Source organism: Flavobacterium luteum, assembly GCF_008806775.1.
Lineage (GTDB): Bacteria > Bacteroidota > Bacteroidia > Flavobacteriales > Flavobacteriaceae > Flavobacterium > Flavobacterium luteum.
In genome coordinates this window covers 1-57,671 of sequence record NZ_WAEM01000011.1, presented here as the reverse complement: position 1 = coordinate 57,671, position 57,671 = coordinate 1, and the positions used below count along the sequence as shown (strand labels likewise).

The 57,671-nt window shown below is 36.3% G+C and carries 36 protein-coding genes (1 of these 36 running past the window's edge); 32 read left to right on the top strand and 4 right to left on the bottom strand.

Translation table 11 applies throughout. The features are described 5' to 3' along the window. Positions 1 to 237 carry the final stretch of a YDG domain-containing protein gene (locus F6464_RS13750; RefSeq protein WP_151108529.1) on the top strand. The gene continues 6,999 nt to the left of window position 1, outside the view, so 237 of the gene's 7,236 nt are visible here — the last part of the coding sequence; its start codon lies off the left edge, out of view; the stop codon is at positions 235 to 237. Positions 238 to 240: 3 nt separating this feature from the next. Here F6464_RS13750 and F6464_RS13745 read toward each other — a convergent pair whose 3' ends face one another. From F6464_RS13745 to F6464_RS13735, 3 genes are all read right to left on the bottom strand, one after another. Beyond that, complete coding sequence (locus F6464_RS13745; protein ID WP_151108528.1) at positions 241 to 462, bottom strand: hypothetical protein; 222 nt, start codon at positions 460 to 462, stop codon at positions 241 to 243. Positions 463 to 1,746: 1,284 nt separating this feature from the next. After that, on the bottom strand, positions 1,747 to 2,841 hold the full coding sequence (locus F6464_RS13740) for a formylglycine-generating enzyme family protein (RefSeq protein WP_151108527.1): 1,095 nt from the start codon (positions 2,839 to 2,841) through the stop codon (positions 1,747 to 1,749). Between the two features lie 139 nt (positions 2,842 to 2,980). Continuing rightward, the gene (locus tag F6464_RS13735; RefSeq protein ID WP_191963395.1) at positions 2,981 to 3,220 is read right to left on the bottom strand and encodes a hypothetical protein; all 240 of its coding nucleotides are present in this window, start codon (positions 3,218 to 3,220) and stop codon (positions 2,981 to 2,983) included. Between the two features lie 152 nt (positions 3,221 to 3,372). On the opposite strand from F6464_RS13735, the gene F6464_RS13730 reads away from it, so the two are divergent. From F6464_RS13730 to F6464_RS13620, 23 genes are all read left to right on the top strand, one after another. Further along, positions 3,373 to 4,758, top strand: a complete 1,386-nt coding sequence (locus F6464_RS13730) for a hypothetical protein (protein WP_151108526.1) — start codon at positions 3,373 to 3,375, stop codon at positions 4,756 to 4,758. 1 nt (position 4,759) lies between these two features. Next, on the top strand, positions 4,760 to 6,379 hold the full coding sequence (locus F6464_RS13725; RefSeq protein ID WP_151108525.1) for an arylsulfatase: 1,620 nt from the start codon (positions 4,760 to 4,762) through the stop codon (positions 6,377 to 6,379). 49 nt (positions 6,380 to 6,428) lie between these two features. Beyond that, a complete protein-coding gene (locus F6464_RS13720; RefSeq protein ID WP_225318096.1) occupies positions 6,429 to 8,684 on the top strand; it encodes a tetratricopeptide repeat protein in 2,256 nt (751 codons plus the stop codon). A 75-nt stretch (positions 8,685 to 8,759) separates the two neighbouring features. After that, on the top strand, positions 8,760 to 10,895 hold the full coding sequence (locus F6464_RS13715; protein ID WP_151108524.1) for an alpha-galactosidase: 2,136 nt from the start codon (positions 8,760 to 8,762) through the stop codon (positions 10,893 to 10,895). Between the two features lie 92 nt (positions 10,896 to 10,987). Next, complete coding sequence (locus F6464_RS13710) at positions 10,988 to 12,388, top strand: sulfatase-like hydrolase/transferase (protein WP_151108523.1); 1,401 nt, start codon at positions 10,988 to 10,990, stop codon at positions 12,386 to 12,388. 48 nt (positions 12,389 to 12,436) lie between these two features. Continuing rightward, on the top strand, positions 12,437 to 14,035 hold the full coding sequence (locus F6464_RS13705) for an arylsulfatase (RefSeq protein WP_225318095.1): 1,599 nt from the start codon (positions 12,437 to 12,439) through the stop codon (positions 14,033 to 14,035). 112 nt (positions 14,036 to 14,147) lie between these two features. After that, positions 14,148 to 16,091 carry a beta-galactosidase gene (locus F6464_RS14790; protein WP_151108522.1) on the top strand — a complete coding sequence of 648 codons (1,944 nt, stop codon included), beginning with the start codon at positions 14,148 to 14,150 and terminating at the stop codon, positions 16,089 to 16,091. Positions 16,092 to 16,196: 105 nt separating this feature from the next. Further along, positions 16,197 to 16,868, top strand: coding sequence for a GDSL-type esterase/lipase family protein (locus F6464_RS13695; RefSeq protein ID WP_151108521.1), 672 nt, complete (start codon positions 16,197 to 16,199; stop codon positions 16,866 to 16,868). Between the two features lie 352 nt (positions 16,869 to 17,220). After that, positions 17,221 to 17,478: a hypothetical protein gene (locus tag F6464_RS13690; protein ID WP_151108520.1), complete on the top strand. Its 258-nt coding sequence runs from the start codon at positions 17,221 to 17,223 to the stop codon at positions 17,476 to 17,478. 136 nt (positions 17,479 to 17,614) lie between these two features. Then, a complete protein-coding gene (locus tag F6464_RS13685) occupies positions 17,615 to 19,567 on the top strand; it encodes a hypothetical protein (RefSeq protein ID WP_151108519.1) in 1,953 nt (650 codons plus the stop codon). A gap of 36 nt (positions 19,568 to 19,603) precedes the next feature. After that, entirely contained in the window at positions 19,604 to 21,400 is a 1,797-nt protein-coding gene (locus F6464_RS13680) for a hypothetical protein (protein WP_151108518.1), read from the top strand. Between the two features lie 850 nt (positions 21,401 to 22,250). Next, positions 22,251 to 24,101, top strand: coding sequence for a glycoside hydrolase family 36 protein (locus tag F6464_RS13675; protein ID WP_151108517.1), 1,851 nt, complete (start codon positions 22,251 to 22,253; stop codon positions 24,099 to 24,101). Between the two features lie 534 nt (positions 24,102 to 24,635). Next, positions 24,636 to 25,301: a 3-keto-disaccharide hydrolase gene (locus F6464_RS13670; protein ID WP_151108516.1), complete on the top strand. Its 666-nt coding sequence runs from the start codon at positions 24,636 to 24,638 to the stop codon at positions 25,299 to 25,301. A gap of 498 nt (positions 25,302 to 25,799) precedes the next feature. Next, positions 25,800 to 26,660 carry an alpha/beta hydrolase gene (locus F6464_RS13665; RefSeq protein ID WP_151108515.1) on the top strand — a complete coding sequence of 287 codons (861 nt, stop codon included), beginning with the start codon at positions 25,800 to 25,802 and terminating at the stop codon, positions 26,658 to 26,660. Between the two features lie 6 nt (positions 26,661 to 26,666). After that, complete coding sequence (locus F6464_RS13660; protein WP_151108514.1) at positions 26,667 to 28,391, top strand: beta-galactosidase; 1,725 nt, start codon at positions 26,667 to 26,669, stop codon at positions 28,389 to 28,391. Between the two features lie 68 nt (positions 28,392 to 28,459). Continuing rightward, positions 28,460 to 30,301, top strand: coding sequence for a glycoside hydrolase family 36 protein (locus F6464_RS13655; RefSeq protein ID WP_151108513.1), 1,842 nt, complete (start codon positions 28,460 to 28,462; stop codon positions 30,299 to 30,301). A gap of 64 nt (positions 30,302 to 30,365) precedes the next feature. Beyond that, a complete protein-coding gene (locus F6464_RS13650) occupies positions 30,366 to 30,620 on the top strand; it encodes a hypothetical protein (protein ID WP_151108512.1) in 255 nt (84 codons plus the stop codon). Positions 30,621 to 31,142: 522 nt separating this feature from the next. Next, positions 31,143 to 33,251: a glycoside hydrolase family 127 protein gene (locus tag F6464_RS13645; protein ID WP_151108511.1), complete on the top strand. Its 2,109-nt coding sequence runs from the start codon at positions 31,143 to 31,145 to the stop codon at positions 33,249 to 33,251. A 21-nt stretch (positions 33,252 to 33,272) separates the two neighbouring features. After that, positions 33,273 to 34,949 (top strand): sulfatase, encoded by a 1,677-nt coding sequence (locus tag F6464_RS13640; RefSeq protein WP_151108510.1) that lies wholly within the window; start codon positions 33,273 to 33,275, stop codon positions 34,947 to 34,949. Positions 34,950 to 34,980: 31 nt separating this feature from the next. After that, complete coding sequence (locus tag F6464_RS13635; protein WP_151108509.1) at positions 34,981 to 36,822, top strand: alpha-galactosidase; 1,842 nt, start codon at positions 34,981 to 34,983, stop codon at positions 36,820 to 36,822. A 28-nt stretch (positions 36,823 to 36,850) separates the two neighbouring features. Continuing rightward, on the top strand, positions 36,851 to 37,591 hold the full coding sequence (locus tag F6464_RS13630; protein WP_151108508.1) for a hypothetical protein: 741 nt from the start codon (positions 36,851 to 36,853) through the stop codon (positions 37,589 to 37,591). Between the two features lie 101 nt (positions 37,592 to 37,692). Next, a complete protein-coding gene (locus tag F6464_RS13625) occupies positions 37,693 to 38,061 on the top strand; it encodes a hypothetical protein (protein WP_151108507.1) in 369 nt (122 codons plus the stop codon). Positions 38,062 to 38,148: 87 nt separating this feature from the next. Further along, complete coding sequence (locus F6464_RS13620) at positions 38,149 to 38,346, top strand: hypothetical protein (RefSeq protein ID WP_151108506.1); 198 nt, start codon at positions 38,149 to 38,151, stop codon at positions 38,344 to 38,346. Positions 38,347 to 38,378: 32 nt separating this feature from the next. On the opposite strand, the gene F6464_RS13615 is transcribed toward F6464_RS13620, so the two are convergent. Beyond that, positions 38,379 to 38,579 carry a hypothetical protein gene (locus F6464_RS13615; RefSeq protein WP_151108505.1) on the bottom strand — a complete coding sequence of 67 codons (201 nt, stop codon included), beginning with the start codon at positions 38,577 to 38,579 and terminating at the stop codon, positions 38,379 to 38,381. A 454-nt stretch (positions 38,580 to 39,033) separates the two neighbouring features. Between F6464_RS13615 and F6464_RS13610 the strand changes: the two genes are divergently transcribed. The 8 genes from F6464_RS13610 to F6464_RS13575 form a co-directional block, all read left to right on the top strand. Further along, a complete protein-coding gene (locus F6464_RS13610; RefSeq protein WP_151108504.1) occupies positions 39,034 to 39,378 on the top strand; it encodes a hypothetical protein in 345 nt (114 codons plus the stop codon). Positions 39,379 to 40,428: 1,050 nt separating this feature from the next. Beyond that, positions 40,429 to 41,589 carry a T9SS type A sorting domain-containing protein gene (locus tag F6464_RS13605; protein WP_151108503.1) on the top strand — a complete coding sequence of 387 codons (1,161 nt, stop codon included), beginning with the start codon at positions 40,429 to 40,431 and terminating at the stop codon, positions 41,587 to 41,589. Between the two features lie 537 nt (positions 41,590 to 42,126). Beyond that, on the top strand, positions 42,127 to 45,654 hold the full coding sequence (locus F6464_RS13600; RefSeq protein ID WP_151108502.1) for a glycoside hydrolase family protein: 3,528 nt from the start codon (positions 42,127 to 42,129) through the stop codon (positions 45,652 to 45,654). A 376-nt stretch (positions 45,655 to 46,030) separates the two neighbouring features. Then, entirely contained in the window at positions 46,031 to 47,194 is a 1,164-nt protein-coding gene (locus tag F6464_RS13595; protein ID WP_151108501.1) for a T9SS type A sorting domain-containing protein, read from the top strand. Between the two features lie 698 nt (positions 47,195 to 47,892). Continuing rightward, positions 47,893 to 50,967, top strand: a complete 3,075-nt coding sequence (locus F6464_RS13590) for a SusC/RagA family TonB-linked outer membrane protein (RefSeq protein WP_151108500.1) — start codon at positions 47,893 to 47,895, stop codon at positions 50,965 to 50,967. Positions 50,968 to 50,983: 16 nt separating this feature from the next. Continuing rightward, a complete protein-coding gene (locus tag F6464_RS13585; RefSeq protein WP_151108499.1) occupies positions 50,984 to 52,687 on the top strand; it encodes a RagB/SusD family nutrient uptake outer membrane protein in 1,704 nt (567 codons plus the stop codon). An 18-nt stretch (positions 52,688 to 52,705) separates the two neighbouring features. Continuing rightward, on the top strand, positions 52,706 to 53,437 hold the full coding sequence (locus F6464_RS13580; RefSeq protein WP_151108498.1) for a DUF5017 domain-containing protein: 732 nt from the start codon (positions 52,706 to 52,708) through the stop codon (positions 53,435 to 53,437). Between the two features lie 385 nt (positions 53,438 to 53,822). Then, the coding region (locus F6464_RS13575) for a beta strand repeat-containing protein (protein WP_151108497.1) at positions 53,823 to 57,671 on the top strand (3,849 nt) is incomplete at its 3' end.

Sequence of the window (57,671 nt, the reverse complement as noted above, 5' to 3'; positions counted from 1 at the left end):
GTAAAATCATTCCCAAATCCATTTGCATCACACTTTAATTTAGATATTGAGAGTTCAAGTGACGCTCAAGTAGAAATGAAAGTGTATGATATGATTGGACGTCAACTAGAAGTTCGCAAATCTTCAGTTTCAGAATTGAGTGTTCTAGAAATAGGAGGTAATTATCCATCAGGGGTATACAACTTAGTGGTATCTCAAGGAGATAAAGTAAAATCGATCCGAATGGTTAAAAGATAAGATCTAGTAACTTAAAAATTGAAACGTCTCATGAAAATTGAGGCGTTTTTTTTTGTTAAATATGTCTTGTCTTAAAATAGCGATTTCCCCAGTCCAATAAAGTACTGCAAAAAGAACATTTGAATAGTTTTGATTGGCACCATTTTCCCCAGAATTTGAAAGTTCTAGAGTTTTCGTTGAAGAATTAAGAGTAGCGGGGTCACCATCAATATCAATGAATTCCATTGTATTTCTTTGATTGTTGTTGGAGTAATTTGCAAGTTATAAATTAGTATTTCCAATTAATGTAAAGTCGCTTTTGATGTCATATATTTTTTGAGTTGGTGAGGCTGAGGAAGTTCTTTGAGAAAAGTTAACTTGCGGGGTTACCTGTGTTTGAGCTTTAACGTGAATAGTTACGAAAAAAAAATAGTATTGAAAATACTACATATATTATGTTGTTTTTAGTGGTTAAAAGACAGTTTTTTTTCAACTAGTAGGGTAGTTTTTTCCATAACGTTATCATTAATAATCGTTTTTTAATTAAGTTTTAGAAAAAATAAATTTGGGGCACAAACTCATTTCGTTTCACTTTTAAAATTATTTAATTATTTAAAAATAAACTGATTAAATACTTAAAAAATCGATTAAAGACATATAAATTTAATTTTTGTAAGCATATATATATATATACAAATAAAACGATTTAGTTTTAGTCAAAATAGTTTTTCGTGTTTTTGTATCGGGGTAATTCAGCACAGATTATAAAATTTGTTTGCAACTAAAAGAAGTCTCTATATTTCTGTAAAGGTTCTCTTAGCTTGAATTCTTCTTATAGATAGTTATTGACTCAAGAAATGGGCTCTATCTAACCCATTAGTGATGCACTGATATTGAGTTCAAGTATTTTTATAATAACGTGTTAATCATTTCTAGATACAAGATAAGGATCTGGTTAAAAATTTTGCTTTTCATTTTTTTGATATGCTTTTAGATTGATACAGCTTGAGATTTTGCTTGGCATTCGTTTATTAGAAAAGTGATCCAATCGTCTGCATTTAAATGAAAACCAAGTCATTAATTAAAATCTGAAGAAAAGACAATATAAAACCGACTTAGTTTAATAGAATGAATAATTTAGGCACAAGGCGTATTTTAGAAGTTTTTTGAAAACAAAAGGCCAGTCAAATGATAGCCTTTTTGCTTTTGCTCCCTCTGTTAGAGAAAGTTACAATTTTGACGCGATGATTGCCTAATCAAGCATCTTAAAATCAAGTAGATATATTTTAATTTAAAAATAATAAAGTTCAATACCCTCTTCAAATATAGTATTAGGCTACCCAACAATTCACAAAAACATAGTTTCTGCTTTTTGAAATAATTAAGGTTATTATTTTCTATTTTAAATTATGTGAAAGTTTTGTCTTGTTTTTGGGGAGCAATAAAGATCTATTTAAAGTTTCTTTTTTAGTATTATCATTATATTGATATTAGCTATTATTTTTTTATTAAAATTTTATTAAAAACTATTTATTTGCTTTGTACACATCTAAAACCCAAATGTTCCATAGATGAATCAGAAGAACTTTTCATTCTTGCAGAAACTCTATAACCGCTGCAATAGGATTCATTACACAAAAAAGAACCGCCACGCATAACTCTTTTAGGAACTAATGGCTCATCTGGATCAAAACTAATTGGTGGACCGTTTGGATTGATAGCAATTTTAATATTTTTGAAAGTGTCATAATAGGTATTATTGTAATTATCAGAACACCATTCCCAGACATTTCCTGCCATGTCATATAATCCATAGCCATTAGGGCTATACGTTTTTACTGGTGAAGCTCCATAATACCCGTCAATTGTATTGTTTTTATAAGGGAAACTTCCTTGCCAATAATTGCAATATGTTTTACTTTCATCCATTTTTTCATTTCCCCAAGTGTAAACAGAATTTTTTAAATTTCCTCTAGCCGCATACTCCCATTCCGCTTCCGTAGGTAAACGTTTTCCTGCCCATTTGCAATACGCATTGGCGTCATCCCAACTGATGTGAACTACGGGATAATTTTCTTTACCCACAATATCGCTTCCACTTCCTTTTGGATGTTTCCAATTAGCTCCATGATTCCATTGCCACCATTGGCTATAATCTTGCAAACTAACTTCCCCTTCCGAAGGAACAAAAACAAGCGAGGCGGCTTTTAAGGTTTCGGCATCTGGTTTTGGGGTTTGTGATGGTAATTGTTTTTTTAATTCTTCCCAATCAATATCTTTTTCGGCAGTCGTTATGTAACCCGTTTGAGTAACAAATTCTTTAAATTGCAAATTAGTTACTTCTGTTATATCCATATAAAAACCATCAACTTTTACAGTGTGTTTTGGAAATTCATCTTGACGTCCTTGATTGCTATCTGCACCCATGCTGAATTCCCCTGAAGGAATCCACACCATTTCGTCACGCCTTTTTGTTTGTACGGCATTAATAGGGACATCCTTTTTTACTATTGGTTGACTCAACCTATTTGGAATAGAAGCCGTACAGCAATTTTTTTTCGCCGAGGTGATTTTATTTGTTTTAGTCTGTCCATTAACAATAGTATTATTTAATAATAAAATCATTAAAATTGAGCATTTTAGAGCAAATTTCAAGCTCTTATTTTTAAAGTTTTTTGTCATTATTTATTTTCTTGAAATCATAAAAAAGGTTTTTTTTAATATGTTAAAAAACCCCCAAATATAACGTTAATTATTTATTTTTTTAAAACAATCCTTTTAATGCAGTATTTTTTAAACCAATTTTAGTAGCGTCAAAATTAAATTTATTTTGCAAAAGCGAGGCGTAAGCACTTCTAAAATCAATTTCATGTTTCAAATCAACATTATCTAAATCGGAAGGGTTTGGATTTTTACCTATTATTTCACCTTGATTATTTCCTCCGATAATGAACATTGGGGCAGCAATGTGCAAATTCCAGTCATATTGACCATCCAATTCCAATTAGTATCATTGTACCGTATTTAGAAATTATTAATCTACGTATTCTGTTTCATTGGCAAAATGAAACAGAATCACTATGTAAATGATACTTTTTGAATGATTGCAATTATTTTTTAATACGTTTATTTGTAACTAAATTGAAAAATCACAAAATGAAAAAATATATTCAACTAGTTATGCTCGGCAGTTTACTGATTTCTTCCTCTACCCATAGTCAAAAATTCTTGTATGAAAATGGACCATTGGTTTTGAAAGCCAATTCCTTGGAGGATGGTTTAGGACAATTTGTAACTGACGATTTGCCCAATGTCAACCCAAAAAACACTATCGTTCTAAAAGCAGATACCACCCCAATTACTAAGAAAATGTGGAACATTGCGCTACACGATGTGGAGCTCAATTTGATTACCAACGATTATGGCACTTACTTTGCTGCCGGACGACGTTACACCGACCGGGTTTATGTTCGTGATATTTCCTTTGCAGGAATTTTGGGTCTCAATGCCATTTATCCACAAGAGATGATGAAATCGCTTCGGGTTACAAGAGATGTGGTGGAGAAGATGGGTTATAAAGTTTCGACCAAAGAAGTGATCAAAGAGATTGATGCTCCTTGGGACGCTATCACGGATGACAAATTGCAAATAATGGCTCAGTTCAAAAGCAACAGCATCACCCGACGTACGGATGATGTGGTGTGGATCTGGGCTGTAGATGATTTGTTTAAAATCCATCCAGAAGTGGCAGATTGGCAATGGTTTTACACCAACGGGAAAAGTAATTTTGAAGCCCTTTATGCTCCTTGGTTCGATAAAACAGATGGTTTATACAGGTGTCAAAACACTTTTCAGGACATTCAATCCGATGGCTATCCAGAGGGTTATTCTCAAGCGGATTGTGTGTTGTTGAAAAGCACCTCCACGAATTGCTTGTACTATAAAGCGATGGTATCACTGGCTAATGCCGCTAAAAAATGCAATTTACCTGAAGAATCAAAAGCTTGGACTGCTAGAGCCAAAGCACTAAAAATGGCTATTCTAAAGGAATTGCGATTACCCGAGGGTACTTTTACGTATTATAAAGACAGGTACGGAAAAGTGATGCCTAACCAACACAATCTTGGGACTGCTTTTGCCGTACTTTTTGGAATTGTAGAAGGCAAAGCCGCCAAAAAAGCCATTGATAATTATCCGTCAAATCAATACGGAACTCCTTTAATTTATCCTTATTTGGGTGATGGAACGGGAGATCACAATGCCGCAGCTTGGCCCTTTTGCGATACATTCTTCTTGCAAGCCAAGGAAATTGCCGATGGTAAAGATTATACAGGATACAATGCCGCTTTACTTGCCCGAACCATGGGAACTAAGTTGTCTGATAAACGCGATAAAGAATGGGGTGGGTTTGGTTCGTTTCACGAAAAAGTACCATTGCCTTCCGGATTAATTTCTGGTTCAGGATCCCAGCTTTGGACATCGGCTGCCTTTATGAATGTTTGTTTGAGAGCCAATCTTGTTGAATTGAATACAAAAAAATAGCATGAAATTACCGATTCAATGCTACTTCATAGTATTCTTTTTTACCCTGTTTTCTTCTATTGCCGTTTCGCAAGTAGCCAAGACAGATACTACAACCAAGCCTAATATCGTCCTCATTCTGGTAGATGACATGGGCTATTCTGACATAGGATGCTATGGAGGAGAAATCAGCACGCCCAATATCGATAAATTGGCCAATCAAGGAATACGTTTCACCCAGATGCACAATACCTCCAAATGTTTTCCTTCGCGATCCTGTTTGTTGACAGGGGTTTATGCCCAGCAAAACGGGATGTCAGTTAATCCTGAACAATTTCAAAATTCTATTTCCTTGGGCGATTTAGTAAAGACAGTAGGTTATAGAACCCTACAATCTGGGAAGAATCATAGTAAAACCTCACTTTATGATTTTGGTTTTGATCGGGTTTACGAATTTTTTGGTGGTGCGACGAATCATTTCAATCCGGGCAAACAACGTCCTGGAGAACCAGAACCTATTTTTAAAGGAGGGCCTGATACATGGAATATTGATAACAAAGCCAACAAACCGTACAATACCGACAAGGATTTTTATTCCACTGATTATTTTACAAAAAATGCGATATCGTATTTAGAGGAATACAAAAATGACAATAAACCTTTTTTTCTGTATTTAGCCTATACCGCTCCACACGACCCATTAATGGCTTGGCCAGAAGATATAGCAAAATATAGAGGAAAATATTTAGCGGGTTATAAAGCGATTCGTGATTACAGATACCTGAAAATGAAGGCTTTAGGAATGGTAGATCCTGCGATGAAATTATCTGCTCAGACTTCTAAAGATTGGGATTCTCTAAATGATGAACAGAAAGATCAAGAAGATTTGAGGATGGCGATTTACGCAGCCATGATCGATCGCATCGATCAAAATATAGGGAAATTGATAGACAAACTAAAACAGACCGGAAAGTTGGATAATACCCTAATTCTATTCGCGTCTGATAATGGATGCAATGCTGAAAATGCAGAAGGGAATTTCGAAAAAAAGGGAAATAATGGCACCGGATTACCAGGAACAGTATCGTATTGGGCTTCCTTAAAAGAAGATTGGGCCAATGTGAGTAATACCCCTTACCGTTTGTTCAAAAACAACAGTTACGAGGGTGGAATTTGCACACCGTTTATTGCCTATTGGCCACATGTTATAAAAAAGCAAGGTGCAATAAACAATCAACCCCTGCATTTTGTCGATTTTATGGCGACATTCAAAGATATTACGGGTGCTAGGTATCCAACCCATTTTAGAAATCAATCCATCGTACCGATGCAAGGTGAAAGTTTCTTGCCTATATTAAAAGGCGGCATTGCCAAAGAACGAGAAAAACCAATTTTTTGGCAATGGGCCAAAGGCAAAGCAATACGGTTAGGAGACTGGAAAGCTGCAGCCAATAAAGAGGTTTGGGCTTTATATGATATGAAATTAGATAGAAATGAAACCAATGATCTTAAAGCTAATAAACCAGAAAAATTTAAGGAATTAGTTGATTTGTATAATGAATGGGCATTAAATAACGTTGTTGAAAATAATGAAGAAAAAAATAATAAAAAGATCAAAAAAAGTCTGAATAAAAATAGATAACCCAAACGCTTAAGTTGTAAATTTAAGGATAATAGTATTAAAAAATAATATGTTTAAAAAATGGACTTTTACTTCTTTACTAATTCTTTTATTAATAGTTCTTCTGATTGTATTTAGAGTTTTTATTGTAGATAATTATTCCTATCGAGACGCAAAATATTCTGAAATTGAACAGCATTCAATAGATTACGTTGGAGATCAATCTTGTAAAAAATGTCACGCAACTGAATTTAATGATTGGAAACACTCGGACCACTATATGTCGATGTTACCCCCAAATGATTCAACCGTAAAGGGTGATTTTAATAATGTGACTTTTACGGGAGACGGCGTAACAAGTCGATTTTTTAAAAAAGGTTCAAAATTCTATATCAATACAGAAGGCTATGATGGTAAAAATCATGACTTTGAAGTAAAATATATCTTTGGATATAAACCATTACAACAATATTTAGTTCAATTCCCCGGAGGACGTTTGCAAGTGCCAAGGTTGAGTTGGGACATAAATAAAAAAAAATGGTTCAACCAGTATCCAGGTCAAAAAATACCATCTCATGACTGGTTGCATTGGACCGGAAATGCCCAAAATTGGAATACGATGTGCGCTACTTGTCATTCAACAAACCTTCGTAAAAACTACGATATTAAAACAGATAGGTACAAAACCAGTTATTCCATCATCAATGTAAGTTGCGAAAGTTGCCACGGAGCAGGCAAGCTTCACGTAGATTATATGAACAGCGGTGATTACAAAACAGGAAATAAAGTGGTTGGAAGTTATTTAAAATTGAGTAAACATACCGGACAAACGGAACTTATTAATAGTTGTGCCCCCTGTCATGCCCGTATTTCTGAAATCAATGGCTCTCATATTGAAAGCAAGGAGATTATGGACAACTACATTCCCCAGATTCCAGATTCAGAGTTTTTTCATGAGGACGGTCAAGTAAAAGATGAAGATTATATATATACTTCTTTTTTGCAAAGCAAAATGTATTCAAAAGGTGTTTCCTGTATCAATTGTCATAATCCACACAGTACAAAATTAAAGTTGGCCGGAAATTTAACCTGTACTCAATGCCATTTGACCAATAAGTACGATGTGTCCTCCCATACCTTTCATCCTAAAGGCACACCAGCGGCACAGTGTGTCAATTGCCACATGCCCGGAAAAGTGTTTATGGGCAATGATTTGCGACACGATCACGGTTTTAGGGTGCCAAGACCTGATTTATCTGTAAAATATGGAACCCCTAACGCTTGTAGCAATTGCCACAAAGATAAATCAGAGAAAGTTTTGGCCAGTGCTATAATTAAGTGGTATGGTCCTAAAAGGAAATATCATTTTGCCGAGGATTTAATACCCGGAAGCCGTTTGGATGCGAATAGTGAAATGCATCTCCAAAAGCTTATTGACAATAAATTTGTACCTAAAATTATTAAAGCAACCGCCACTTTTTATCTGGGTTCCATACAAACCCAAACCAGTTTAAATACACTTCTGGCAAGATTACCCAGTAAAGAAGCCCAGATTAGGTACCGAACATTAAAAAGTTTAGCTTCCTTTCCTGCCGAAAATTGGATTAACCCCGTTGGGCCTTTACTTTCAGATAAAGTAAGAGCCGTCCGGATTGCAGCAGCCGATTTGTACATAACAATCCCTAAAGAACAAATTCCAGCACAATATGCAAAACCTTTTTTTACTTCTCAAATGGAATTGGAAAAATCACTTAAATATCAAACTGATTTTTCGACAGGGAACGTAATGTTGGCCGATTATTATTTGAAATTAAAGGATTACGCCAATGCAGAAAAATTTTATTTGCGAGGCTTGAAAAAAGACAGTAACATGAATTATGCCTTACTGAATTTATCAGCTACTTATAATGCACAAGGAAAAAATACAAAAGCCTTGAAAGTACTTGATTTAGCTATAAAAAACGACCCTAATAACGAACGTATTTACTACAATAAGGCATTGCTCTATAATGAAATAAACAATTTGAAAGAAGCCGAAAAATCATTTACAAAAGCGGTGGAATTAAAATCAATGAATCCTAAAGTGTATTACAATTACGGGTTATTGTTGAATAAAATTAATAAACATAAAGAGGCAGAAACTGTTTTACTTAAAGGGATTAATATTAACACCTCTGATCCCGAACTGTATTATGCTCTCGCTTATGTCTATTTAAGAATGAATATTACTTCAAAAGCCTTAGAAGTAGCTATAAAGCTGAAACAAATGGATCCAGACAATCCCAATTATCAGCAACTTTTTCAAAGTTTAGGAATTTTGAAATGAAATAGAGAAAACCAATAAAACAATACCATTATTAGTGCCAAATCAAATTTATAAAATCAACTAAAAAGTAAAACAATGAGGAGAATAAAAGTAGTTTTAAGTCTAGTCTTAGCACTAGCATGGGTAGAGGGAATTGCACAACCTGTAATAAAATATACCCAAGGTAGCTCAGAATACAGTATTCAATGGGATACAAAATTTGCTCAGATTAATAATCTTTCCCCCGAAATTGATATCAATGATAAATGGGTTCCAGTAAGTGAATTTAAAAGCATTCGTTGGGAGAAAAAAGAGGGCACTCGATTCAGTGAGGTGAACAATTATAACGGTAAAGTCGAATATTTGTATCTTATTTGCGAGAACCATCCAATGATTTCTAATTTTACTATCAAATTTGAATTGATGGAAGGGCGTCCTTATTTAGTAATGAACTCTTCACTAACTGCTACCGAGAAATTTAAATTAGGTGGGATAAAATTGTTTACATCCGCAAAAGAAAACATCGTTTTACCAGGCAATACTAAAGATTGGATTGTTTTTACCGAGAGTGCCTCTGCACCTCATACCGGAGCGCTGATGTATCCCTATCAATTGAATACTAAAAAAGCAAAAGCTGGTTCCTATTCTAAAGCGAATGTTGGTGTTTGGTTGAGTATGTTAGTCAATGACAAAAAAAATTGCGCATTTTCTTTTGCCAGTATTGCCAGTGAATTGTGGCCGAACAACTTTAAATGGGAATTACCCGTTGAAAACGACTTCAACAAACTAAAAGTATCAGCTCGAAGCGGCGCTATTTTCGAAAAAGAAAAAATATGGGTTCCTGCAGGTAATACCATCATTACCGATGCATTCTTGGTGGGTTATTGGGAAAATCAGCGTCCTACAAAAATTTTATTGGAAACCGGAATAATTATGGGTGAAAATGTACGTAAAGGAAAGTCTATGCACTGCCCGGAACCGGGTTGGAGTTCATGGCATTCGTATGAACGCAACATCACTGAAAAATCATTTTTAACTTCTGCGGAATTTATTAGCAAAAACCTAAAAGAGTATGGTTGGAAAACAGTTCAAATTGATGGAGGCTGGTGGACAGAACCCGGGCTCTATAAAGAAGACGACCATACTTTCCCTCACGGTTTGAGGTATTTGTCTGATTATTCTAAAGATTTAGGTCTCGATTTCGGTCTGCATGTGAGTCCGTTACGAACCAATCCCAAAGACCCTATTACAGCGCAACATCCAGATTGGATCTTGAAACCAGCCGTACGTAAAAAGGTGGCAAAAGGAGATGACGAAATGGAAACAACCATCGGAACCGTATATGTTGACGGAAGTCATCCAGAAGTTCCCGCCTTTTCTGCCGCGCGTTACCAACAAATCGTTGAAGGCTACAGACCTTCCTTTATGAAATGGGATCATACCTACGGCGGATTGGAAGAAGGAAAACGCTACGATTCAACCATGACTTTCATGCAAGCACACAATAAAACAATTAGAGCCATTCGAAGTGCTTTGCCTGATGATTTAATCGTGACACGCAGTATGGGTTATGTGTTTGGTGCTTTAGAATGTTATGATGCCATCCGAATAGGAAACGACATCAATCATCCCGGATATAAATCAGAAGCGGAGCCTTACACCAACATAACTTACGGCAAAACCTTGGGAACCATTGAAGACGATCAGGTAGAGAAAGGATTGATCCGATTTGCACGTGCCGTTTCACAAAACTATTATATTCACAAAAACATTGCTATTGTAGATCCTGATGCTTTTTTTGTTTCTCCGCAATATACCATTGATGAAGCAAAATGCCACATGACATTGGAAGCTATAATGGGTGGGCTTTTCTTTTTTGGCGATAAAGTCGAATCATTACCTGCTGAACGTTTGGAGTTATTAAAAAACAGGGATATCATCGCTGTAAATAGGCTGGGAGTTCATGCCATACCACTCGATTTATTTTCGGGTGTTGATATTCCAACAATATGGAAATTGGAAACCAAAGATCGTTTAATAATAACTATTTTCAATTGGCTTGACAAGGACGTGACTAAAACCTACAATCTCAAAACCGATTTTGAGTTGAATAATTCAAAATACAAATTGACGGAATTGTGGACCAAAAAGAATTTTAAAATAGAATCCAATAAGCTGACTTTAGACCAAGCTGCACATTCAGTAAAAATTATTGAGTTTGTTAAATTATAGCTGTTTAATAATCTATAAACTAAATAAAATCATACCCTATATTCTCAGAAAAAAAGGATTCATTAACAACCCTTGAAATTAAATTTTAAAAGGTGAATAAGAAAAAAAAAATAACAACAATTTTGACAATATTGTTGGTTTTCACGGTTGTAATACATGGGCAAAATGCAAAGACACCAACAAAACCAAACATCGTTCTCATCTTGATTGACGATTTTGGTTACGAAAATGTAACTGCCAATGGTGGGGAGAGTTACAAAACACCCGTGATGGATCAGCTTGCAGCAAAAGGAGTTCGTTTTGAAGAGTGCCATGTACAGCCACTTTGCACCCCGACAAGAGTGGAATTAATGACCGGTATGAGCAATAGGAGAAATTACACCAACTTTGGCAATCTCGATCTGACCCAGAAGACTTTTGGTAATTTGTTGAAAGAGGCGGGCTATGCGACCTGTGTTACCGGTAAATGGCAATTGGGAAAAACCTACGATACACCGGGTCATTTTGGCTTTGATGAATATGCACTTTGGCATCTCAAAAATAGAGGAAGCCGCTATAAGGATCCTTTAATTGAAATGAATGGCAAGCCGTTTAACAGTCCTAAAAATGCATACGGTCCCGATATTATAAGTGATTATGCACTTGATTTCATAACCCGGAAAAAAGACGTTCCTTTTTTTCTATACTATCCCATGATGCTCACGCACGCTCCATTTGATGCCACGCCAGATTCTCCTGATTATCTTGAGATTCAGAATGGAAAAGGCAAAAAAGGAAGTAGTGGCCACTTTTCAGACATGACTGCCTATAACGACAAACTCATTGGCAAGCTGATTGGCAAGCTGGAGGAATTGAATTTACGGGAAAACACCCTTATACTCATACTGGGTGACAATGGTACAGCAAGAGGTATGCCGGCAAAATTTAAAGGTCGGGAGGTACTGGGTGGCAAAGGAACCACCACGCAATGGGGGACACACGTGCCATTAATAGGCAGTTGGCCAGGACACTTGGCTATTGGAAAAATAACCGCTGACCTCATCAGTGCAACCGATTTTTTACCCACTATTTGCGATGTGGCTGGAGCTAAAATCCCCGAGGAAATGAAGTTGGATGGGCGTAGTTTTCTACCGCAACTTTTTGGGAAAAAAGGAAATCCTAGAGAATGGCTTTACTCGTGGTATAACCCTAGCGGTGGAGAAACAGCCAAAGCGGAGTTTGCTCATGATGCCAACTTCAAACTGTACACTAATGGAAAGTTTTTCGACGTAAAAAAAGATGATACCGAGAAGTTTCCGCTTGCGGAAAGTGCTCTAAATAGTAAATCCAAAATGGCTAAAGCTAAGTTAGAAGCAGCTTTAAAGCTATTTGAAGGACCTCGACCAAGGTACTTTTCAGATCAAGCCCAAGATTTTAAAGAAGAAGATGACCCTATGAATGGGGGAAATAGTCAAAATGGCATAAAAAATAAAGAAAAAAAGAAGGCAAAATAAATTTAGTATTTAGTAGATAATAAGAAAAATTAACAAAAAGAATTCGATATGATGAACAAATCAAAAATATTAGCCCTCCTTGGAGTTCTAGTACTTATTTCTCCAGCACTATATTCGCAAGTTTCAAAAACACCAACCAAACCCAACATTCTCATTATCCTTGCCGACGATATGGGATATTCTGATATTGGATGTTACGGTGGCGAGATTCACACTCCGAACATTGACCGACTCGCTGCAGGAGGAGTGAAATTCTCACAAATGTACAACACGGCGAAGTGTTTTCCCACTCGAGCTTCTTTGCTAACAGGGGCCTATTATCAGCGCACCAATGCCGATTTTGGAAATACGGCGACTATTGGCGAGGCGCTTAGACCAGCAGGATACAATACTTTTTGGTCAGGTAAGCAACACGCAAAATTCAATCCAACAACTCGAGGTTTTGACCGATATTATGGTATGATTGGTGGTTGCGAGAACCATTTTAACCCAGGATTCGAGGCGGCACCGGGCCAAGCGGTTCCTGCTTACAAAGTTGCGGGGAATCGATGGGCCCTCGACGAAACGAATACACCCGAAAACAATAATTATATCCCACAGGATTCGAAGTTCTATGATACCGATGCATTCACAGATCGCGCCTTGACTTGGCTTGATGAATATAAAAATGACAAAAAACCGTTCCTTCTTTATATGGCTTACACCGCACCACACTGGCCTTTGCACGCCTGGCCTGAAGATATCGCCAAATACAAAGGAGTATATGACGGCGGTTATGAAGCCGTGAGACAGGCACGATACAAACGACAAGTGCAACTGGGACTAATTGACCCAAAGACCTCACCACTGCCTCCGATGGAAATCGGGGAAACCAAACCCAAATGGGAGAGTCTTTCCCCAGACGAGAGAAAACTCGAAGCCACACGCATGGAAGTATATGCGGCGATGGTCGATCGACTGGATCAAAACATTGGTCGCCTTTTAAAACATTTAGAAGAACAAGGCAAACTCCAAAACACCTTGGTCTTCTTTTTGTCGGATAATGGAGCCTGTGCCGTAGATCCTAAAGTGGATCACGAAGATGTGAATGCCCCTATGGGTAGTGTGGCAAGTTATCCAAGCTATGGACAAAATTGGGCAACGGTAAGCGACACACCCTTACGCAAATGGAAAACGACCAGCCATGAAGGCGGTATCAGTACTCCCTTAATTGTAAATTGGCCAGCCGGAATTCAAGCAAGGGCAGAGTGGAATCAAGAACCGGTTCATCTGATTGATATTATGCCTACGGTATTGGCTGTTTCTGGAGCTAAATTCCCAGGAGAATCAAAAGAATCAAATATTCATGCCTTGGACGGTGTGAGCTTATTGCCTGCATTCAAAGGGGATAAACTTGCCCGTAAGAGCCCATTGTTTTATCAGTATGCCAAAAGTGCCGCAATTCGGGATGGGCATTGGAAACTGGTACGTTTGGGACCAACTTGGGAATTATACAATTTGGCGACAGACCGCACAGAGACAAAAGATTTGATATCTCAACAACCAGATATCGCCAAAAAAATGGAAGTTCGGTGGCTGGCTTGGTGGAAAGATTGCACCGGTAGTGAGTGGACAGGCAAAGCGCCTAAGGAGCCTAAAGATGAGTAGTTTAAAGAAATAAAAATTAAACAATACCAATTTATAAACACAAAAAGCTTTTTTATTTTAAACCATATTCAAATTTAACGGTCGTACTATCAAATATAAATTATAAAAAATTATGAAATTCAAAAAATTAAAACGCATGGATTTTAGAAAAAGAATTATTCTAATTAGCCTAGTTGGCTTCTGCAACTTGGCCATAGGTCAATCCGGTCCCCCAATTAGTTCCTATGGAGTATGGGATCGAGGATTTGAACATGATGTTAAGTCTTATCCTTTTATCAAAGGCGCTTCAAGCGATTGTCCTTGGGATCAAGTTGAAAAAAAATCGGGAGTTTATGACTGGAGTGCTATGGATGACGCAGTTGAAAAAGCCTATAAAAACAATATGTCCGTTTACTTTTCTTTTGAGGCTGGGCCAAAAACACCAGATTGGGTGTATGAGGAAGGTGTTCCAAAAGTGACTACAAATGACCAAATACACGATAAATTCCCTTATTATCCTTATTACCTTTCTCCTATTTATAAAAAATTATATACACGTTTCATCACAGAAGCATCGAAGCATATTCGCAGTTATTCTAAAGAAAAGCAAGCACATATCGCATTTATCCAAGTTAAAACAGGCTGTACCGGTGATGAAACTCCTTACAAAGGAGAATCGAATGATAAAAATTACGACTTGCCAAAAGAAGGTGCCGATTGGCAGAACTTTCGTACCGAATGTTTTGCTTTATATGCCCAACTCTTTGATCAGACTGAACCAAAAATAAGTCTGCTTTTTGGCTCTATTTCAGGTGATGAAGACGGTGGTAAAGATGGTAAATATCAGCAACAGTGGGATTGGGTAACTAAAAATATTACAGGTGTACTAGGTGTAAAAGCTGGTACACTCTCTCGCGGTAGTCATTTTACTGATGAAAAAACGATTGTAAACATCTGGAGAAAATACTTGATTGACCCAAAAGGATTAAAAGTTTTTGCTCGTTCAGAAATGGATCAATCTTGGCAACGACCTGTATTTCAAATCAATGTACAAATGAACTTTTATTGGGCAGCCATCAATGCCTTAAATTTAGGTCAAAGTATCTGGGATGTAAGTTCAGGTGCTATGGAGTCTAGTAAAGAACAAGGCTTTGACTACTCTTTTTTCTTTTTCGATAAATATGCAGGTCAAATCTATCCAAAATCGGCAACAGATGCGTTTTGTGCGCTTCATAAAGGCTTAGATTATGCTGATATAGTAGCGTACCCAGAATCGGAATTTGGCCCCGCATCACAAAAAAACACAGAACGAGCGGATAAAATTGCAGCGGCTTATGCAAAATATGGTGCAGCAATAGACGATAAGAAAGCACTTACTATGGGTCAGGTCAAACAACGAGGGAATCAATCCGGATTAAACGATGTAGGTTGGAAAATTTGGTCTGACAATTATTCTCGATTACTTTATCAAATAGATGCTGATGCAACATCTATCCCTTTGTGGAGGGTAAATGGCCCTATTACAGCTACATCATCCATATACGATAGATTTGCACGAAGTTTCGAACATTCGTCAGGCAAAGATGCTATGTATTTCAAATTACACGAAGGCTTTTCGCAAGATGCGAAACCTAAAGTAATGTCAATAAACATTGTTTGGTATGATAAGCAGGCAGGCTCCACTTGGAAATTAGATTATGATGGCGGAGGTAAAGCAATGAAAACAGCCTTCACCGTTACAGGCACAGGCGATCAAAAATGGCATCATGAAACGTTAATCATCAAAGACGCTGTCTTTCGATATGGTGGTCAAAAAGGTTCTGATTTAGCCATTATTAATACAGATGATAAAGACGATATTTTTAGTATAATAGAAGTGAAACGAGGCGAACAAGATGTTCCTGCTTTACTTCCTCAAGCGGAGAATCGTGCTTTTGCAGGTCATAACAAAGGAACCAAATACGGAAAAGGTGAAAACACCGAAGAGGGTGATAAAGGTAAAAAAGACAAAAAGGAAAAAAAAGGCGATAAAGCAGAAAAAAGGAAAAAGAAAAAATTGGAGTCAGCAGTCGAGTAGAATCAACTTTTTCGAAGCGATGGAATTTGAACACCTCTTCAAAAAACCTTTTTTAAAATGATTTGTTCAAACAAATATTATAGAATCTGTTAACAATACTTAAATATGAAAAAAAATAACGCTTTATTTCTCCTAGTTTTTTTAGTGCTATCAACAGCTGGTTTAGCCCAAGTCAAAAAGCATGTTATCGATTCTTTGAAATTGGAGAAATCAATTAAAGATTTTGAATTGGCTGATCTGAAAAAACCTCCTTTACAAGGAGGTATTGAATTTGTGGGTTCCTCTTCTATAAGAAAATGGGTTAGTCTTGAACAAGATTTTCAGGGCTACCCTGTTTTTAACCGAGGCTTTGGTGGGTCAGAAATAATTGAAACATATTATTATGCATCGCGTATTATTATACCCTATGCTCCCCGAAAGATTTTTTTTCATGCAGGTGATAATGATTTAGCATCCGGAAAATCTACCGACCAGGTTTATAAAGATTTTATTAAATTGGTTACACTCATTCATTCAAAACTTCCCAAAACAGCCATTTATTTTATTTCTTTAAAACCCTCTGAAAAACGATGGAGACTTCATTTAGAAGAGCAGATAGTGAACAAAAGTATTGAGGATTATGCTAAAACCCATCCTTTTATAACCTATATAGATTGTTATACAATGGTTTCAGATGCAGCGGGAAAACCAAGAGCTGAATTGTTTGCTGAGGATAAACTTCATTTAAATGAGGCCGGATATAAATTATTAACGGAGAAAGTCCGTCCGTATTTATAAAAATAAGGGCAATACAAAGATATGTTTAGAAGGAATGATAAAAATATAGAGTTACTTACTTAAAGAACACTTCTGTCATAAGTGAATATTAGGTAAAGAATTGAAGATAGTGTAATCTAAAAAATTAAGATACATACTTTTCATCTCAATAAATTCTATGACTCAATAATCACGGGAACATTAGTTAGTAATTATGTAAGTAACTCTAAAAATAAATCATAGCAAATTAAAGGAATAAAATAAAAAAAATAGTTTTGAACCTGAGCGTGGTTTCGGTTTTTGCCACAATGTCAATTTTTGCTCAAGTTGCAAAAGCACAAACTAAACTCAATCCCGAATCGATGCTGTCGAAATGCAAGGCAATTGGAAAGCTATGCGATTGACACCAAAAGGCAAGGAAGCATCAGTAGTTTGGCAACTTTATGATCTTTCAAAGGATAGGTCAGAAGCGAAGGACTTAGCCAGTACTCATCCCGAATTGGTTCAGGCAATGTCAAAAAGTTGGGAAGAATGGTACCAAGATGTAAGTAAAGCTGACGATTCAAATCCTGTTGAAAAGGAAAAAAAAGATAAAAAAGAAAAAGGTTCCCGAAAAGTAAAGGAACAATAATTTAGGTATTATGAATAAAAATAAAATCATTTTAAATCTCATTTGGACCCTCGTATCCTGCATAATAGTTCAGGCACAAACCGTAAAACTTACAGATCATTCCGGCTTACATCTGTCGATTGATACCAACGGGACAGTGAATACTATTGAATTAGGCAATGAAAAAATCCAGCAGGGAATGTCAGGCGGCTTTTTTCTACGAGAACCCAATAGTTCTAAAAAGGTTGAAATGCTTGGTAAAACAGTCACTAAAAAAGGTACACTTTATTTAAAATTAACCAGTTCACTCCAAGCCAATGTATCTGCAACGGTTACTGAAGGGGACGGTTTTATTGAGTTTGAAGGTATATTAGAAAATCTTAGTGGCAAGGATAGGGAGTTATGGCTTGGTTTTAATTTACCAATAAATACTATCGGCTGGAAATGGGGTCAATCTTTAAGTAACAGTCCCGTAATCACCACTGATAAACCTGCTTATTCGGAACGTAATAATCTAGTTCCAATTCCTGCTGTATGGACAGATAAAGGAGGTATAGCAATGGCAATACCTCCAACAAATCCTTGTGTTTTTGAGGTAGGTGCCGATGCTGATGGCATTCGCATTCAAATGGCTTTTGGACTATCATCAAGTACCACTAAATTTCCATCCAAGGCTCCGTTTCGCTTTCGGATTTATACTATAGATGGCACTTGGGGCTTTCGTGACGCTTTGGCAAAATACTATGACTGGTATCCTGATTACTATCAAATTGATAAAAAAGTGATGACAGCTCTAGGTCATCATCACGATTGGATTAACATGAATTTTGCGAAAGAAACCTTTAAAACTGATCGACAAATCGATCCTGAATTAAAAGAATATCTGGCTTATACAAAAACTTCGGCTCGTATTCAAGATATTAAAAATGCCAATACCTTAAAAACAAATGAACAACTAATTAATGCTATTGAAAACGCCACCACTATTCAACATTATGAGAAAAAAGGCGATTCAAAAAGCCCATTAATTATTGAAGGAAGAGCAGCATTGCTCAATAGTATTGCTTATACTCCTGATGGGAGTTTGGGTACTTTTAAAGCATCAGACGGGGGAATTGATTTTCCACACAACTGCGATCCTGACCTTTTTGCCGATAAAAAAATACCAGTTTACGCCAATATGTATTTGCGAAAGGCAACAGATTTAAGAAAGCATGGTAATTTTATAGGTATCCATTGGGATCGGCTAGGGGGTTGGAGTAATTTTCTAAACTACAGAAAAGACCATTTTGGCTATATCGACCATCCACTAACGTTTGATCAAGAGGGTCGTCCTTGTATCCACACCCAATTCACGAACTACGAATTATTTGATGCCTACCGTTTGCAGCTCAAACAAGGTGGCCTGTTTCATGAAGCTGCTGGAATGAAGGAATACAGTTGGAAAAAAATCCCCAACAAACCTGCTGGGCAAGAGAATGGGAGACAATTTTTTTTAGCCTCAGTAGTAGCGGGTGGCTGGCAGGAGGGAAGTTTTAAACCAATTGGTCTTGGTGGTTTTGATTTTGAACGGATGTTGGTGGGGCGCAAATCCTATCGAATCTCTTCTGGAAATATTCCACAACATAAAGAGTCTCCAACTTTGGATGTTATTAAGAATGCTCCGGCGAAAACCACGGCCTATGGATTTGCTTGTCCAGTTCAAGTTTTATATTTCTACCCACCTGGCCATCCCGGCTATGACAAAGATTATTCTTGGTACACCAAGCCTGACCATAAAGCGCTTTGGGATCGGTATGAACCTGCTAATTTGGCTATTCGACTTGCCGGTTGGGAGCCCGCCGTTACTTATGCTACTTCAAGTTCTCCAGCAGTTCAACTTCAAAGATTTGGAAAAGGAAAAACTATTTATTTAACGGTTTGGGGACCAGAATCGCCAGATTCCGTTGCCATTACTATTGATGCCAAAGCACTGGGGTTATCTCAAAAACCGACGTTCAGTGAAATAGTGTCGAATACCCCGATGGAAATCAGTAAAAATGAAAAAGGGTGGAAACTGACAGTACCGATGGAAAAAAATATGACTAGAGTGATTAAAATAAGCTTGTAATCTTTTGATATTGGTTTTTCTAAAAAATTGGTTAAGATGACTAAAAAACAACAGTATTCCTTTAAATCCTTTTTTACATTCCTGATTAGTTGCATTTTGGGAATACTACCGCTTTATGCTCAATCACCAAAATATGCCGTAAAACCTGTCTTAACCGGTATGATGGCTACCACCACTGATGCTGATCAATGGTTCAAAGATATTGCCAGTTGGGGAATCACGGGTTGGGAATGCTTTGCGCCACATTACCGAGCCCAATTATTTAGACTAAATGTAGACGAACGAATAAATGGCGAATTGCTAGGTAATGACACCACCGTTCCTTGGCTAGAAGAACTAATGCCGGAATTTAAAAGTGCTCAAAACCAGGAGCAGTACAAATGGCAAGAAGCAATGATCCTCAAAGCCTACAAAGGCTGCGTTGCTAATGGTATCGATTTCAATTACGGCTATCCTTTTCCAATTTTTCCGGTGCAGGAGGTGGAGCTTGTCAAAAAACTGAAGCCAGAACTTTTCGATGCCAAAGGCAAGTTGATTATGACGCATCCATTTCTACGCGATTTGATGAAAAACCACCTGCGGCTTTTGAAGAAAAAATTACCCTTGCTAAAAGGAGTTACTGTTTGGATGTGCGAAGGAAATGGCGAGTTGGTCAAATTTGACGACTATGATTTGCAACACAACAACGAATGGTTGGATGTTTGGGTAAGTGCCTTAAGTGAAGTTTGTGCCGAGCTTAAAATTCAGGGAACTGTTTTTGCTCACGATTATTTTCATACCTACAAAACACATCGTCACGCGTTTGAAGCCCTAGCAAAATATCCCAATATTATTGTTATGGAAGACAACACCTGGCCAGAAGAAAATACTTTATGTTCACCCTTTGCTTTTATTCCTGTAGCCGACCAAAAAAACTTATTCGCCAGCAATCGCATTTCTCAAAACATCTTAACCGATTGTGAGTACCTCGGACAAGGATTTTATCCCTGTCTTTTGCCTCGTTGGTGGAAAACGTCTGTCAATGAAGGCTTGAAAAAAGGAGTAGATGTGGTCAATGGACGCACTTTCTTTTGGGACAGAGGCTGCACTGACATCAATTTCGACAGAATGAATGCCTTTATGTTAACGCGATTTTGTTACACACCTGATGCCGATCCCAAAAAAGTGTTGACAGCTGCTTTGCACGAATATTTTGGAAATGATGTTCCTAAAGCATTAATTGACATTTTCTATGAGACCGAACCGATGCTTCAAAAAATAGTGGGAATCAATGGCACGAGTTCTTTGAATCATTCAGCTTTTCCAAAAGCTAAGTTTTTGGATAAAGATTATTTTAACAATGTTCGCTATATGAAAGCGGTAGATGATTTATTTCAAAAATCAGGCACTCCATTATATCCAGCCATAAATGATGAAATTGATGCTGCCTTGCAATGGCGCATTCAAAATTCAATTGTTGCAAAACCTATTGAAACGTATCTCAAAGAAAAAACAGAAGCCATTTATTGGTTGGAAAAAGTTTTACCTCAATTGCCAAAATTGACCAAAAACTTACCTAAAGAAAAAGCCGACTTTATTACCGAATCCTATCATTCTATTTACATTTTGGCAAAAGGAATGAAACTTTTTGTAGCCACTGGGAAAGTGCATTACGATTGGTACAGGGCAAAATCTTTGACTGAAAATGAAGCGAAAGAGAAATTCAATTTAATAGCAAATCAATTGCAACAATTAGCTGCCGAAAGAAACCATTTACCTCTGAATTTGAATACTGATATACTGAAATTTGCTTCAGATATTCGAGTTATTACTAAATTCAGACCTAGTAACTAGCTTGTTACTTTGCTCCAGTCATGGTGCAATAAATTGACTGTTTGGTTTTTAAATAAAAAACCCTTTTAGCCTTTTAAACTCTAATAGGGCTATAGTAAACCTAGAAAATAGCATTCTAGACAGCTAACCACACGAAAGGATTCGTGCCTTTAATTTGTATTTGATAAAAAACAAATATTATTATCAGATGAAATTAATAAAACCTCTAACAAAAGAAATAGGTGATATATAACTTCAATTATAACTAGATAAAATATTTTAAAAATTAATAATGGGAAAGTGCATTTAAAAAGTATCCATTTTTGACTATTTATTTTGCTTGGATTATAGTATTTTAAATTAGGTATAACTAATAATCCCATCCTATTATAATAATCCAAAAGTTCCAATATAGACTGCGTAAATTTTATTTTACACAGCCTCTATTTTAATTAATAAATGTTTTTAAAAACGAAGGAAAATTGAATTATGTACTATTTTGTGTTTAAATATGTAAAAAAAACTTTCTTTTTTAAACAATTTAATGGTCTTAATGAATAAATGAAACAAATCTATACTATGAATGAGACTATTTGTAACTATACAAAAAGTATTCCTAAAGTATATTTGTTTCCAACCTTGGTTAATAGGGAATGTTTTGTGTTTAACCTTGTCAAGGATTTAATGCTTTAACAGAAATTATCAAAAATGAAAGGAATACTAAAAGGATGTATATAGCTAAAACTATTTATTACCAATGCAAAGACCAATTCAATCAGGTTTACTAAAAGACCCAATTGCTTTAGAAGAGAGTAACAAGCAGAAAGACTAAAAATAGTAAATCAAATACAAACGGATATAATCTAAAATAATGAAAATAATGAAAAAAAGAGTAGCGGTATTGCTATCTATAATGGTTTTGAGTACTGCATTATCTTATGCAAAAACAAAGCAAATCTGGAAAAACATTAAAGTTGAGGTAAAAGCCAATCATCCAGTTGAAACCACACAAAGTTTACAACTACAAACAAACGGTTTTCAACTATTAAAAATTACTCTTTCAAATAAAGGAAAACTACCCCTTACAATTGAAAAAATCGCCGTAAATATTCCATTAGAAGGCCAGTTGGCAGAGAACTTGGATATGGTGTATGGAGGAAGCTGTATGGGTCGTACACCTATGCTTAAACAAAAAATTAGCAGTCCAACAAAACAGAGTTGGAGTCACATGTATGAGATGTTACGATTATCAGATGGTCAGTATGTATTTGCAGGCTCCACTTCGTGGCGCATATTTTTGCCAAATTTCACACAAAAGAAAGATGCATTTGAGGTGTGGTCCGATGGAGAAGGAAAACAACTAAAACCTGGACAAACCATTCAATACGAACAAATCGTTCTCAAAAGTTCTACTAACTGGCTTGAATTGTTAGAGCAATTTGGGACAGCGATTGCTGCAGAAAATAATATTACCAAGCTCAAACCAGCCGATTACAAAGGATGGGCAACTTGGGATTATTATGGAAGAGTATTCACCCCAAAAGATATTTATGGCAATATGGATCAGTTGAATAAATTGGCGCCAGAAGCCAATATGATCCAAATTGATGGCGGTTGGTGGACAGAACGCGGTGATTATAAAACTTTACGCCCAGATCTTTTACCGGGCGGTCTCAAGGAAATTGTGAGCCGGATTACTGCCGAAGGAAAAACACCAGGTGTCCATTTTGATGGATTTAGAGGTGATGAAGCATCTGAAGTATATAAAGCACATCCTGAATATTTCCTACATGATCAGGATGGAAAGCTGATAGTCGAAGAAAATGAAAAATCAGACAAAGTTATGCATTATATCTATTTCGATTATTCTCATCCAGGCGCAAGGGCACATATCGCGGACTGTATAAAAAACATGAAGGATAATTGGGGAATTCGTTATTTCAAGGTGGATTTTATGCGTTACGGACTCGAGAATGATCTCAAACTTAGAAACAAAAATGTTAAAAGTATTAAAGCTTACGACCCTACAATCACAGGGGTAGAGCGTTTTCGTTTAGGGATGAAAACCATGCGAGAAGCTATGGGAGATGATACCTATTTTCTGGGCTGCTCTGCCGTTTTTGGTCCATGCATTGGATTTGTAGATGGAATGCGAACTGGCGGAGATATCCATCCTAGCTACAAAGCTTTTCCTGAGCGCTGTCTAGCCAATCTTAGCAACTTTTATCTGAGCGGTAAAGTGTTTAATGGCGATGCCGATTACCTCGTTTTCCGTGAAGCAATTGATGAAGATGCAACAGTTTCCAAAGAAGAGGTTAAAAACGGTGGCAGTATGACATTCAATGAAGCTCAAATGTGGGCAGATTTTAATAAACTATACGGTACTGCACGTTTACATAGTGATAATTTGATGACGATTCGTCCAGAACGTAAAGCATTAGTGAAAGAAGTTTTTGAGTTTCCTGCCATGGAAGAGACTGTTCCTTTGGATTTTTGGAAGCATGGCACTGACAAGTTAGACGGGTTCGAGTTACTACTTGCCCGAAAGGATAAAGATATTTACCTTGGAGTTTTCAATTGGGGTGATCAACCTAAAGATTATGCTGTGCAAGCTTTCGGAATAGCAAACCCTATTTATCTAGAAGGTCGTCATTCTCAAATTGTTAAATACGAAGGAAAAAAATCATTTGATGAACTATGTGAGAATCTGAAATCATTATAATTACTGATTAATTAACGACAATTCTGGGTTATTCCATTACCGTGTAAATATAAAAACGGAACGACATTAAAATTTTTCGATACATACCAATAAATTAATCAGTACTAATCCGTAGGATTTAATTCAAATTATTTAAATATTCAACCCTATAGACCCGTTGGTATTCAGGTTTATAGGTTTGATTTTTTAATTGATTAATTTGAATGTCAGTAATAACAACCTATGGGTATAAATTGACAAGTTCATAGTCGAATAAATCTTCGAAGGATGCCTATACAAATTGTATTTTCATTTGGGTTTATGAACCATAAAAATTAACTATTAAGGTTCTATTGGGTTTTGTGTGAAAAGCAAAAAAAATTAAAATTAATTCAGTCGGCCATTATTCAGTTCGTCAATAAATAAAACATTAAGATCATTAAGAAAATTAAGTTACAGTCCGCTTAATGAACTTTAATAACTTAAAGGTTTGAAAAATATGCAAAATGTTCACACAATTTCTGGGAGGACCTCTATTAAATCAAACAATCTACCATGATTCGATTTTATTTTTTTATATTTCTTATCCTCGCATTGAATGTCAGCGCACAATCCAACCATCAGACCGCTAACAAGGTTTCTATTCTTCCAGAAAAGAAGATCGAACTATTTGATGGCAAAGGTTTATCCGATTGGACTTTTGTCACCACTGACCCCAAGGTAATATTAGATTCTGTATGGTCTGTAAACAAGGGAGTTGTAGAGTGTCAAGGCAAACCCAACGGATATATACGAACCGTTCTTTCCTATCATGACTACCAATTACATTTGGAATGGTGCTTTCCGACCGGACCTGGTAACAGTGGAGTATTTCTACATAGCAATGGACCTGACAAAGTTTGGCCCAACTGTTTCGAAGTGCAATTACTGTCGGGCAAAGCGGGTGATATTCGCTGTAACGGGGGTTCACTTGTACAGGAGCTTACAACAGACTCCCCAAAAGCAGTTCCACATAGCCAGTCCAGCACGGAAAAACCAGTAGGTGAATGGAATTCTTGTGATGTCGTTTGCCGTGGCAATACCATTACGGTTCGAATTAATAGCGTGTTGCAAAACCAAGTTACAAGGACATCGGCCAATTCCGGCTCGATTGCCTTACAGGCTGAAGGAAAACTAGTTGAATTTAGAAACTTATACCTTGAACCCTTGCCATTAAAATGACTTCCATATCCAATACATAGAAATCCAATAGATTTTAGTGGGTAAGTATATCATTAACCTGAGATTTTATTTATTTTGAATAAGTAAAAAATTCCCATAGTTGATTACCTAACAATTATATTTTTTTTCTGCATCTGACACAGTTTCGCCTTACTTATGAGCTGTTTTTAATGGGTTTATTATTTCAATTACTAATAATTTTGCCTATTGACGATTTAGTTTTGATTGATTGCTGGGAAATATAAAATTTAATATAACGTGTTTAAATTTTCCTAACAAAATTAACTACCTTTTATAATCAGTTAGATTGAATTTTTAAAAGTTTAAAGTCAATTGTTATAAATTTTCAGTCTCATATCTGATTATTTTTAAAGCAATGTAAAATTACGTTTGCAATAGCAAAGTTTCTAGTAATAAAAATAATTATCAAAAACCATAACATTCAAATCGTATTGGAATGAATTCAACGGATTGAAGTAATCTGTTACACTAAATCATATGAAAATTAAAAATTATATTTTTTTCTGTATGTTGATATTTGGTAGTTTAATTCAAGCTCAAACTGCTAATTTATCGGATAATGCCAACTTAAGTTCGGACATTACTTACGGCATTGCTGGCGGCGAGGAACTAAAGTTAGATATTTCGGTTCCGGAAGGCGACGGGCTTTTTCCGGTATGCATTCTCGTGCATGGTGGGGGTTTCTCGAAGGGGGACAAGCAAAAACAACCTAAACACTTATTCAAACCACTCTCAGAGGCAGGCTTTGCTTGGGTGAGTATCAACTACCGTCTCGCCCCAACTCACAAGTATCCTGCTAGTGTCGAGGATTTGGAAACCGCAATCCTTTGGGTCAAGGCTCATGCTAAAGAATTCCACTTCGATCCTTCACGAATTGTCCTAATTGGTGAGTCGGCGGGTGCTTATTTGGTCAATATTGTAGGGGCCAAGAATAAGAAAGACACTCGCGTAGCTGCAGTAGTCTCCTTTTATGGCGCAGCGGATTTGCTTTTAAGATTGAATGCTAGAAACGACAAACCATCCGCCACGTTTAGCGACTACTTCGGTGTGACTGAGGTCAATGCAACCACTCGCAAATTCCTCCTAGCGGCTTCTCCGATTACCTACGTACGTCGTGGTCTCCCTGCGTTTTTACTGCTTCACGGAAACAAGGACGAAACGGTACCCTATGAACAATCGGTAAATTTCTTTGCTAAACTCAAGGCGGCCAAAGTTCCAGCGGAATTCATCACTATAGAAGGCGGAGGACATGGCATGAGCAGCTGGAACAAAATCAATTCAGACTATGCCGTTCAAGTCGTCAATTGGCTGAAATTAACTTTAAAGCCCCAACATTAGTAAATCATGAATAGAAATCAGGTAATAATTCTTTCACTGTTGTTTTCGTGCTTCTTATTTTCACAAAACAGCAAACAAAATAATCCAGGTGTTTTTCCAAAAGAAGCCTGTGGGGTTTGGTGTTGGTATTCTTGGGGCGGATCCCCAAATGTTTGGAATGGAAAAATTCTTCCGAATGAAACCTATTCAAAAATGAGAGGGATACCAATCGTTATTGGTTGGAATGAATTAGAACCAAAGGAAGGCGTTTATAATTGGGATTTAATTGATGATATTATAAAAAAGGCAGCCGCAAATCAAAAGTATGTGTTTACATTATTGTGGCTGAATCCTACTGAACCCGATTGGTTATACGAAAATGGAGTGCCAAAAGTAGAAATTAACACCTACAAGAGCGACAAAAATTTTTCCTATAATGCCTATCCCTTAGATCCAGAATACAAATTTTATTCGGAGCGAATTATAACAAAATTAGCCAATCATCTCCGTAGTTTACCAGAAAACTTGTTTCAATACATCCTTTTTCATCAAGTCGTTGAAGGGTCAACAGGAGATGGCTATTGTTATAAAGGGGATCCTGTCGATCCAAAGTACAATGTAGACAAAAAAGTCGAGTGGCCCGCCTATCAAGCCTATATCAGAAAATTTACAATAGATGCTTTTACTAATAAATCCAATGGGCTACCAGAAATACCCTTGTTAATCCATACCGAAGATATGGAGTGGGGCGCAAAAGAATATTCTGGTTTTGTAAATAAAAAAGGAGTAGCCTCCCATTTTTATGGTTCCAATGATACTAAAAGAAAAATGGAGATTTATAGCCCTTGGGATACCGACAAAAATAGTTTGAATCGCCCTGTTTTTAGTAGAGGAGAAGGGGAAACGATGTGGCTTTCGAAATGGTTTATGAAAGATCCGCTTCAAAATTTATATTGGAGTGCCTTGTATGCCTTGCATTCGGGTTTAGACATTTGGAACCTGCCACAAAAAATATTAGAAGACCCCACCTATTACCAAGCCTTGGATCTATTCGATAAATATGCGGGATATAAATATCCTGAACGCTCTCCGGTAGCCTTTTGTGCTTTGAGAGATCAATTAAATACAGATGATAAAAACCGATTTCCAGAAAATATATATGGCGAGTCCAATAGGAAAAATACAGACAGAGTGCAGAAAATTTGTGCTGCATTTGCAAGTCACGGTGCAATCATTCAAGATTTAGATAAGACCTTAGCGGGTTCTCTTGCGAGCCGAGGTAGAACTGGATATAATGATGTGGGTTGGAGTTGCATAGATGATGATTACAGTTTGTATTTATACCCTATTGCTAAACTGGAAACGAGTGTAGGTTGGTGGCATATAGGTCCGAAAGACCAACCTTATGGTCTAGAAGGCCGCGGTTTTGAACATGCTTCTGGAAAGGACGCAATGTATTTTAAATTCCATGATGATTTTTTCAAAACAATACCGGCACAATCCTTAAAATTCCGAATTGTATGGCTTGACACTAATAAAGGTTCATGGAGTTTTTGCTATGATGCCGGAGGTAAAGATTTGATAACTGCAAAAACCTTTATAGGTATAGGAACCAACACTTGGCGAGAAGATGAAATAACCATAACCGATGCCGTCATGCAAAAGAATGGACCTAGAGGCTCAGATATTGCATTGCTTAACACGGGGAAAAAGGATTATATTTTTCACCTCATCGAAGTGGAACGAAAATAGTATCATTTACTAAACCATTAAACAATCTAAATTTAGATTCCATTTTAAAACAATTAAACCCAATATTTATGAAAACTAAACTTTCAGTTTTGCTTATAGGGATGGTCTTTGTAACGACTTTTTTAAGCGCTCAAACACCATATTCATTGAAGAATATTACAGTAAATGTAAAGTCAGATCTCCCTGTAACAACTACACAAAAAAATACGCAACAAGCAGATGGATTCCAACGTTTAAAAATTAGTCTCACTAATAAAGGAAAACAGACTCTTACTATAGAAAAAATTTCAGTTAACATACCCATGAACGAAAAGTTGACCAATAATTTGGAAATACTGTACGGAGGAAGTTGCATGGGACAAACTCCTTTGTTGCGTCAAACAATTGGAAATCAAACCAATAAGAGTTCCAGTCGCATGTATGAAATGGTACGTCTTGCTGACGGTCAATACGTATTCGTTGGCTCTCTTTCATGGCGAATTTTTCTGCCCAATTTCACAATTAAAGACGGTGCTTTGGAAGTGTGGTCTAATGGAGAAGGCAAACAACTTAAACCAGGTCAGACCATCGAGTACGAACAAATCGTTCTGAAGAAAACTAACAATTGGTTTGATTTACTAGAACAATTCGGTTCAGCCATCGCTGTTGAGAATAACATAAAAAAGCTAAAACCGGCTTATTATTCAGGTTGGGCAACCTGGGATTATTATGGAAGAGTATTTACTCCAAAAGATATTTACGATAATATGGATGAGCTCAATAAACTAGCTCCGAAGGCAAATATGATTCAAATTGATGGCGGTTGGTGGACAGAACGCGGTGATTATAAAAGCTTACGAGCCAATATGTTGCCGGGTGGTATCAAGGAAATTGTTAGTCGGATAACGGCCGAAGGCAAAACCCCAGGTTTGCATTTTGATGGCTTTAGAGGCGATGCTAATTCAGAGATTTGTAAAACACATCCAGAATATTTTCTACACGATCAGGACGGAAAATTGATAATTGAAACAGTCCAAACACCAGATAAGATAATGAGAAACACTTATTTTGATTATTCCCATCCTGGTGCAAGAGCGCATATTGCCGATTGTATCAAAAATATGAAAGACAACTGGGGAATTACTTACTTCAAGATTGACTTTATGCGTTACGGACTAGAAGATTTTGTAAAGGAAAGAAACAAAAATGTTAAAACAATAAAAGCTTTTGACCAAGGTCTAACTAGTGTAGAGCGTTTCCGTCTTGGGATGCAAACCATGCGCAAAGCGATGGGAGAGGATTCCTATTTCCTTGGTTGTTCTGCTGTATTTGGACCATGTATTGGCTTTGTTGACGGGATGCGAACCGGTGGTGATATTCACCCAGTTTACGAAGCTTTTCCAGAAAGGTGTTTGGCAAATTTAAGCCAATTCTACTTGAGCGGTAAAGTGTTCAATGGCGATGCTGATTACCTTGTATTTAGAGAGGGTATTGATGAAGATGACAAGGTATCTCAAGAACAATTTAAACACGCTGGAAGTATGACAATAAGTGAGGCACAAATGTGGGCAGACTTCAACAAGCTTTACGGTACAGCCCATTTGCATAGCGATAACCTAGTGACGCTGCGTCCTGAACGTAAGGCGCTTGTAAAAGAAGTTTTTGACTTTCCTGCAATGGAAGAGACCGTTCCTTTGGATTTTTGGAAACATGGTGTTGATAAGAGCGATGGGTTTGAATTGATTATTGCGCATAAGGGAAAAGATATTTACTTAGGCTTGTTCAACTGGTCGGATAATCCTAAAGAGTATGCTCTGCAAGCTTTTGAAAACCCAAATCCAATTCATTTGGTTGGCCGTCATTCGATAATTTTGAAATATGATGGGAATAAATCTTTTGAACAATTGTGTCAGGAACTTAAATCTAAATAAATAATTGGGGCTCAGTAACAACACAATAATGGAAAAATTCCAATTGCTATTTAGTTTTTTATTCTTGAGTATCAATAGTGCAGTATTGGCACAAAAAATATCCAGCGAGCCATTGGAAACTTTTGAACGTCGTATTTGGGCTGGTTTTTATGCTAATAAAACCAGTGAGCCAATTAACACCAAGGCATTTCCATTTATCAAAGGAATGGCAGACCGGATAAAATGGAGTGATATGGAGTCTCAATTGGGTGTTTATGACTGGACAAAAATGGATGAAAGAAGGAAAGTAATATGCAACTGGATAGATTACATTCACTGAGAAAGACATGACCGTAACAGTTGAGAAATGGTATATGAAAAATGGAGCATACTAACTATGCCATTCAGTTTTTATAAGAAGAAGTGATAAACAAAAGAACATCTAAATCTTTCCTAAAAATATTATGCCTCGCATTTGCCGCATTTGTTTTACAGGCTCCAAGAGCCGATAAGTAGTTTGTGTAAAAGTCTATATTTCTATAATTAAATCGCTTAATTCTATTTAATACAGCATATTGTGATTTTTGGGTGCTGATTATAAAAGATTAAATAATTTTCGAAAATTTCAAATTCATTAAAGCCATATAAGTAATGTGCATAAAATAATGTCGTATTTATTTCTAATGAAATCACTGTAATTACTGGTAATTTTATATTATACAATTCTTACTACTTAAATACTGAAATAATACTAAAATTCAAATGCCGTATTGGGTAGAATTTAGCGAATTAAATTAAACCTAATGGTTTTTTACTATTCTAAAAACTTTGATTCCATTAATAATCTATAAATTACACAAGAATGAAAACTAAAATTGTCCTTTTCTTAGTATTGAACACTTTAATGGGGATTTCATATTCCATAAATGCGCAAACTGTCACAGTAAAACACGCTACCTCAAAAGCGAAAACATCCGATGGGCTGCCAGCTGCAGACTTCATAGTAGATCACAGTAAGAGTGAGCATTCGCAGTTGCGTCCGCTTCCATTTGATGCAGTACAGTGGACCAATGGTTTTTGGGCCGATCATTTTAAGCAATTAACCGATGTTACCCTTGACGAGTCATGGCGATTACTTGCCGATCCAAATGCAGGACATGTGCTCGATAATTTACGCAATGCCGCCAAACCAGGAGTCGGGGAATATGTAGGAACAACATGGCATGAAGAATGGTTGTATAAATGGATAGAAGCTGCGGCTTGTGTTTGGCGTGTGACTCGAAATCCTGACATAGAGCGCAGAATGAATGAGGCAATTTCAATCATTGGAGCAGCACAACAACCGGATGGATATCTCTCGGCAAAAAAGTTGGTGAAGAAAGAACCCCGTTTTCAAGATCCTAAAGACCATGAAATCTATAATATGGGGCACCTCATTACCGCAGGCGTGATTCATTATCGTATGACCGGGAAGGATACATTACTAAATATCGCCAAACGTTCTGCCAATTTTCTTTGTAAAACTATGGGCGTGACTGTAAAACCTTATATGGCTCATAATCCGTCAGTCCTAATGGGGCTTGTGGAACTGTATCGCTTAACCGGCGAGAAAAAGTACTTGGATTGTGCTCAAATGATTGTGGACCGTCGTGGTGAAAACCCCAAAAAGCAATCCATGAACAACTTTGTTCCCGGATACGAAGGTTCAGATATCATTCAGGATAGGGTTCCGGTTCGTAAATCTACTGAGGTGGTGGGGCACAATGTGTTTTTTACCTATTTGTATACCGGCGCGACTGATTTATGTGCTGAAACTGGTGAACAGACACTCGATTCTGCAATCACAGGCTTATGGGATGATTTAACACTTCATAAAATGTTTATTCACGGTGGTGTCAGTGCTCAGGCAAGTGGGCTTTCTAACAATACCCATGTAGCTGAAGCAGCGGGCAATCCTTATGAGCTTCCGAACAGTAGCTGCTATAACGAAACCTGTGGGCAAATCGGGACTTTCATGTGGGCCTATAGAATGCTTGCTAATCATCCTGATGGTCAATACGCCGATGTGATGGAACGCGAAATGTATAATGGTTTCTTACCCGCGATGTCGCTAGACGGAAAATTGTGGTTTTATCGTAATATCCTGCGACGTTACGAGGAGGACTATAAGGTAAAAGGGGGTACAGATATGAACAACCGTCAATCTCTAGGGCGTAAACAAATTTGTTGTCCATCGAACTTATTACGAACCATTGCACAACTTAGCGCTTATTTCTATAGCATAGACGATTCAGGTGTATGGGTTCACCAATACGGTGGAAACAAATTAAATTGCAAATTGGTTACGGGTGATGCATTTTCAATTGAACAAATTACGGATTACCCTTGGAGTGGTGATATTCAAGTTGTTGTTCATAAAGCGCCTTCTAAATCGGTTGCAATTCGTTTGCGTGTGCCAAATTGGGCTAACAAAGCAAGTTTTGCTATCAACGGTAAGCAATTAACAAATACCCCTGTGGAACAAGGCTATGTGACTATTGTACAAAATTGGAAAGCCGGTGACAAAATAACGATTAATTTCCCACTAGAAACTACCTTGATGACCGCAGATCCTCGGGTAGAAGAGACTCGTAATCAAGTAGCAGTAATGCGTGGACCAGTATTGTATTGTTTAGAATCACCAGATCTTCCATCGGGTTATGATGTTCCTTCTGTATTTATTCCGTCAAACAGCACCTTTAAACCAGTACTTGGAATGAGTGGTATCAATAATGAAATATCCAATCAAACCTTTTCTCTGCAAGGAACAGGAATTTTTAAACAGGATGCTCTAAAAGCCCCACTTTATAGACCATTTAATCAAGAAGCTGGTAAATCTTTTGATTTGACCTTGATTCCTTATTATGCATGGGCCAATAGAAGTAAAAAAACAACTATGAGTGTGTGGCTGCCGATAGTGGTGAAAGAATAGAATGGAAAAATAAATTTAATTATGAGTCAATCAACTAACAGACGATCATCTCTCCAAGGTATAGCATCAAAAACAAAATTTATCTTTTCGCTTACGATACTATTAACAAATGCGTTCATTGCATCGAGTCAAGTGACAAATAGTGCTCGTCCAAATATATTATTTATCGCTGTAGATGATTTGCGACCGGAATTGGGTTGTTATGGGGCTACGCAGATTAAAACACCCAACATAGATCGTTTGGCTACACGCGGCGTGGTATTTACAAGAGCCTACTGTCAGCAACCCCTATGTGGTCCGACGCGTGCCAGTATATTAACCGGCCTGCGTCCCAATTCTACTGGTGTGTTTGATAATGGGACGGACTTTAGGGAGAAGAATTCGGATGTAGTCACGCTACCCCAATATTTCAAAAACAATGGTTACAAAACCATGACCATTGGAAAAGTTTTTCATAGTGGTTTTAAAGATAAAATCTCCTGGACGGAAGAACTTAAACCTAAAACATTGGGGGAACCTTATCCAATAAAAGCTTTGGGTGGTTATCAACTTCCCGAAAACAGAAAAGCGTATCAGGCACTTTCTGACGCACTTAGTGGAGGAGGAAAGACAGGTGAAGATGCACGTGCGCTTTTATCAGGTCCTGCAACGGAGTGTGCAGATGTTCCGGATAATGCCTATACGGATGGTATCACTGCCGAAACTGCCATTGGGGCAATTCGTAAGAGTGACAACAACCCCTTTTTTCTCGCTGTTGGGTTTTCCAAACCACATCTCTCCTTCATTGCTCCTAAAAAATACTGGGATCTGTATGACCCATCAAAGCTGGAATTAACAAAATCTCCTCTTGCACCAAAGGATTGTCCTCCCATTGCTTTGAATTCATCAATTGAATTGAGGGCAAGAACCGATATGCCTAAAGATGGTCCCATTTCGGATAAAGATGCCATAAGGCTTCTCCATGGTTATTATGCTTGTGTAAGTTATGTTGATGCGCAGATAGGTCGTCTGCTCGATGAATTAGACAAAAAAGGATTAACTCAAAATACCATCATCGTATTGTGGGGAGATCATGGTTGGAATCTGGGAGAACATGGTCTTTGGGGTAAAACCACTGATTTTGAGACCTGCGCCAGAGTTCCCTTGATAATTGCAGCCCCCCAACAAAAAGGAAATGGGAAATCGGCCAACGGACTTGTGGAATTTGTAGATGTATATCCAACCCTATGTGAATTGGCTAGTCTTCCATTGCCGAGTCATCTTGAAGGTACCAGTGCTCGCAATTTGTTGAATGACCCTTCCAAACCATGGAAAAAAGCGGCCTTCACACAAACAACTTGCCCAGCAGTAAGAGAGTGGGCTGGAAAACCATTGGACCCGAAAACAAGAGAGAGTTTTGCCACATTGATGGATAGAGTAGAGAAAAACATTCAGGAGTTTGATTCCGATGATTTTTCTATGGAGAAATACAACGAACATGTTTCTGGATATTCCATGCGAACAGATCGATATCGCTTTACCTATTGGATGGACAACCGTCATCCAGAAAAACCCTTGGCCATAGAACTTTATGATCACCAAAAAGATCCAGATGAAAATGTGAACATCGCCATGCAGCCAGGCCAAGCCCAATTGGTCAAACAATTGACAAAACAATGGAAAGAGGGATGGCAAAAAGCAAAACCCCAATTAAAATAATTCAATATTTACCACTAATAATTTAGCACTTATGAAATTGCATCATTTATCTTGGTTAGTATTATTTTTTATACTCCTTAACAATAGCACTATTTTAGCAAAAAATAGTTCTGATTGGACTGGGATAACCATTGACATCAAAGCGAATTATCCAGTGACTGCTACCCAAAAGATAGAAAAACAGAAAAATGGCTTTACACGGCTGAAAATCGTTTTGGCAAATGATGGTAAACAACCACTTACCATAGAACAAATTTCTATTTGCATTCCAGTCATTGAGAACACATCAAATGAAACGGAAGCACTCTTCGGAGGTAGTGATATGTGGCGCAATACTGTTATACTTAGAAAATTAGGACAATTGGACAAGAAATGCACCAGTAATTTTTATGCCATGTTAAAACTTTCCGAAGGTGAGTACTTGTTTGCAGGATCACTCTCCTGGCGTATATTTTTGCCTTATATTACGATTAAAAACGGAGCATTTGTAATCACATCTAACGGTGAAAATAAACAACTCCTGCCAGGTCAGAAAATTGATTACGAACAGATAGTACTATCGCGCAACACTAATTGGGTAAATCAGCTCGATCAATTTGGCGCAGCCATTGCAAAGGAAAATAAGATTGGAAAGCTTAAAGATGTTACCTACAACGGTTGGGCTACTTGGGATTATTATGGGCGAGTTTTTACAGCCGATGATGTTAATCAAAACATGGACCAATTGAATAAACTTCCTCTTAAAACTAATTTAGTGCAAGTGGATGGCGGATGGTGGCCTGAAAGGGGCGACTACACCTTGGTTCATAATAAAATTCCCGGTGGTATCAAGGCAATTGGCGCTCGAGTTCGTGCAGAAGGGAAGATGCTAGGTTTGCATTTTGATGGCTTTCGTGGAGATGCAAAATCAGAGATTTGCAAGACGCACCCTGAATACTTTTTACATGATCAAGACGGCAAACTGTTTGTAAAAACACAAGAAAGTCCGGATCACAAACTGGAACATACTTTTTTTGATTATTCACATCCAGGTGCTAGGGCCTATATTGCATCCTGTATTAAAAATATGAAGGAAAATTGGGGCGTAAGTTACTTTAAAATAGATTTTATGTGCAATGGCCTCGATGATTTTATCAAAGGGAACAATAAATTAATAAGTTTTAAAGCATATAATCCCGGTATTACAAGTGTGGAACGATTCCGACTGGGTATGCAAGCCATGCGAGATGCCGTAGGACCTGACGGCTATTTCCTGGGTTGCACTGCAGTATTTGGACCAACGATTGGATTTGTAGATGCCATGCGTACAGGTAATGATATTAACCCTGTTTACGAATCATTTGGAGAGAGAGCATTGTCGAACAGCAGCAATTTTTATCTTAAATCGGTATTTAACCTAGATCCTGACTACATGGTAGCACGTGCTGCTGAAGATGAAGATGCAACTGTGAGCATAGAAGATCGAAAATCTGGAGGAACTCTTTCTGAAAATGAAGCTAAGATGTGGGTCGATTTCGTAAGCTTGTATGGCAATATTCGCCTAAACAGCGATAACCTTACTACACTTCGCCCTGAACGCAAAGCGATTATAATGGCAGGATTGAAAACTCCCAAAATAGACGAAACCGTTCCGCTGGATTTGTGGCTACATGCAACGGAAAAAAATGATGCCATTGAGTTACTCCTCTCCCGCAGCGGAAAAAAGATATACCTTGGCATATTTAACTGGAGTGATAAAGCCAAGGAATACAGTTTGCCTGAGTTTGGAAAATCAGCTACGAAGGTTCAATTGGAAGGGCGTCATTCGGTGATCATAAAATATGAAGGAAATAAATCTTTCCAACAATTGTGTCAGAAACTTAAATCTAAATAAATAATTGTGGCTGAATAAAAATATAATTATGAAAAAAATCTGTTTGCTATACACTTGTCTTTTTTTACTGATTTTCAATAGTGCATTATTGGCACAAAAAATATCCAGCGAGCAAGTGGAAACTTTTGAGCGTCCTATTTGGGCTGGTTTTTATACTAATAAAACCAGCGAGCCAATTAATACTAAAGCATTTCCATTTATAAAAGGAATGGCAGACCTTTTAAAATGGAGTGATTTGGAGCCTCAGATAGGTGTTTACGACTGGTCAAAACTGGATGAAAAAATACATAGTGCTGTAAAAGGTAGGTATTATTACTATTTTGTTTTGTGGACTGGACCGCATTCACCAGAATGGATTTACGACCAAGACGTGCCAAAAGTTGCTTGTAAAGGAGGTAGTAGTAATGCCAAAGCTGTATTTCCATACTATCTTGATAAAAATTATAGCAACTTTTTTTATAATTTTATTGGTAAGCTGGCAGCCCATATAGCTAGTATTCCAAAAGCTGATCGAGATGTTTTTTCATTTATACAACCTGCTTTTGGCTCTACAGGCGATAAACAACTATACAAAGGCACCCCTATAATGCCAGAATATAAAATCAAACAATACCTTGAATTTTGTAATGCTGCAACTGTTCGCTTTTATGTAGCGTTTGATAGGCCAGAACTTGAACATATAAAATTTCTTTTCAATGTTGATGATGAGGGAGCTACTAACGAACTTATAAATTCAAAAAATGAACAAAAATTAGGAGAACAGCTTTAGCCAATTGGCTTAGAAAGAACTATAAAATTGATCTTCGCAAGCAACAACTCACCATTGCAATAGGGTATCAAGCCAATGATGAAATAATTCAGGACAGCCAATTGCGACCAACTTTTTACGGTCTCAATGGCAAGAAACCTGAATTTGTTCGTGCCGAATTCTCTAAATTTGTAGAAGGGGAGATTTTCAAGGAAAATAAAATTTGGAACTATTACTGGACAGCAATAGCAGCAGTTGACAGGGGTTTGGATCTGTGGGAGGTTGATTATAATACTGTTAAAACGGGTTTGTATAATGAAGGATTCGAATTTAGCTCTAAGTATTCTTACTATAAAAAACCTCAGTCAAGTCCATATGCATTTATTGCGTTTTGCGATGTACTAGATGCTGCAGATACTAGACGTTTTAATGTGACTGCCTATGGAGAAGCTAAACAAAGTAATAAGGAAAGAGTGTTGAAAATTGAATAAGAATTTAAAAAATATGGTGCAAAAGTCGGTGATTTAAATGCTGCGACAACACTTAAAGGATCTAATTATCTTTTTGAAGCCAAGGCGATGAATAATGTTGGTTTTGGTCTGATTGCCAGAAATTACAGTAGTTTTATAACACAGATTGATGCCAATAAGACCAGTGTAGGATTGTGGCGAGTTGGTCCAACGAATCAGCCTTATGGCAGATATGCTCGCTCTTTTGAAAACGAAAGCAATAAAAATAGAATGTATTTTGATCTAGATGACCATTTTTTATCTTAAAAGGAAACGAGATCTGTTAGTATCAAAATAATTTATCTAGATGAAGGATTTGGTAAATTTTCTTTCAGATATGGCAGCGAATCCAATCCTGATAAAATAGCAATTACCATCATTAAAACCAATAGTGGAAAATGGGTTGAAAAAGCAATTACAATAAAAGATGAGGCATTTACAAATAAAGGCCCAAAAAACATTGATTTTTCGCTAGTGAATGAAGATAAAGAAGACGACATTTTTCACATGATTGAAATAACAAAGCATTTATAGGTTTTCTGCTAAACATTCAACAATATACTTTCCAGTTGTAATCTTTATATTAAAAATAAAAAAATCCCAAAATTAGGAGGCATTTACTTCGTCAATTCGCTTCGCTCGGGTCCGGAGATGTTCTGGTATCCTGAAGTAGTATTTGGTAAAAAGCCTAAAATTGAATCTAAATGAAACAAATTGACAGTATAATAGAGACTTTTTAAATAGATAAAAGTTTTAGTAATGATTTCCTTTGTTACTATATTTGACTAACAATTCAATTGTTTCCCGTCTTGCATTTATTACTTGAATATAAATTCGTTCAAATTATATAAGTATAAAATAGAAAAAGAAATAAATTGATAATTTATTTTATTAAAATTAAACCTTTCTAATACTTACTAGTCTAAAGTAAATAACTCTAAATAAATATAAAAAATGAAAAAAGTGATTTTCGCAGCTTTATTAGCTGCAAGTTTGAATGGATTTGCTCAAGAAGCAAAAAAAGGTGGTGCGGATAAAATGTTAGGTAAAATGACAACAGAACTATCTTTGACAGCTGACCAACAAGAAAAATTAAAACCAATTATTGAGGAGCAACAAGCCCTTAAAAAAGACAGTAAGGACAACCCAGACCATGCTGATGCCAACAAAGCAAAAGCAAAAGAAATTTCAGGAAGAATTAAAGCAATTTTGACTCCTGAGCAGATTGAAATGCAAAAAGTTAACAAAGAAAAAGCTAAAGGAGAAGGGAAAAAAGAAAAAAAAGAAGGTAACGAATAAAAACAAAACCTTTGTGCCTCTAAAAACTTCTGGTTATCCAGAAGTTTTTTTTTAGATCGTAACCTATCGAAAATGGATAAAAAATAATGCAGAATTCTCGAAGGATTATAGATTTCTGCTTCTGAACTGTGATTTTAAATTGGTATAATAACTTTTCAGCATTAATTTGATTTTTTCTGACAAAAGTGTTTTTGGTCTTAAAAATGTATTGAAGATAATTAGTATTCAGAAATCGTAATCAATTGAAAAAACCTGACATTGCAAATGAGACTTTATAAGTAGATGCATGCCTTGTTTTCGAAGTTATTTTTTTAGTTAAACACTATAAATTTAAAACGTAGATGTAAATTATAGCTATTCTTTAGTAAGAATTACAATCGAGTACTGAAATCTAAAGATAATACGGTAATAAAAAACATAGCAAAATTCAAATCTGTGCAAAATCATATTTTCTAATAAATAAAGAAAACAACAAAAATTCTTTACAAATCAATATGAAAGCGTAAACATAAGGTTACTCATTTGATGATTCTCGTTTTAGGAAAAATCAAAAAGTGCACCCATTTAGGTTCCCAATCCAATATTTTACATATATAACAGATGTTGTTCTTCCTTCTGTTTTTCACTCTTCTTAAAACATAGTATATTCTAATTTTTTTACAGCTCTACTTCTTGCTGTGCAACTAGCTGAAAGCATTTGTATGTGTTTTCCTTTTATTCAAATTGCGTATAATTTTTGGTTTAAAATTATACGTCTTATTAAAAAAATTTGATTAAATTATACGAATAATAAAATTATTGCAATTTTTATTCATTTGAAACAAATTGACGGTACAATTGATACTTTTCTACCTGCATAGTTCTTAAAGCAAGTGTACTTTTGTACCTCAAATCGATTGGAATTACAACTAATCCTAGTCACTAAAGTTATGAAGTGATTTTTTTCTTGAACCAGATGATGTTGATAACCAAAAAAACAATCGTATTCAATACCTTAAAACGAACGATAATTATTTGAAACAAAATTCCACCTAATTAACCTAAATAACAATGAAAAAAACAAAAATCAACCTAGTAGTATTCGCTATTGTTTTAATAGCTCTTCTTCCGAGTAAAATCATCGCTCAATGGAATCAACCGCAATGGGTAGTCGATAAGTATCAACCCTTAGTTTACAATTTTGTATATAGTGGGGTTAACCAATCCTTGGCCTATCGAATATTAAAACCCATAAATTTTGATGCTAGTAAAAAGTATCCTGTGGTTGTAACCCTACATAATGCTTCTGGGTTTAGTATACCTGGATCAAGGGATTATAATATTAATAACCTTCGAGCTATTAATGGCCAGTTTGCTGGCGATTCCATTCAGTCAAAATACCCAACGTATGTTATTGCATTGCAGGCCGACAAATTTACTAGTGGTAAATTCGATATGTGGAATAAAAAGCATTTTGAAGGTGCCAAACAAATAATTGCTGCACTTGCTCCTAATGTAGACATAAACCGAATTTATGTTATGGGGCAATCCGCTGGAGGTCATGGTACAAATTTATTCATATCTTATGGTCCGACCTATTTTGCGGCAGCCATCGCGGCATCGGCAGAAGGTAATAAAATTTCTTTGGCCAACAGAGATAAGCTTGTTAACTTTAATTTATGGACAATGCACGGAAGCAACGATACTACTAGTCCTTACAGTAGTGATGTGGAATTGTTTACGTATATGAAGTCTAAAAATGCAAAGATGAAATTTACAACTTTTATTGGACGAGGTCATAGTACCGAAGATTTTTTGGTTGGTTCTTATGGGGCTACAGGAACAGTTACGAAATCAGATACAGATGAAGTTACTGGTGTTGTAACAACAAAAACTTATGATTACACAACAGAGTATGCAAGTGCTGGTTCAGATCCAGAGGCTAACACACTTTATTGGTTGTTTTCTAAAAGTTTATTGGGAACCGCGGCGCTAAATAAAAAACGGGCAACTCAAAAACCAACCATTAATTTTGACCTTGCAAATTCTGAATTAAATTATAGTGCAGGTATTGATCAAATAATAGTATATAACCTGAACGGTTCGGCTGTACTTAAAGCCAAAAAACCGTCTGGGAACACCCTAGATTTAAGCAGTTTGAAAGCTGGTCTATATATTGTAAAAACATACCAAGAAAATGGAGATGTTGGTACAACGAAAATAATGAAATAGTAAAACGTTTCATTCAATAGTTTGATAATAAAGGGTTTCAAGTTTTTGAAGCCCTTTTTAATTGCTCAAACGATTAAGTATTTTTATTTTTAATCATTCCTGAATTATGATTTTAAATTGGCAAAATAATACCGATTAGCAATATATAAGAGTTCAATAAATTGTACTCAATATATTCTCTATCGGCATTAACCATTGTAAAATTTTAAAATGGATTAGACCATTTTAAAATTACAATTGGTATAACTTTCTTGGGATTAATTAGATTTTTTTTAAGGTATATTTAGGTTTTAAAAGTATAGATTTTAATTGGTATTTAGAAATGTTGAGAAATTGTATTTGATTGCAACAATTTGACATTATAAATGAGACTTTAAACATCATCGCATTCTTAGTTTTAATTGTTCCTTTTGATGAATATATTAAAGAGTAATATGTATTTTATTCAGTGCTATCAAAATGATAAGCCTATTTTTATCGGAAAAATAATTAAGAAATAATTCTGATCAACAGGAATCAGAAATCAATTGAAATAAAATGAAAAAAGAAAAAAATAATTCAGTACTATTTTCAATAGTTTTAATACTACTACTTTCCTTAAAAATGGTTGCTTTTCATCAATCAAAGGCAAGCTTTTCGGAGAGCAATAAGTATGGACTTACTAAGGGTGGGAATAAGGATAAGTTAAATATTTATTCAGCGCCCAAGGGCATTGATTCCAGTATTGATTTTAGTGTTACAGTTGACGGTCAAATGGCCTTCGTTTTCTTTATGGCCGAGAATAAATTTAGAAAAAATTACCTACCAGGGGCAAATACTACACCTCTCGGAGAGGAAAAGAAAACAATCAAATACGCTCGTGAATCTTGGGTTTCATTCGAGAAAGAAACTACTGCACTAATCCGGATTACTCAAATTGAAGATAGTTTGTCGCTAAATGACCTCCTGCTAATAGATCAAAAAGGCAATAAAGTCGACTTTAAAATTGAGGACAAAACAATTTCGTTTACCGCAGAAATGGGGAGTAAGTATGTTTTAATTTTAAATAAAGATTTATCAAGACGATTAACAATTTTTGCCGAAGCACCAGAGGTAGATATTCCAGACAAGAATGGTGTAAATACCTTTTTAATTCTGCCGGGAACTCCTCGAGCTGAGTATGAAAAAACGACAAAAAGCACACTTTATTTTGCTCCAGGGCTACACGAAATGGGGGATGGCTTTCCGTTAAAGCCGGGTTTGCAAATCTACCTTGCACCCGGGGCTTATGTTCGCGGATTTTTCACCTGTTCACCAGATGCGAATACTGCAGGTGCTTCAGGGGTTAAAATATTCGGGCGAGGAATTCTTTCGGGCGAAAACTATCAAGTTACTGAAGGGCCAAATAACAATTTCTTGCCTCGACCATTGCGTTTTTGGAGCAATTCCATCTATCTTGGTGGTTTTAACCGAGAGCCTGCTGATAATCAAATTGTCCAAGGTATTACCATTATTTATCCTTCTCAACAACCTATTATGGGAAAGGGTAATAATACGCTCATAGAGAATGTTAAGGTGATTAATTTCGAAAAAGGTTTTGGTGGCATCTGTGTGGGCGCTCAATCTAAAGTTACCGATTGTTACATTTCAACAGATACTAGGGTACTCTCTACTTTTGGCTCGAATACTAGCTTTATTGACAACATGATTGTTGGTTTTGAAGCTATTGAGTCACCATTTTACGTTGGAGACCGAATTCTTGATGATCTTAAGAATATTTCTGTTGATAATTTAACCGTAATTGGTGAATGGAAAAGCTTATTTTCAGTAAATCAAGTTCATTTTGGTAATTTAAGTGATTTTAACTTCAAAAATATCAAGGGTATTTACACAGGTAAAAAATCCAAAGCCTCACTTTTAAGTTTAGCTGTTGGTTTTTCCCCCTATCGTAGGGGAGAATATCAGGGCAGCATCAGTAGAGTATCGCTAAGTGATGTTCAAATGACCACCTTAAACCCAATCACGTCCTTTACTGTAAATGCTTTTGGTTTAAGTGAGAAGGCCTCGGTACGCGATGTCAATGTTAAAAATATCCTTGTTAACGGTGAGCCTGCAAAAATTCTCAAACAAATAGAACAGTATGCGTTTAATGTTACTGTTGATGATAAAACTATTGCAGCAGGTAAGTCACCAATTGCAGAAGATATTAAACGAGATTTTCCTCTAGTTGCTGCAGCTACTAATCCAGCAATTGCTTATGCTCGCAAAGACGAAGATGGTGATAAGTATGGAAGTCTAATTGCTCATCAAATTGCTTACCCAAATGATAAGCAAAAAGCGGATCCCAATTATCCGAAAACCTTATCTGCCGCTTTGGGCAATAATGCTACTGGAGCAAGTTTAAAAGGGATAAAGACTATTGTAGTACCAGATGGTGATTTTTTGCAGACCTACGCTGAGGTCTATGACCCTCGTATGTATACACTTCATTCGCCAGATTATGAGTTAAGCGTATCCCAAAACAGTAGTGGTACTAAGAGTTCAAAAGTGCCAGTCTATGAAAACGTAGGGACATTGATGAGCACAAGAAACCGTTTGGTAAATCCTCCACCAATGTTGACAGAGCATTTTGCTAACTTCACCCATCGTGGAGAAGTTGAAGTTACGGTAAAGATGAAATATCGCTGCCCAGATGTTAAAGATGTTTTGATTATGCCTTCACAATTAAACATCAAGCCAATCTATTCAGCTGACCACAGAAGCTTTACTTTTACACTAGCTTCACCACACTATTTGGCGATTATTGTTAACGGTGACTGGATTCGTCCACTTTTCGTTTTCGGAAATCCACCAGAAGACCCAGCACCAGATCCTACAGACGCTGCTGTGCTAACCATAAAAACCAGTGATGATTTTAAAACATTGGAAAACCGTAAGAAACTAGCTAAGTATAGGGTGATTAATTTTGCTCCAGGGTATCACGATATTGGTTTTTTCTTTCCAGTTTTTAGCGATCAAACAATTTACATACCTGGAGATGCCTATGTGGCAGGAACCATTCTTGGTGTAGATCGCGACAAGGCTTCCAATATTGCGTATGGGACTAAACTAATTACTCAAAACAAATCTATATTTGAGTATCCAGCATTCAAAGAAGGGTATCGGAAGAAAGAAGATTATGTGTATGTAGCAGCCTCAAACAAAGAAAAAAGTACCATGATTGGTGCTATTAAAAATTTCACTATTCGTGGCCGTGGTATACTTTCTGGTGAACAAATGGACTGGTTTGTAGGATTGGAAGATGTGCCCAGTTATATTATCTTGGTTGATCGAAACGGTAAGAATGGTATTCTTGAAGGGTTGACTTTTACTGGCAGGCATTTCCATTCAGCAAATTTCTTTGGATCTCCCGCATTATTGTCTAATGTAAAAACATTATTTGGTTTCCACGGTAACACCGATGCTTCACAATGGGGAATGGTGCGACGTAACCTTTTTAGCATAGAGCAAGATGACGGTACCTACATCAAAACGGGTTTGGACATTGACGGTTGGTTTGCTTGGCAGCAGAATAACGCCAACGTTTTTTGCTTCGTCCGCACAATGCCAAAAGATGGTGAAACGCTTGGTCACTCACTAATTCGTAACGTAACAGTTATTGATGGACGCTACGGTCAATATGGAGTGAGCAATTTAGAAAAGGATTACTATAACCCAATGAGAGGCGCGTTTTGGCTTGGCATCAATAATGATAAAAACTTCAATAATTTTGGTTATGTAGCCGACATCGTGATGCAGAAAATCACTTTTGAAACCATCGTTAATCCTCTCTTTCAGTTTGCACCGATGACAGGGTCACGTTTCAGCAAAATGATAGGAATTCAAGACATTACCTTCGACAACATACAAGTACCTATGGGGCAAAACTGGAAAAGTATTTTCGGAGTTCGACCAGAAACACCAGATGATTTTATGCGCGGAATTGTAATTAAAGATTTGATCATTGGCGGAAAGAAAATTATCAATTTCAATGATTTCGCTCGGGTGAGAAGTGAAGGACGCAACTTGGATGTCAAAATTAAATAGGGCTTCAAGCTATCTTATGTTTAATGAAGTTAAGAAACGAAGTATTAGATAGCTGTACCTTTAATTGTTTTTATTAAAAAAAAAATAATTTTAAAAGATGTTCCGTTTGGAGCATCTTTTTTTTGTTGAATAGTATCAATCGCAAAATTCAGCTTTAACTAAAATTCTAATTTTATAGGTGAATAACTAATTATTGGTGGCTTAATGATACAAATTCACCTAATTTTTGATACTTAATGTATAGATAAATTTTAAATAAAAGTCGTTTTTTTGAAGTTTCAATTTTCATCAATTAAGATCTAGTAGACCAAATTAATTGAAGAGAATAGTAGTTTTTGATTTAAATAAAAAAGGTAAAACTAATAATTGATATAAAATGAAATCATTACGTTTAAATTGTCTTTATAGTGTATTTTTTCTGCTCGTTTTTTTCCCAATAAAAATATTGGCGCAATGGAATCAGCCGCAATGGGTCGTAGATAAATATGAACCCCTGAAGGTTAAATTTAAAAACGTTAATGATGCCTTATCATATCGTTTATTGCGACCCATTAATTTTGATGCATCCAAAAAGTATCCCGTGGTCATAACTTTACATGGATACACTGGATTTAATAAGGCTACAGCTAATGATTATAATATTAATAATCTTAGACATATCAATCAAGAGTTTGCAAAAGATTCTATACGATTGGCTCACCCATCATATATTGTTTGTTTGCAAGGGATAAAAAATGCCGACAATACTGTTGACATGTGGGATAATGGCTATTTAAACTCGGCAAAAGATATCATTTCGTCTCTACCAAATGTTGACATGAACAAGATTTATGTGTTAGGGCAATCTGCCGGAGGTTTTGGTACTAATAAATTTATTAGCCTTGACCCAGCCTATTTTGCCGCAGCCATAGTTGTTTCGACCGAGGGAGCAAATGATCTTGTTCAGGCTGATAGAGATCAATTGGTTAATTTTAATTTATGGACAATGCATGGAGATGCAGATACTACTATGAAATATGCTCCTGATGTGGAGTTGTTTGATTATATGAAGTCCATAAACGCTAAGATGAAATTTACCACATTCCTTGGGGTAGGTCATAGTACAGAATATCATTTGGTTAATTCATATGAAGCTTCCGGGAAAGCAAAAGTCTTAATTCCTGATACAACTACAGGAATAGTTACCGTAAAAAATATTGATTATACTACACAATTTGCAGGAACGAGTTCAGATCCAGAGCCTAATACTTTGGATTGGTTGTTCTCAAAAAGTTTGACTGGACCAATGGGTGTGAAGGGGATGAATAAGGATCGGTTGGAGTTGAATGTGTACCCCAATCCAACTCATTCGGTTATAAATTGGAATGATTCCTCTAACATTAACGAGATAGTTTTAATTGATGTCAATGGCAAAATGGTACTGAGAGTAGCCAAGCCATCGACTAACAGCATTAATTTAAGTAGCTTGAAAAAAGGAGTTTACTTTATTAAGTTCCGACAGGATACTATGGAGCGTACAAAAAAAATAGTGAAAAAATAATTGTAATACCATCACGTTATTATTGAATTAACCCTCTCCAGTCAAATTTTTATAACTGAAGTGATTTAAACTTTTTGCGCTTTAGCGAAAATTTAGAATTTTATATCCAATTGAATTCTTTTTTAAGTTGCATAGCTGAGATATCGAATGAAAAAATGGCAAAAAGTGGGTGCAAAAGACAAATTTTTAGCAAATGGAAAAATTTTAAATCACCGCAATATGTGGTATTTTGTAAATTAAAATTAAAATACTTAAGTTTATAAATTAAAATGCATTTCTTTTGGTATACATAATGTTCAAATTTTAAACAAGACAAGATCGATAGTTTGATTGGGTTATTTTGTTTTAATAGGATGGCATTTTTTTTATTTTCATTTTTTAACATTTATTTTGACAGCACTAAAAATTAGCAGTACTGCAATATAATTCTTGAAAACACAACTGTATTTTTAATTTTCAGCAGATATAGGATGAAAATATGTTAATAGTACTACAGATGACACAAATAGACACTATTAAAGAGACTTTTTGTATTGCTACTAATCTTCATATAAACTTATTTTTGACCATATATTTAATAATGTGATGCAATAAAACTTTAATGTGCCTTCAATAAGCTGTATTTTTTTAAGGTATTTAATTGTTTATTTAATTCATAAATTGTTACAAACCACAACCAATTTAACCAAAAAAATAAAATGAAATTCAAATTATTAACAATTATTTTTTTTACATTTTCAATATCATTATTCGCACAGGGTACGATAGAAGGAGTTGTTAAAGACCTCAAAGGTTTGCCAATTCCACAAACTAATGTAACTATTAAAGGAACTAAAAACGGAGTTATCACTGATTTTGATGGTATTTTTAAAATTAAGGCAAAAATCGGCGATGTCTTAACAATCACTTGTACAGGTTTTACTAAAAAGGAAGTTAAGATTCAAGGTAGTTCAATTGAAATTGTCCTTGTAGAGTCGAATGTTACTTTAGATGAAGTTGTTGTAATAGGATACGGAACAGCTAAGAAAAAGGATTTAACAGGAGCGATATCTTCTGTTAGAGCATCGAGTATTGAGAAAGGGGATCCATTAGATGTTCAAACCGCTTTGGCTGGTCGTGTTGCTGGTTTGCAAATTACACAAAACGACAATGGATTAGGTTCTGGTGTAAAGGCCATTATTCGAGGTGGAAGTTCACTCACTAGTGGTAATCAGCCCTTGTATGTTATTGATGGTTTTCCCATTATTCCCGATGAAAATGTATCGTCAAATCCATTATCCGATTTAGATCCTGGTCAGATTAAGTCTATTGAAGTTTTAAAAGATGCATCTGCTACTGCTATCTATGGTGCAAGGGGATCAAATGGAGTGATAATTATCACCACTAAACTAGGGAAGGAAGGTAAAGCAGAAATCAGTGCCACTCTAAGCACTGGGTTGTCCCTTGCTACAAATTTTCCAAGAGTACTTACTCCATCTGAATTTATTGATCAACGTATAAGATATGACCAAATTGATTATTTGAATGGAACTACGACAAGTATAAATCCTTATTGGCAAGATAAAAAAGATGCTAATACACAAGGGACAAACTGGGCTAAAGCGGCTACTCAAGCAGCTGTTACCAGAAAGTTAGATCTAAGTATGGGAGGCGGTAGCAAAGACGGTTTGCAATACCAACTCTCTGGAAGTTATCTGGATCAAGAAGGGGTTGTTATAGCGACTAATTTTAAACGATATAATTTAAATTCCAATATAGTGCAAACTATTGGACAAGGAACCAGAATTGGAACTAACATAAAACTAGCATTTACAAAAAATATTGGTAGAAGTTTAGATAAATCTCCGGAAGGTATTTTCAAAAAGGTGTTTACAACCAATCCTTTTCAACCCATTGATTTTACTCTGGGACAAATTGATATTGATCCTGAAATCAACACTGGAAATAATGAAAATGTTCTTACCTATCTTAATCAAGTTAAAAATCAAACAGAAAGTTCAAGAATAATTGGAAATGTTTTTTATGAAACAAAAGTGACTAAGGATTTAACTTTTTATACCAGCTACGGATTTAATCGCTCTTTTAATAATTCGCAGGTATTTTATCCCTCAACTGTAATTAAGGGAAGATTTGCGAATGGAGTAGCGCAATTTCAAAAAGGAGAAACTTTAAATCAAGTAGTTGAGGCCCGATTGAATTACAAGAAAGTATTAGGACTGCACAATATTAATGCTACAGCTGTTGGGGAGTTTTCAGATAATCAAAGAAGTAATTTTACCGCTGGGGCATCTAATTTTAGTGATCAAACGAATGGTTTTAATGATTTAACAAGTGCCATTTTAGCAGATTTTCCGACTAATGTTCTATCCGAGGAAAAATTGGCCTCCTATTTAGGACGTGTATCCTATGGTTACAACAAAAAATACCTTTTAACGGCATCTATGAGAGCAGATGGTTCTTCAAAATTTGGCAAAGATAACAAATGGGGTTATTTCCCTTCATTGGCATTAGGATGGACGCTTTCCGAAGAATCATTTATCAAAAACACTGATATTTTTGATAACTTAAAATTAAGAGCTTCCTATGGTTTAACCGGCAACAATCAAATACCAGCCTACAGTGCATTAAGTTTATTAAATGCTGGAAATTATGTTTTTAATGATATTTTTTCATCAGGAAAAGTACCCAACAACGTAGCAAACCCTGATTTAAAATGGGAAACTACGGCGCAATACAATTTAGGTTTAGATTTAGGGTTTTTCAATAACCGTTTAACTGTTACTGCTGAAGTTTATTACAAAAAAACTACAGATTTGCTATTAGACGTTCAGTTGCCGCCATCGTCTGGTTTTGAGACTGCTTTGAAAAATATAGGTTCCTTTAGTAATAAAGGGTTTGAATTGACAGTTAATAGTGTCAATATTAATAATAGCGATTTTAAATGGAGATCTGATTTTACTTTTTCATTAAATAGAAGTATGGTGCTAGATTTAGGCGACAAGCCTGAGTTTTATTTTGATGCTAATATTTCTGGTAAATTTAATAATGAAATATTGGTTCGAGTAGGTGAATCAACCGGGCTGTATTATGGATATATTGAAGATCAGATTATCAACAATCAGACCGAAGCTGCAAATAGTCCAAAGCAATTGGGTGCGGGAATTCCGGACTTTAATAATAACGGACAAGTCAAAATATACGATGTCAACGGAGATGGCTTGATTACTTTAGCTGATAAGGTGCCAATTGCGAATACAACACCAGAATTTATTGGAGGATTGAATAATGAATTTACCTATAAAAGTTTTGATTTTAGTTTCTTTTTACGCTTTTCGTATGGTAACGATGTCATCAATGCAAATGTTACGGACTTAGATAAGGTAAATATTGGAAATAATAACACGCTACTAGCCATGTATAATCACTCTTACAGTGGCGCATTTAATCCCACTGGGACTTTTCATGGAGAAAATGGTAATGGAGCCTATTCAACATTATTTCGAAGTTCTTATGTAGAAGACGGGTCGTTTATAAAGTGTGATTATATTACTTTGGGTTATGCAATGCCTAAGTCAGTTGTTGAAAGTTTAAATGTGAGCAAATTTAGATTATTCGCCAGAGTTAATAACCCATTTATGTTGACCCGGTATTCCTGGTTTGATCCTGAAGTAAATGCTATAGGTGGAACTGCAGGTAAAGTTGGTGGTGGAGTCGATTTGGGTAGTTATCCACGTAACTTTACCGTAACATGCGGTCTTTCCCTTAATTTTTAATTTTAAATATAAAAATATGAAAAATATAATCAAATATTTTGGTTCTTTACTACTGATTGCGGGTTTTGTAGCCTGTAGTGATTTATTAGAAGAAGTTCCCTTGTCTCAAGCTTCGCCTGAAAATTCATTTAAAACAGAAGCTAATGCTAGAGCAGCAATTGTAGGGGTTTACAGTTCGTTACAGCTTGAAGGGGCATACAGCAGATGTCAAGGACTTTTAACTACAGACGAAACAAATGTAGCTCCTAAATCATTCGTAGGAGGGATTAACTCCTACACTTTTACCGCAGACAACATAGATGTAATTTTACCTATCTGGAGAGATCATTATATAGGAATCAATAGAGCTAATCTTGCTATAGCAAAAATCCCCACTATTGATATGGATGTTACTGAAAGAAATAGTTTAGTGGCTGAAGCCAAATTTATTAAATCGTTATTGTACTTCAATTTAATTCGATATTTTGGAGATGTACCGTATAAAGAAACAGAAACTACTTCGTTAAATAATTTGAATATCCCTAGAACTCCTGTCGCCACTATTTATGAAAATATAATTAAAGATTTGCAGTATGGCGTTATCAATCTTAAAGTAAAGGCTCCAGAATTAGCAGGCCATGCAACTCAAGATGCTGCTAAAACTTTGTTGGCTAGTGTTTATCTTAATAGAGGGAGTATAGCAAAAAGAGATAATACAGGAGATAAAGGAATTGCAGATTTTGCGTTGGCAGCAAAATTTGCCAAAGAAGTAATGGATGCAAACAGGTATTCGTTGTGTGATTATTTTCCGGATGCTTTTTCAGTACAAAATAAAAATAACAATGAGATCATTTTTGATGTACAATTTAAGTCTCCTAAACTTGGTGTAGGGAGTAGTATAGGTTATAATATGGGTATACCTTCTGATGCTAGTGGTATAAATAATCTATTGGCTGGAGGTTCAACAGCTACTGTAAGGGCAAATACCTATCATCAGTTTTTATATGATAAAGCAGACAGTATTCGATTGCAATGGACTGATGCGAGAATTGAAATTAAAGCAGCTACCGGGAAGTTCATCAGATTAAGTACAATAAGTAGTACTCCTGTATCGGCTGGAAAGTTTAGGCGTTATCCAGTACACGATTCTAATTTCCCACTTAAAGTTCAAGATTACGATGTGAACTGGCCCATATTTAGGTTTGCAGAGGTATTGTTAATTTATGCCGAGGCTTTAAACGAGACGAGTGGTCCAGAACAAGAAGCCATAGATGCTTTAAACAAATTGAGAAGTAGAGCGAGAAATGTAAATGCTGGAGGAGTTCACACAGATGCTCTACCACGTGTATTGACACTTCAAAAATCGACTGGTTTGGTCGATTTAACACTTTCCGATCCTTTGGTTTCAACTCAGGAAGCTTTTAGAGATTATATAATACTAGAACGTACTCGCGAGTTAATGGCAGAAGGTAAAAGATGGTTTGATTTGGTACGTTGGGGTAAGTTACAATCCACTTTGCTTGGTTTAAATGCTAAATTCTTAGCAAAGCAAACCCAACCAATTCCTGCTGAAGTACCTGCAATTACTCCTACTAAATGGAAAAATTATTGGAATCAGCAAAACTTGGATTGGATAAACTTATCTGGTAATGTTCAAGATTATCATAATCTAATGCCGATACCCAATAACGAAATTTTAGCAAATCCCGCCATAGTTAATAATAATCCCGGATACAATTAATTATAAAAAATAAATAGTATGAAAACCAAATATTCAATATATGTTCTATTGTGCTTAACCCTTTTGTTTTCTTTTACGTCTTGTGTGAAAGATGAACTAGATACTTGGGTAAGTATAGAAGCAAGTAAAACAGAAGTTGCTGTAAATGAAACGGTAAATTTTACCATATCAGGCAATGCTGAAACCTATGTCATTTATTCCGGAGATGCTGGACACGATTTTACCAAAAGTTATTTAGTGATTACTCAAGGGAAAAAAGTGGATCAAGAGGAGTATGTCTTATCACAAGCACAATTAGACATTTGGACTCCCATTTTGACTACTGAAATTGCGGCGTTTAATGTTTTAAATCCCACTGCGACTCTTGATGCAAACACAATACTTACTGGTATAACCAATTTAGTAGATAAACCTTACTATATGGATACTGCCGCAAATCGTTTAAGGGAAATAATGCCAACACTTAAAACATATTCACAATGTGGTGGCCTTGTAACTACCTATTTTACTAATAATAGTGTGTTATTGGCTCCAGTAGGAGGATTTTCTACCGGTGTAGCTTTGAATAGAAATTATTTGACCTATTCCTATAAATTCACTACACCTGGAACTTACACGGTAACAGTATTAGGTACTAAAGTAGGTCAAAAAAATTATACAGGAAATGGTTATATAGACGATAGAACTTCTTCAGCTAGTGAATTCGATTATAAAAGAAATACGGATACGGTTACTATTATAGTGCAATAAGACAAATCTTTATTTTTTTTAGTAAAAACAACACTTCGAGTAATTAAGAGATATTAGTATTTTAATTCTAGAAAATCCACTTTAGAAATGAAGTGGATTTTTTTTATTAGCTAGATTTCCTTTCAGTATCCTCCCTCAAAACATAAATCTTCTCGATGAAGATATGTTGAATTATTTTAAGGGATCTCAAAGATTCGAAATACAATTTTATTTAATAGAGTTTTTTGTGTCAAATGAAACAAAAACGCATACTTATTGACTTGTTTTGACAACACGATAAAAAATATATGTGTTTATTTTGTAATCTATATTCAACTATTTAAGATTTAACAAAATTAAAAATTGTGGTCTTTTGATAATTTTTAAAATAATAAATAATAAAAACATGACAAAATTTATATTTAAACACATTGCCTTAATTATTGCGATAGCATTTTGTATTACAAAATCACATTCCCAATCGCTGCCTACTTCCTATTATGGAATTTGGGATCGAGGTGAAGGAGTTGTAGATTATTCAGATCCACAAACCAATTTTGTTTTGGGTATTGAAACTTCTGCTGTTTGGGGAGATATTCAGCCTAGTGGACCAAACGGTTGGGATTTTTCTGCTTTTCAAGCGTCTTTGGACCTTGCTGTTGCCAATAATAAGTTGATTCGATTTAGTGTCAATGTAGGGCCTGATTGTCCGTTGTGGCTTTTTGGCAATGGTGTTCCCAAAGTGGATGTAATCAGTAACGCTCCCAAGAATGATGCGTTTGCAGCTCATGGCTATCCGTATTATTTAAATGCAAATTATAAAACGTATTATTTTAAAATGATTGAACAATTTGCACTATTTTTAAGAAATCAGCCGCAAGAAAAATTCAGTCATATTGCTTTTATTCAGGTGAAAACGGGTGCTACCGGTGATGAAGAAGCCTACAAAGGAACTGTTTCAAGTGTTAATCCTCAATATGCTATATCCCCATCGGATTGGGAAACATTTCGTTTGGAATGTTTTGCCAAATTCAAGCAATATTTCAACGATGTTTCCGATCACAAAATTGTTTTAACTTTTAACAGTATTGACCCTATTGATAATCCGTCAGCTTACAATTGGATAATGACCCAGCTAGATCCTGCAATTGGTTTTGGAATCAAAGGGGGGGCTTATAACAGGGGACATCATTTGAGTGATGAACAAACTTTTAAAGAACAATGGACTCCCTTTTTAATTAACCCTAAGGTTAGTGCCGGAAATCCTAATGGAGTAAAACTATTTTCAGCTTCAGAAATGGACCAGTCCTGGACAAAAGGGTATTTTGCTTTGAACTATGAAATTGGGTTTTATTGGGCGGCTCTTGGAGGTCTTAATACGGGTGTTTCTTGTACAAATGTTTCGGTAAGTGCCATGCAATATGCTTTCGCTAATCCCGGGATTATTGAAACCTTCAAAATGTATAATAAATATGCACAACAGGTATATCCTGAAACGGCCACAACCGCTTTTTCGGTATTTCATGAAGGGCTGAATGCCGCTGATAAAGTTAAGTTTCCTGAATGGAAATATGGAAATGCTACCCAGAGTAACACATTACGCTATCAAAATATATGCAATGACACTAAATATTATGACAGGGGTGCTCGATTAGAAGATCCGGCGGCAGTAGTATTAGGACAAGTAGGTCAGCGTGAAAATCAAGATTTTTACAATGATGCGGGTTGGGAAATAGCCGAAGGAAACATTGAGCGATTTATGACGCAGATAAATCCTGATGATACTTCCATCGGATTATTCAGGGTGCGGGGAGCCATAACGGCAAGTTCCTCAAAGTACGATCGTTTTGCTCGTTCTTTTGAAAATACTACAGGTAAAAACACGATGTATTTCAAACTTGATAGCGAACTTCCTGCAAATAATAAAAACTTAAAGTTTACTATTATCTGGCTGGATAAAACAGCGGGTTCTACTTGGGCCTTTAAATATAGAAATTCTGCAGGTCTTCAAACCATACCATTTACAGGAACTGGAACGAATCAATGGCGAACAGAAGTTTTTAATATTATTGATGGTGTTATGAATCAAGGAGGTATCAATGGTTCTGATTTTATGTTGGTCAATACAGATACTCTTGATGATATCTTTAATGGAATTGAAATGAATATTGTTGGAGTTGGTAAACTAGCCCAAACTATAAATTTCAATGCATTACCATCAAAAAAAGTAGGAGATGCTGACTTTAATCCAGGGGCAACAGCTAGTTCTGGCTTAGCGATTACCTACACAAGTTCTAATACTAATGTGGCAACCATTGTTAACAATATGATTCATATCGTTGGCGTTGGAGTAACTGTAATCACTGCTTCACAAGCGGGGGATAGTGGCTATGATCCAGCACTATCAGTTGCACAAAATTTATCAGTTCTAAATCAAACTTCTTTTACTACAGTAGGAAACTCTTTATGGTTAGCTCCTGCTGAAGTTACTTCAGTTATTGTTGAATGCTGGGGCGCAGGCGGTTCAGGCGGTTCAACTAGTACTGGAGGAGTAGGTGGCGGTGGTGCCGGTGGGTCTTATGTAATCAACGAAAACATTACTGTTATACCAGGCACAAATTATAATGTTACAGTTGGAGCAGGAGGGGTTGCAAGTATTAATGGTAGTACTAATGGAACAGCTGGCGGTAGCAGTCAATTTTCATCTGTTATTCCGGTTATCGCAAATGGAGGTGTAATAGGTGCTAAAGCAATAGGAACAGGAGTAATTAATACCGCATTTGGTTTAGGCGGGATCAATACAGTTGGTGGTTCTGGAGGTACAGTAACTATTGGAAGTGCGGGTGCCAACGGCGCTACCTCGAGTGGGGGTAAAGGTGGTGATGGAGGTGGTCCAAATGGAGGTTCGGGTGGTGCAAGTAAAACTGTGGCAGGTATTGGAAACCTTGGATCAAGTCCTGGCGGAGCAGGTTCAGGCGCCTTCGGGACAGCAAGCGGAGGTCGCGCTGGCGGTAATGGCGGTAATGGTCAAGTAAAAATTTCCTATACAGTTAGTGTACCAGACGCTCCAATTATTGGAATAGCAACGGCTTCTGGAATTAGTGGGCAAGCATTAGTTTCTTTTACTGCTCCTGCTTTTAGTGGGAACTCCGTAATTACATCCTATACCGCAACATCTAATCCAGGTGGACTTACAGGGACTTTAAATCAAGCAGGAAGTGGAGTGATAACAGTTTCTGGGTTAACTAATGGAACTGCTTACACCTTTACTGTAAAGGCAACAAACAGTGTGGGTCAAAGTGCTGCAAGTGCAGCTTCAAATGAAGCAACTCCAGTAAAAACCAGTCAAGACATTACTTTTAGTGCTTTGCCTTCTAAAACAGTAGGCGATGCTGACTTTAATCCAGGAGCAACAGCCAGTTCTGGTTTGACTGTTTCTTATGTTAGTAGCAACACAGCAGTTGCCACCATAGTTAATGGATTGATACGTATTGTTGGTGCTGGTACTTCTACTATTACTGCTTCTCAAGTAGGCGATACGAACTACAATGCAGCTCTTTCAGTTAATCAAAGTTTAACGGTATCAAAATCCAACCAAAGCATTACTTTTAGTGCCTTGCCTACTAAAACCTTTGGTGATACTGATTTTAACCCAGGAGCAACAGCCAGTTCTGGTTTGACTGTTTCTTATGTTAGTAGCAACACAGCAGTTGCCACCATAGTTAATGGATTGATACGTATTGTTGGTGCTGGTACTTCTACTATTACTGCTTCTCAAGTAGGCGATACGAACTACAATGCAGCTCTTTCAGTTAATCAAAGTTTAACGGTATCAAAATCCAACCAAAGCATTACTTTTAGTGCCTTGCCTTCTAAAACAGTAGGTGATATTGACTTTAACCCAGGAGCAACAGCCAGTTCTGGTTTAACTGTTTCTTATGTTAGTAACAACACAGCAGTAGCAACCATAGTTAATGGATTGATACGTATTGTTGGCGCTGGTACTGCTACTATTACTGCTTCTCAAGTGGGCGATACGAACTACAATGCAGCTCTTTCAGTTAATCAAAGTTTAACGGTATCAAAATCCAACCAAAGCATTACTTTTAGTGCCTTGCCTTCTAAAACAGTAGGTGATATTGACTTTAACCCAGGAGCAACAGCCAGTTCTGGTTTAACTGTTTCTTATGTTAGTAACAACACAGCAGTAGCAACCATAGTTAATGGATTGATACGTATTGTTGGCGCTGGTACT

Bases quoted from the DNA above. Each gene is read 5' to 3' on its own strand.
- F6464_RS13745 (WP_151108528.1), bottom strand. From the start codon at position 462: ATGGAATTCATTGATATTGATGGTGACCCCGCTACTCTTAATTCTTCA.
- F6464_RS13740 (WP_151108527.1), bottom strand. From the start codon at position 2,841: ATGATTTTATTATTAAATAATACTATTGTTAATGGACAGACTAAAACA.
- F6464_RS13730 (WP_151108526.1), top strand. From the start codon at position 3,373: ATGAAAAAATATATTCAACTAGTTATGCTCGGCAGTTTACTGATTTCT.
- F6464_RS13725 (WP_151108525.1), top strand. From the start codon at position 4,760: ATGAAATTACCGATTCAATGCTACTTCATAGTATTCTTTTTTACCCTG.
- F6464_RS13720 (WP_225318096.1), top strand. From the start codon at position 6,429: ATGTTTAAAAAATGGACTTTTACTTCTTTACTAATTCTTTTATTAATA.
- F6464_RS13715 (WP_151108524.1), top strand. From the start codon at position 8,760: ATGAGGAGAATAAAAGTAGTTTTAAGTCTAGTCTTAGCACTAGCATGG.
- F6464_RS13705 (WP_225318095.1), top strand. From the start codon at position 12,437: ATGATGAACAAATCAAAAATATTAGCCCTCCTTGGAGTTCTAGTACTT.
- F6464_RS14790 (WP_151108522.1), top strand. From the start codon at position 14,148: ATGAAATTCAAAAAATTAAAACGCATGGATTTTAGAAAAAGAATTATT.
- F6464_RS13695 (WP_151108521.1), top strand. From the start codon at position 16,197: ATGAAAAAAAATAACGCTTTATTTCTCCTAGTTTTTTTAGTGCTATCA.
- F6464_RS13690 (WP_151108520.1), top strand. From the start codon at position 17,221: ATGCAAGGCAATTGGAAAGCTATGCGATTGACACCAAAAGGCAAGGAA.
- F6464_RS13680 (WP_151108518.1), top strand. From the start codon at position 19,604: ATGACTAAAAAACAACAGTATTCCTTTAAATCCTTTTTTACATTCCTG.
- F6464_RS13675 (WP_151108517.1), top strand. From the start codon at position 22,251: ATGAAAATAATGAAAAAAAGAGTAGCGGTATTGCTATCTATAATGGTT.
- F6464_RS13670 (WP_151108516.1), top strand. From the start codon at position 24,636: ATGATTCGATTTTATTTTTTTATATTTCTTATCCTCGCATTGAATGTC.
- F6464_RS13665 (WP_151108515.1), top strand. From the start codon at position 25,800: ATGAAAATTAAAAATTATATTTTTTTCTGTATGTTGATATTTGGTAGT.
- F6464_RS13660 (WP_151108514.1), top strand. From the start codon at position 26,667: ATGAATAGAAATCAGGTAATAATTCTTTCACTGTTGTTTTCGTGCTTC.
- F6464_RS13655 (WP_151108513.1), top strand. From the start codon at position 28,460: ATGAAAACTAAACTTTCAGTTTTGCTTATAGGGATGGTCTTTGTAACG.
- F6464_RS13645 (WP_151108511.1), top strand. From the start codon at position 31,143: ATGAAAACTAAAATTGTCCTTTTCTTAGTATTGAACACTTTAATGGGG.
- F6464_RS13640 (WP_151108510.1), top strand. From the start codon at position 33,273: ATGAGTCAATCAACTAACAGACGATCATCTCTCCAAGGTATAGCATCA.
- F6464_RS13635 (WP_151108509.1), top strand. From the start codon at position 34,981: ATGAAATTGCATCATTTATCTTGGTTAGTATTATTTTTTATACTCCTT.
- F6464_RS13630 (WP_151108508.1), top strand. From the start codon at position 36,851: ATGAAAAAAATCTGTTTGCTATACACTTGTCTTTTTTTACTGATTTTC.
- F6464_RS13620 (WP_151108506.1), top strand. From the start codon at position 38,149: ATGAATAATGTTGGTTTTGGTCTGATTGCCAGAAATTACAGTAGTTTT.
- F6464_RS13615 (WP_151108505.1), bottom strand. From the start codon at position 38,579: ATGTCGTCTTCTTTATCTTCATTCACTAGCGAAAAATCAATGTTTTTT.
- F6464_RS13610 (WP_151108504.1), top strand. From the start codon at position 39,034: ATGAAAAAAGTGATTTTCGCAGCTTTATTAGCTGCAAGTTTGAATGGA.
- F6464_RS13605 (WP_151108503.1), top strand. From the start codon at position 40,429: ATGAAAAAAACAAAAATCAACCTAGTAGTATTCGCTATTGTTTTAATA.
- F6464_RS13600 (WP_151108502.1), top strand. From the start codon at position 42,127: ATGAAAAAAGAAAAAAATAATTCAGTACTATTTTCAATAGTTTTAATA.
- F6464_RS13595 (WP_151108501.1), top strand. From the start codon at position 46,031: ATGAAATCATTACGTTTAAATTGTCTTTATAGTGTATTTTTTCTGCTC.
- F6464_RS13590 (WP_151108500.1), top strand. From the start codon at position 47,893: ATGAAATTCAAATTATTAACAATTATTTTTTTTACATTTTCAATATCA.
- F6464_RS13585 (WP_151108499.1), top strand. From the start codon at position 50,984: ATGAAAAATATAATCAAATATTTTGGTTCTTTACTACTGATTGCGGGT.
- F6464_RS13580 (WP_151108498.1), top strand. From the start codon at position 52,706: ATGAAAACCAAATATTCAATATATGTTCTATTGTGCTTAACCCTTTTG.